The following is a 54,755-nucleotide window of genomic DNA, read 5'->3' as shown; positions in this document are numbered from 1 at the left end:
CTGCGTCGCGCCGGCCGGGAAGTCGAGATACTTGACCCCGAAGCGGCCCAGCACGCGGCCGATCAGCGTCTCGGTCGCGGCATAGAGCGGGCCGGAATGGATGATCGTGTCGCCCGGCTGCACCATCGACAGGAACAGCGTGGCGATCGCCGACATGCCGCTGGAAAAGACCAAGGCGTCCTCCGCCGCTTCCCAGACGCCGAGGCGATCCTCGAGGATCTCCTGGTTCGGGCCGTTGAAGCGCGAATAGACAAGGCCCTCGGCCCCGCCGGGGCGCTTGCCGGTCACGCCCTCGAAATGACGCTTGCCGGCGGCGGCATTGGGGAAGACGTAGGTCGAGGTCGCAAAGATCGGGGGCTTGAGCGATCCTTCGGACAGCACCGGGTCATAGCCATGGCCCATCATCAGCGTGGCGGGCTTCAGCCGGCGGCCGCCGACGGTATCGACCGGGGGCTTGGGGCGGCGGCGCGGCGGAACGCCGGTCAGGTCGGCTTCGGTTTCGTCAGTCACGAATCTCTCCTTTTTCGGGGAGGGTAGCGATAGTTACGAAAGAAACCAACTCGGACCATCAGCCCCACACGTCACACCCGCGCAGGCTGGGGTCTCCCCGTGGCGGGCGCATCGCTGGAGCCGGGAAAGACCCCAGCCTGCGCTGGGGTGACGGTAAAAGACAGGATGCAGCCCGTCGGTCATTCCGGCGAAGGCCGGAATCCATGGATGGGGTGATGGGGCGGCAGGATCGCTAGCACCCGACCCAATGGATCCCGGCCTTCGCCGGGATGACGATGGTTATGCCGCGATCCCGATCACCGACAATTGCCGCCCATAATCCGCCTCCCCCCGGTGCGTCGCACGGCGGAAGCTGAAGAAGCGGTCTTCCTGCGCATAGGTATCCTGCCCCAGCGCCTCGATCCGCCGCACGCCCGCCGCCGCCAGCCGATGGACGACATAGGCCTCCAGATCGAACCGGGCATGGCCGGGACGGTTTTCGGCGAAGAAGCGTTCATTTTCGGGGTCGGTCGCGCAGAAGCGTTCGACGAATCCCATGTCCACCTCATAGCTCGCCCGCGCGATGCAGGGACCGACAGCGGCGGCGATGCGGTCGGCACGCGCGCCCAGCTTCTCCATCTGCGCGATGGTCGCGTCGGTCACGCCGGCCAGCGCGCCCTTCCACCCGGCATGGGCCGCACCCACGACGCCTGCCTCCCGGTCCGCGAGCAGCACCGGTGCGCAATCGGCGGTCAGGATGCCGAGCAGGATGCCCGGCCGTTCGGTGACCATCGCATCGCCCTGCGGCCGTTCGCCATCGGGAAAGGCGGTCAGAACGCGGACGACCGAGGCCGAATGAATCTGATACAACCCGCACAGCGCCGCACCGGGCAGCACCGCGTCGACGACACGCTTGCGGTTCTCGGCGATGGCGGCGGGATCGTCACCCGATCCCAGTCCGGTGTTGAGGCCGGCGACGACCCCCGTCGACACACCGCCGCGCCGCCCGAGAAAACCGTGCGCCACGCCGTCCAACGCACCGCTGCGCAACACTTCGATCGTCATAGCGCCACCCGCATCACGTCATCCTCGTCCCGGTGGTTGCCGACCATGAAGTCATAGGTGCCGACCCGCACGAAACCATAGCGTTCGTAGAAGCGCCGGGCACGATGGTTGTCGACGAACACCGACAGGAACAGTTCGTCGGCGCCCGTCCCGCGCGCCTTGGCGAGCATATGCTCCATCAGGATCGCGGCAAGGCCGGTGCCCTGCGCCGCCTTGCGAAGGTAGAACTGGCGCAGTTCGATGGGCTTGCCGGTCGGTTCGAACGGCAGTGAGGGCGGGCCGAGCTTGGCATAGCCGACCGCCTCGTCGCCCGCCATCGCCAGCACGACGTGGAAGCGGGGGTCGGACAGCTCCTTCTCCCACGCCGCGACGGTGAACCGGCCGATAAAGGCGGCAAGGTCGTCGGGGTGGTAGAGATGGCCGAAGGTATCGGCGAACGTCTCGGTCCCGATCTTCACCAGCAGCGCGGCATCGGCGACCGTTGCATCGCGCAGGACCGGCGTCATGTCGCGAACCCCGCCGGCACCGGCCAGCCGGGCGACGTGATCGCGATCGCCTTGAACAGCGTGCCCATCTGCTCCTCCTCGACCAACCGGTCGCGATCGGCGCGCAACGCCTCGGCGCGCTCCGGGCTGCGGGCGGCAAGCGCCTGCGTCCGGGCGTCGATGCCGAGCGCCTTCAGCAACGCGCCCTGATCGACCGGTCCGTATGCCACGGCATCCTCGGCGCGCGCCGCCTCGATCAACGTCCCGAAATCGACATGCGCGGTCAGGTCCTGCTCGCCCGGATCGGCATAGGGATTGACGAAGTCATGGCCGCGCACCGCCTGCAACGTGTCGCCCAGCGCGGGACCGGCATAGCCATAGTCGATGACGATCGCGCAGCCGCCCTGGGCGACGATCCGCTTCGCCAGTTGCCGCAGGATGGCGACGGCGGCGGGGGCGGTTTCGAGTACCGATCCGATGGGGGCATCGCGGAACGGCAGCGGGATGATCGGATCGAAGCCGCGCTGCCCCATTACCGGCAGGAACAACGTGTCCTGACACGCGACCAGCCGTTCGCGCCAGCCCTCCGCCGTCTTCACCAGTTGCCGGATCGGCAGCGCGTCGAAAAATTCGTTGGCGACGACCAGCAGCGCGCCGTCTTCGGGCAGGCCGACGGTATCGACCGCCCATTCGGCCCGCGGCACGCGCTTCGCCTGTTCGTCGCGCAGCGTCGGGCTGGTCTCGATCAGATGCACCGGCGGCGTGCAGCCCGCTGACGCCATCGACCGCAGCGCATCGGCGGCGAGCGTGCCCCGGCCGGGACCGAACTCGACATAGCGTGCCGCCGGACGTCCGGCGCGGTCCCAGCTGTCGGCGAGGCCGAGGCCGATCAGCTCGCCGAACATCTGGCTGATTTCGGGCGCGGTGGTGAAGTCGCCCTTCGCGCCCAGCGGATCGCGGGTGGCGTAATAATGCGCGTTTGCCGCACCCATGAACTGGGCGAGGCTGATCGGCCCGGCAAGCGTGATGGCGCGGGCGAGCCGTTCGGGCAGCGCCGGGTCGGCGGCGGTGACGACGGGTTCGGTCAAGCCACGCTCTCCGATCCCGCGATCGGTTCGACCCGCACCCGGCGACGCTTCGACGTGACCATCAGGTAGATGCCGATCGCGATCATCGGCAGGGTCAGCCACTGGCCCATGTGCAGGCCCGTAGCCTGGGCGAACGCCACCAGCTGCGCGTCCGGCTCGCGCCAGAATTCGATGATGAAGCGCGCCACGCCGAAGCCCGCCATGCCGGTGCCGAGCAAGAAGCCCGGCTTGTAGCGCGCATCGGTGCGCCAGAAGAGCAAGGCGAGGATCAGGAACAGGATCAGCCCCTCGCCCAGCGCCTCGTACAGCTGGCTGGGATGGCGCGCGGGGTCGAGCCCGCCGGCCACGGTGCGCGGGAAAACAATTGCCCAAGGCGCGTCACTCGGCTTGCCCCACAGCTCACCATTCACGAAATTGGCGATACGGCCCAGGAACTGGCCGATCGGCGCGACACAGGTGACGTAATCGGCGACGCGGAGCGCGCGCAGGCCATGCTTGCGCGACAGCCACCAGATGCCGAGGATCAGCCCGACCATGCCGCCATGGAACGACATGCCGCCATCCCACAGCCGCAGGATCTTGACCGGATTGGCGAACATTTCGGGAGCGTAGAAGATGGCGTAGCCCAGCCGCCCGCCGAGGATGATGCCGAGCGTCGCATAGAATACGAAGTCGTCCGCATGGCGCCGTGCCATCGGTGCGCCCGGCTGGTCGAGCAGCTTGAGCAGATACCACCAGCCGGCGAGGATGCCGGTGATATAGGCCAGCGAATACCATTTCAGCTGGAAGAAGCCGAGGTCGAGCGCAACCGGGCTAAGCCCCAGATCGACATAGCGGATATGGCCGGCGGCCATGCCGACGTCACCGGTGGCGGCGGCGAGGGTGGATAGGATCAAGGGGGTACGCTCCGGCTGTGGTGCCGCGCGTAATATCGGGGTTGGCCGGCAAGGGAAACCACCGATGCTGCTTCAGGGAAGCCGGGGTGGGCGGACCGGCGCAGGGGGGGGGGGGGGATGCTGCCGGTCCGCCCGAATTGAAGCGCGAACGCATCGGACACCACTAACCCTGCAGGCGCTGTGCCAGTTACCCGCGGCGGCGGATTTTCGTCATCTTGGTGGTTAACAGTCTTGCGGTGGGCAGGCGGGGTGTAAACGATCCCGACAGGGCGGCATGTCTTCAAAGATTACGCTTGTAAACGAAATGACCACGGGTGTAGTCATTGCCCATGGCCGAACGAATCAGCGATGCCGAGCACGCCGTGATGGAAGTGCTCTGGGACAAGAACCCGCTCACCGCGCAGGAGGTGGTCGAACGCGTCGCCCCGGCGCGCGGCTGGACCGCGAACACCGTCAAGACACTGCTCGGACGGTTGCTGGCGAAGGACGTGGTCGGCGCGGAGGAGGACGGGCGGCGCTATCGCTACCGCCCGCTGGTCGCGCGCGAGGAATATGTCGCGGGTGAATCGCAGCGGTTCATCGACAAGCTGTTCGGCGGCAGCCTGACGCCGCTGGTCGCGCATCTGGCCGAACGCGACCAGCTGAGCGCGCGCGAAATCAACGAGATCGAGGCTCTGTTAAAGGCGCTGAAACAATGATCGGATGGGCGGTGGAGACGATCGCGGCGACGACGCTGCTGATGCTGCTGGTGCTGATGTTGCGCGGCCTCGTCGCGCGGCGCTTCGGTCCGCAGGCGGCCTATGCGCTGTGGGCGCTGCCCGCGTTGCGCATGATCCTGCCGCCCCTTCCCGACAACTGGCGCCCGGTGGAATTCCATCCGATCGGCGCGGCGACCGACCCCGGCGTCATCATGCTGGGCGTACCCGTCGCCGAGGTGCCCGCGTTGCCGCAGGGATGGGGGATGGCCGACGTGCCGTTGATCGTCGTCGCGTTGTGGCTGCTGGGTGCGGTCGCGTTCGTCGCATGGCATATCGTGCAGCACAGCCGCTTCTGCGCGAAGGTGCTGGCATCGGGCCGGGCCAGGGGCGTCGCGGGCGGCCATGTCCAGATGATCGAGAGCCGCCATGCCGCCGGGCCGCTCGCCTTCGGCGTGTTGCGCCGCTACGTCGCGATGCCGGTCGATTTCCGCGATCGCTATGACGAACGCGAACAGGCGTTGGCGCTGGCACACGAGCTGGGCCACCATGCCCGTGGCGATCTGGCCGCGAACTGGGTCGCACTGGTCATACTCGGTTGCCATTGGTTCAATCCGGTCGCGTGGCGCGCCTTCCGGGCGTTCCGCGCCGATCAGGAAATGGCGTGCGACGCGATGGTGCTGGCCCGCGCCACACCGGGCGTCCGCCACGCCTATGCCACCGCCATCGTCAAGTCCGCGCATGGCCAGGCGCTGTCCGCCGCCTGCCACCTGCACAGCGTCAACGAACTGAAAGGGAGACTCGTCATGTTGTCGAAGCACCGGGTGATGTCGCCCGCCACCCGTCGCATCGCTGGCGGTGCCACGCTGACCCTTGCCATCATCGGGCTGGGGATGACCGCGTCGGGGACCAAGGCGGCGGAGACGATCCGGTCGAAGGTCGAAACCGCGACCGGCGTGGAGTTCGCGCAGGTCGAGGCGCAGGCCGCCGACGTCCTCGCTCCCGTAGCGGCGATCGTACCGGCACAGGCCGCCACGCTGCCGGTAATCGCCGCCGAACCTGCACCCGCGACGCAGCCGGTGGTGCCGGCCGCCGCGTCGACGCCGAGGATCATGGTTGTTCCCGCCGCGTCGAGCCTCAGCACGCAGTTGCAGCCGTCCGGCAGCGCCCCGACGGCAAACGGCAGGCCCCGTCAATTCACGATGCGCAGCGACGATGGCGTGCGCAAGATCGTCGTCCAGCGTTTCGACGCCAACGGCAAGCTGCTGGGCGAGACGGTCAGCAACATCCCCCAGATCAAGATCGTCAACGCCGATTGCGGCCCCGGTACCCAGACCACCGTGACGCGGACCGAAGGTGGCAAGCAGGTTACCACGATCTGTTCCGACCGCATCAGGCTCATCACCCGCAATGCCGAGTTCCAGGCCCAGCAGGGTGCAAAGCTGGCTGCGCTCGGTGCGGAACGCGCGGCGCAGGGGCAGTTGCAGGCGGCGCAGGGCGAAAAATATGCCCGGCAGGGGCTGCAGGCGGCGCTGGCCGGATTGCGCTCGGCGCGGGCGTCGATCGCCGCCAATCAGGATATGCCTGCCATCGCCCGCCGCAGCGCGCTGGAGGGGATCGACGACAGCATTCGCGAGGTTCAGGCAGAGATGGCCGAAAAGGACTAAACCAGGTTCGCGGACGTTCTGCCCCGTTCGTTCGCGACAGGGCCGGTTGGCAATGCGCCGGCCGGCCCATCGTCTTGCATCGCACCGCCCCAGCCGCCATGTCGCAGGGCAATGGCTGAATTTCCCCCCGGCATGGCCCAGCCGCTCGAACCGCTGGTGACGCGGGTACTAGCGCGCAACGCATCGCCCTATACCCATACCGGTACACAGAGCTTCGTCGTCGGCGGCAGCGGCGCGGTTGCGATCATCGATCCGGGGCCGGTCGACGACGCGCATCTGGGCGCCCTGCTGGCGGCGGTCGGCGACCGGCAGGTCGCGGCGATCCTGTGTACCCACACCCACCGCGACCATAGTCCGGGCGCCCGGCCGCTGGCGGACCGGACCGGTGCGCCGATCATCGGCTGCGCTGCGCTGACGATGGACGATGCCGGCCCGCGCGCCGATGCGGCGTTCGATGTCGACTATCGTCCCGACCGGGTGCTGGGCGATGGCGACAGGGTGGCGGGCGATGGCTGGACGCTGGTCGCGGTCGCGACGCCGGGACACACGTCGAACCACCTCGCCTTCGCCCTGCCGGAGACGGGTGCATTGTTCAGCGGCGATCATGTCATGGGCTGGTCGACGACGATCGTGTCTCCGCCCGATGGCGACATGGGCGACTATATGGCCAGCCTCGACAAGCTGCTGGAACGCGAGGACCGGGTCTATTATCCCGCGCATGGCGATCAGGTCGACAATCCCCGGCGGCTGGTGCGCGGGATGCTGGGCCACCGCAGGCAGCGCGAGGGGCAGATCACGCGGGTGATCGAGCGCGGTACGCAGGACATCCCCGCCATGGTCGCGGCCATGTATGCGGGGCTGCATCCCAGATTGCTGGGCGCGGCGGAGCGATCGGTGCTGGCGCATCTGATCGACATGGAGCGGCGCGGGATCGTGCGACAGGAGGGCGCGACATGGCATCGCATGTGAGGCCGCAGGCACTTCGACTGGGTGTGGCGGTCGTCGTGCTGCTGGCGCTGGCGGTCGGCGGCTGGGCGCTGTGGCGGCACTATGAGGAGAAATACACCGTCACCACCGAACCCGATAGCGGGCAGGCGGTGACGCGGATCATCACCGCGCGGCTGTCGGGGGCCAGTGCGCTCAAGGTCGCGTCGCTGTCCGGCACGTTGCAGGCGACAGCCAGCGACGTGCGCGGTTTCGGCTGGCTGCGCAGCGATCAGGTGGTGAAGATGCCCTATTCGGTCGATTATTTCGTGGATCTGGGCGGCATCGGCGAAGGCGCGCTCAGCTGGTCGGCGGATACGCGCACGCTGGTGGTCGATGCGCCGGACGTGACCGTCGCGAAGCCGAATATCGACGAGGCGGGACGGACGCTGGTGCAGACCAACGGCCTGTATGTCTCGCGCGAAGCGGCATCGGCGCTGGCACAGCGCGTGTCGGCGGTGGCACAGGGCCGTGCAGAACGCGAGGCGCGCAGCCCCGAACGGCTGGCACAGGCGCGCGAGCTGGCACGGGCCGGACTGGCCCGCGTGCTGGCCGCCCCGCTGGCGGCGGCGGGCGAGGGCGATGTGCGGGTGGTCGTCACCTTCCCGGCCGAACGGAGTGCGCGGGGTGGCGAACGCTGGGACGTCTCGGCCCCGCCGGCAGAGGTGCTGGGCAACCGGCGATAGGGCCGATTGACGTTGACCGTACCCCCGCGCAGGCAGGGGTTTAGAGTCAAACAGAGCCAAGGCTTGCGATTGTTACCCTGGACCCCCGCCTGCGCGGGGGTACGGCAGTCGCGAACGTACGAAGCGCGACTTGCAGACACACCGGGACCGACCTAGGGGCAGGGCCACAGGGAGACGATGATGAACGCGCGCACCGAATTGCCCACCGGCACCGACCTGCTGGCCGAAATTGACCGGCTGCGCCGTGAGCGCAACGCCGTCATCCTCGGCCATTATTACCAGAAGCCCGAGATTCAGGACCTTGCCGATTTCGTCGGCGACAGCCTCGACCTCAGCCGAAAGGCGGCGGCGACCGATGCCGATGTCATCGCGTTCTGTGGCGTGCGCTTCATGGCGGAGACGGCCAAGATCCTGTCGCCCGACAAGACGGTGATCCTGCCCGACATGGACGCCGGCTGTTCGCTGGAGGACAGCTGCCCGCCCGAACAGTTCGCCGCGTTTCGTGCGGAGCATCCCGACCACATCGCGCTGACCTATATCAACTGCTCAACCGAGGTGAAGGCGCTCAGCGACATCATCGTCACCTCGTCCTCGGCGGAAAAGATCCTGTCGCAGCTGCCCGCCGACCAGAAGGTGATCTTCGGTCCCGACCGCAATCTCGGCGGCTACCTGATGCGCAAGACCGGGCGCGACATGCTGCTGTGGCCGGGCGTGTGCATCGTGCACGAGGCGTTCAGCGAAACCGAATTGCTGAAGCTCAAGGCGCAGTATCCGGACGCGCCGGTCGCGGCGCATCCCGAATGTCCGGCGATCATCCTCGACCATGCCGATTATGTCGGGTCGACCAGCGGCATCCTGTCCTATGCCAGCGAATTTCCCGGCGACACGCTGATCGTCGCGACCGAACCGCACATCATCCACCAGATGGAAAAGGCGCTGCCCAACAAGCGCTTCATCGGCGCGCCGGGCGCGGACGGCAACTGCAACTGCAATATCTGCCCGTATATGGCGCTCAACACGCTGGAAAAGCTCTACATCGCGCTGCGCGACCTGTCGCCGCGGATCGAGATCGAAGAGGGGCTGCGCGTGAAGGCGAAGGTGTCGCTCGACCGGATGCTGGCTATGGCCAGCGGCACGGTGGGGCTGGGCGATCTGGGGCCGCTGCGCGCGGGGTAAGGCGCCCCTACCGCCCCATCCAGTGGCGCACGCCGCCGCGCGACAGTCCGGTGAACGTGCCGACGACCACCAGCAATGCCGCCGCGACGACGGCGAGCGCGACGAGCGTCGCCGCCTGTCCGCCTGCCGCCCAGATCGCGGCCAGTGCCCACAGGAACACCAGCGCGAAGGGCGGACAACCGCGCGTCGCGACGAGTGCCGCCGCGGCGATCGCCCCTGCAACGAGCAGCAGGAGCGCGGCGATCAGCGGAGCGGTCGCGCCGGCATCGATCCCGTGGAAGCGGAGCGAAGCAGCGATGTTGACGATCGACGCGACCGTCAGCCAGCTGGTCAATGCCGTCAGCGGCAGCGCGGCACACCACCGTTCCCCGGCCGAAAATCCGTGCGGCCAGCCGGAAAAGGTCCGCAGCGTCGCGATCAGGCACGCGAGGGTGAACAGGATGATGATCGCCGAGGGAAAGTTGAGGCCGAACACCTGCGTATAGGCCGCCCACAGGGCATTGCCGAGGAACACGCCCGCAGCAGGCAGGCGTAGCCGCGCGAGCAGCGAATTGCCGCGCTGTTTCGGCAGCGCCTGATACACCGCGAAGACCAGCGTGCCGGTGTAGAGCGCGCCCCAGGTCGCGAATGCCCAGCCGGCCGGCGTAACCAGCGTACGCACCATATTCGACTGTTCGCCGATGCTGCGCCCAATGCCGATCGTCGGCAGGAGCGGGGTCAACAACTGCGACACGGCGCAAAGGATCGGGAGGGCACGGGCGATCGGCGAGGCGTCGCTGGTTCGAAGGGCGCGGGTCGGCATGGTCGAGGAACTCGCTACGCCGCGTTCGGTTGCCGTGGGCAACGGATTGGCGGCATGCGCCTTCGCCACGCCCGTCATTCCCGCGCAGGGGGAATCCATACCCGCTGCCGGTTCAGCCGGAGCCGCGACATCGGCGTTTATGGACTCCCGTCTGCGCGGGAGTGACGAACGGGAATGGGGCCGCCTACCGCTCCAGCGCCTGCCACGCCGCAACGAACGCCCGCGCGCGTTCGCCGACCGTTTCGGCGTCCATTCCCGGCACGTACAGCGCCGATCCCAGACCATAGCCGGCCGCCCCCGCCTTGTGCCAGTCGGCCAGCACCGACGGCACGATGCCGCCGACCGGCAGCATCCGCACGTCGCGCGGCAGGACGGCGCGCATCGCCTTCAGCACGGCGGGGCTGGCGGCTTCGGCAGGAAACAGCTTCAGCGCGGCGGCCCCGGCGTCGAGCGCGGCAAAGGCTTCGGTCGGGGTGGCGATGCCCGGCATGGCGACCAGCCCGCGTTCCGCCGCCGCCGCGATGACGGCGGTGTTGGCGTTGGGGGAAATGATGAGCGTACCGCCCGCCGCCTCGACCTGCGCCACCTGCGCGACGTTCAGCACGGTGCCCGCGCCGACGACGGCATAGCCTTCCAGCTTCTTCGACAGGCGGGTGATGCTCTCATACGGGTCGGGCGAGTTGAGCGGCACCTCTACGATAGTGAAGCCCGCATCGAGCAGCGCGTCGCCGATCGCCTCCGCCTCGTGCGGCTGGACCCCGCGCAGGATCGCGACCAGCGGGCAGCGGGCAAAGGCGGCGTCGAACGCGGTCAGATGGCTCATGCGGACAACTTTCGAATCTGGGTGATACCGGCGATAAAGGCAGTCTCGCACCCGCTGACAAGGGCGTGGCCGCCCAGCGTCTCGATCGCGGTGGCGTAGAGCGTGGCGAGATCGCCGTCGGCGACCAGGTGGACGTCGCGCCCGTCGCCGATCCGCGCCGCAACGTCGCTGCCGATCAGGACGCCGCTGGCATAGGATGCGGCGTCCGCGTCGGCACGCAGGCCGAGGACATGGCTCGCGCGCACGCCGAACAGGCTGGCGGCAAGGTCGCGCTTGGCCCCTTCGCGCACGCCCTCGCGAAAGGCTTCGCCGGCGGATACCGGCGCGGCGAGTTGCGGGGCCAGCACGCCACCGCCCTTGAGCAGCGCGAACATCTCGCCCGTCATCGCCGTGGTGAAGGCAGCGACCTCGCCATCGGTCAGCTCGACCCATTTGCAGTGCGTGCCGGGCTGGCAGAGCAGGGCGTCGGGCGGCACCTGTCCGGCGAGCGCGGCGCCGAGCAGCTGCACTTCCTCGCCGCGCATCACGTCGCCATGGCGCCCGCGCGCGAACGACAGGCCCGGCACGATCGCGGTACGATCGTCGATCCACGTCAGGTGCGCGGCGATGTCGGCGATGCCGGCCGGCACCGCGACATAGGGCGCGACACGCCAGCCGATCGTCGATCCGACCATGCCCGCCATCAAGACCGGCAGGTCGCCCAGTTCCGCCCGGATCGCGGCCAGTTCGGCGGGATAGGCGGCGGCGGGGGTGGAGGACACCCCCTGCGCCGACCGCAGCGTGGCCACGATCCGCCCGTCCTCGACCCGATAGGCGCGACGGTTGGTCGTCCCCCAATCGATCGCGATGAACGGGCTCACCACCATGTCGCGTACAGAGCGATCAGGATCAGGACGACGCCGAGGCCGGCGATATTGAACCCGGTGGAAGTGCCGAACGACACGCCCTGCATCGTAATGCGGTTGGCGTCCCCCTTCCCCCGCAGCATCAGCGACAGCACTACCGCCAGTGCAAGGCTGAGCAGGAACACCAGCCCCATCCGGTCCATGAACGGAATGCCCGGCGCGAAGCTGCGGAACAGATAGGACAGCACGACCGAGGCGATCGCCGCGCCGATCGCGCCAGCTTCGGTCGCGCGTTTCCAGAACAGGCCGAGCAGGAAGATCACGGTGATGCCGGGCGTAAAGAAGCCCGAAAATTCCTGGATGAACTGGAATGCCTGATCGGCGCCGCCCAGCAGCGGTTTCGCCGCGACAATGGCGATCAGGATCGCGACGCTGGCAGCGATCCGGCCGATACGGACCAGCTTGTGTTCCTGTGCCTTGTCCAGTTCCCCGCTCTCGCTGGTACGCTTGGCATAGAGGTCGAGGGTGAAGATCGTCGCGATCGAATTGATCTTGGACGCGGTCGACGCGATGATCGCGGCGATGAGTGCTGCGAAGACAAGGCCGAGCAGCCCGGAGGGCAGCAGCCGCATCATCGTCGGATAAGCTTCGTCGGGCTTGGCAAGGTCGGGCGCCAGTACGACGGCGGCAATGCCCGGTACCACGATCACCAGCGGCATCAGCAGCTTCAGGAACGCGGCAAAGACGATGCCCTTCTGCGCCTCGGGCAGCGACTTGGCGGCGAGCGCGCGCTGGATGATATACTGGTTGAACCCCCAATAGCTGAGGTTGGCGATCCACATGCCGCCGATCAGCACCGACAGGCCCGGCAGGTCCTTGTAGAAGGGATTGTCCGCGCTCAGGATCATGTCGAACTTTTCGGGCGCGCGCCGGGTCAGTTCGTGGAAGCCGCCCAGGACACCCGCGTCACCGCCGATCTGCGACAGGGTAAGGTACGAGATGGTGAGGCCGCCGAACACGAGCAGCGTGACCTGCACGATGTCGGTCAGCGCCACCGCCTTCAACCCGCCGCGGATCTGGTACAACAGCGCGAAGAGGCCAAGGGCGACCAGCGCCACCGTCTGGTCCACACCCGCGACCTGCGTCACCGCGATCGACCCGAGCCAGATGATGCTGGTCAGGTTCACGAACACGTACAGCGCCAGCCAGAACACCGCCATCAGCGTGCGGATCGACGGACCGTACCGCTGTTCGAGGAACTGCGGCATCGTGTAGATTTCGTTGCGCAGGAAGATCGGCAGGAAGAACTTGCCGACGATCAGCAGCGTCAGCGCCGCCATCCATTCATAGGATGCGATCGCCAGGCCGATGGCATAGCCCGACCCCGCCATGCCGACGATCTGTTCGGCCGAGATGTTCGCCGCGATCAGCGACGCGCCGATCGCCCACCACGGCAGCGACTTGGACGCGAGGAAATAGTCGGACGAATCCTTTGGCCGCCCGCCCTTGTCCCGGCTGACCCATTGGGCAAGCCCGAAGATGCCGATCGCATAGATCACGACCACGATCAGGTCGATCGTCGACAGACGCATGGTAATTCCTCCCCGCCCACTGGCGCTTTGGTTCCGACAATTATACGACGAATGCCGATAGTCCAGCACGAAGCGACTGTTGAGAGAGGGAGAGAGGCGGACCATGGCGGCGCGGATGACCGGGATGCCCGGCGGCAACCTGACGCGGACGATGCTCGATACGCTCGGGCGCGCGATCGTCACCGGCGAATATGACGACCGTCCGTTTCCGACCGAGGCGGACATCGGCAAGGCGCACGGCATCAGTCGATCGGTCACGCGCGAAGCGGTGAAGATGCTGACCGCCAAGGGGCTGGTCAGCGCGCGGCCGCGACAGGGAACGGTGGTGCGCCCGGCATCGGCATGGAACCTGTTCGACCCGGATGTGCTGCACTGGCTGCTCGACCGCAAATTCTCGGTCGAATTGCTGCGCCAGTTCAACCAGCTGCGCGTGGCGATCGAGCCGGAGGCGGCGGCGCTGGCGGCGGTGGCGGCCGATGACGACGACCTGGCGCGGATCGCGCAAGGGCTGGCACGGATGGCGGCGGCGGAGCGGGGCGAGGACGATGCGCTCGACGCCGACATCGATTTCCATGTCGCGATCCTGCTGGCGGCGAAGAACCCCTTCTATGCCCAGTTCCGCGAAATGGTGGCTACCGCGCTCAACACCTCGATCCGTTTCACCAACACGATCGTCGGCCGATCGGCCAGCGTCGAACAGCACGCCGCCGTGGCGGACGCGATCGCCGCGCGCGACCCCCACGCCGCCCGCACGGCGATGCGGGCGCTGATTGGCGACGTGCTGGAGCTGATCGAGGATCGCGGGGAGGGGTAGCGGTAATCGTCATTCCCGCGCAGCAATGACGATCGCGGTTATCCCTCGGCCTTCAGCCGCTCGCCATGCCAGCGCACATGATCGGGCAGGAAGGTCGAGATGAAATAATAGCTGTGGTCGTAGCCCGGCTGCATCCGGAGCGTGCAGTCGATGCCGGCATCGGCACAGGCCCGCTCCAGCAATTCCGGCCGCAGCTGTTCGGTCAGGAAATGATCGGCGTCCCCCTGATCGATCAGCAGTTCCCGCACCCGCGCGCCATCCTCGATCATCGCCACCGCATCGGCCGTGCGCCATGCCGACCGGTCGTTGCCGAGATACCCGCCCAGCGCCTTTTCCCCCCACGGTACCTGGCCCGGCGCGACGATCGGGGCAAAGGCGGAGACCGAGCGGAACCGATCGGGGTTGCGCAAGGCGATGGTCAGCGCGCCGTGTCCGCCCATCGAATGGCCGGTGATCGACTGGCGGGTGCAATCCAGCATCGGAAATTCGGCGGCGATCAGCGCGGGCAGCTCGTCCTCGACATAGGAGCGCATCCGATAGTGTTTCGCCCATGGTTCCTCGGTCGCATCGACATAGAAGCCGGCGCCCAGCCCGAAATCCCATGCCCCTTCCGGATCGTCCGGCACGCCTTCACCCCGTGGCGAGGTGTCGGGAGCGATGAAGGCGATGCCCGCTTCAGCGCAGGTTGCGCGAAATTCGCCCTTGTCGGTGACATTGGCATGGGTGCAGGTCAGGCCCGACAGATACCATAGCACCGGTGCGCGCTGGCCCGGTTCCAGCGGCGGCACGAATACCGAAAAGGTCATCGTGCCGCCGGTCACGGTCGATTCATGGGTATAGACGCCCTGCGTGCCGCCATGGGCGCGGGCGGTCGAAACGGTCTTCATGGGCGCTCTCCCTCGATGGTCGCGCTGGGCTATACGCAACGGACGGCCGACGGGGATAGCCGGTTCCATCTCCCTCGACAGCACGGGGCGGATCGCCGACAGGACGCCATGGCGAAACTGATCCTCCTCAACAAACCCTATGGCGTGCTGTCGCAATTCACCGATCGCGGCACGGAAGGCGCGCGGGCCACGCTGTCGGATCATGTCGCGGTGCCGGGCGTCTATCCCGCCGGGCGGCTGGACCGCGACAGCGAGGGGTTGTTGCTGCTGACCGATGACGGCGCATTGCAGGCGCGGATCGCCGATCCCCGCTTCAAGTTGCCCAAGACCTATCTGGTGCAGGTGGAGGGCGCCCCGGACGAAGCCGCGCTCGACCGATTGCGGCGCGGGGTTACGCTCAATGACGGCCCGACCCGCCCGGCGGAGGTGAGCGCGATCGACCCGCCCGCGCTATGGGAGCGGGTGCCGCCGGTGCGCTTTCGCAAATCGGTGCCCGATCACTGGCTGTCGATCACGATCCGCGAAGGGCGCAACCGGCAGGTGCGGCGGATGACGGCGGCGGTCGGCCTGCCAACGCTGCGACTGGTGCGCTGGCGGGTTGGGGCGTGGAGCGTCGAGGGGTTGGCGCCGGGCGCGTGGCGGGAAGTGGTGACCTGACGTAGCCGATCCGTATTCCCGCGCAGGCGGGGATCCAGGATTACAAAGCGCGACGCCCGTGGCTCTGGATCCCCGCCTGCGCGGGGATGCGGCCTGTTGCCGATCGAACCCAATGCTTCGTCACTCCCGCGAAGGCGGGAGTCCATAGATGCCGACGTCGCGGATCAAGTCGAGACCCCTGCGAAACGCCTCTCCTGTACCCCGGCCTTCGCCGGGGTACGGAGGTTTACAGGTGATCGGACGACGTTCGGATGGGAAGCGAAAAGTCCCTACGCCGCGTTCTGGTCGATCCCCAATTCCCCCAATTTCCGATACAGCGTCGACCGCCCGATCCCCAGCCGCCGGGCGACCTCGGTCATGCGGCCGCGATAATGGCCGATGGCGAGGCGGATGACATCGGCCTCGATTTCCTCCAGCGCGCGCAGATTGCCGTCGGGGCGGAACAGCGTCACGCCGCCGCCCAGGTCCTGGCGATGGATCGGCAACACCGGCTGCGGCGAGCCGCCGTCCGCGATCTGTGCGATTTCGGGGAAATCGGCACGGGTCAGCGCGTCACCGTCACACAGCACCGCCGCGCGGAACAGCGCGTTCTGCAACTGCCGCACGTTGCCCGGCCACGGATAGGTGCCGAGCAGCGCGATGGCGTCGTCGGTGATGCCCAGCGGCCTGAGGCCCGGCTGCTGCGCGATCCGCGCCATCAGGTGACGGGCGAGCGCGGGGATGTCGCCGATACGGTCGCGCAAGGGAGGGATCGTGACCTGTACGACGTTCAGCCGGTAATACAGGTCCTCGCGGAACCGCCCGGCTTCCACCTCCTGCGTCAGCGTCTTGTTGGTGGCGGCGACGACGCGGACGTCGACCTCGCGCGGGTGGCGCGCGCCGACCGGATGGATTTCGCCCGATTGCAGCACGCGCAGCAGCTTCACCTGCGTCTCGAACGGCATCTCGCCGATTTCGTCGAGGAACAACGTGCCGCCGTCCGCTTCCTGGAACCGGCCGATCTTGCGTTCGAACGCGCCGGTGAACGCGCCCTTCTCATGGCCGAACAGCTCGCTTTCAACCAGATTGGCAGGGAGGGCGCCGCAATTGACGCGCACCATCGGCTTGCGTGCGCGGGGGCTGGCGGCGTGGATCGCCTCGGCTACCACTTCCTTGCCGACGCCGCTTTCGCCCTCGATCAGCACCGGCACCCGCGCGCGCGCCGCCTTGGCCGCGATGGCCAGCGCGGCGCGGAATTGCGGGGCCGATCCCACGATCTCGTCGAATGCCAGCGTCATCGACAGTTTTTCGGTAAGCGGGCGCAGCTCGCCCCGCGTCGCGCCGCCCGCTGCCGCTTCCAGCGCGGTCAGCAGCCGTTCGGATGCGATCGGCTTGACCAGGAAATCGCTCGCGCCTGCACGCATTGCCGCCACCGCGCCCGCGACCGATTCATTGGCGGTGAGCAGCAGGATCGGTAGCGTCGGGCGATTGCGGCGTAATTCGGCGATCAGCGCGGTCGCATCGGCATCCGGCGACCAATGGTCGAGCAGCACCGCATCCAGCGCCATGCCATCGGGCGTACCGAGCATTGCCAGCGCGGTCTCGCCATCGCGGGCAAACAGCGTGCGCCACCCGCGACGCCCCGCAATCGCCCCGACCAGCCGGCGCTGGGCCGGTTCGTCGTCGATCACCATCAACAGCCTTTGCCCGTCGCGCGTCATATGCTGTCCATGTGTCCCTATCGTCCCGTAACGGCGCAACCATGCGCTATCGTTCGTAAAATTCGGCTTAAGCCGATCGGGCCGATTGTTTTTGCGCACCCGTAACGATCATCGCGTCCGCACGGGGTTGGCGGGCTGCCAGAGGCGCGCTACGCTCTCGATCAAGAATAACGGATCGAGAGGACATCCGATGGCAGCCGAAGGCCACACGCCCGCCCATGCCGGGACGTACACCAGCTTCCTGCGCTGGTTCACCTGGGGCGCGGTGGTCTGTGCCGCGCTGGCCGCGCTGGTCATCTATCTGATCGCGGGCTGACGTGAAGCTCGCGCTGCTTGCCGAACAGGCCGCCGGCGAACGCCGGGTCGCTGCGACGCCGGAAACAGTGAAGAAGTTGATCGGCCTCGGGGCCGAGGTCGCGGTAGAGGCGGGGGCGGGAGCAGGGGCGTCGATCGACGATGCCGCCTATGCCGCCGCCGGGGCGCATGTCGGGAACCGGGCGCAGGTGCTGGCCGATGCCGACATCCTGCTGGGCGTGACGGCGCCCGCACCCGACAGCCTGTCCGGTGCGAAGCCGGGCGCGTGGCTGTTGGGCGCGCTCAATCCGTTCGGCGACCGTGCGCGGATCGACGGCTATGCCGCGCTGGGGCTGGAGGCGCTGGCGATGGAATGGATGCCGCGCATCACCCGCGCCCAGTCGATGGACATATTGTCGTCGCAGGCGAACCTGGCGGGGTACAAGGCGGTGCTGGACGCGGCGGCCGAATATGGCCGCGCCTTCCCCATGATGATGACCGCTGCCGGCACGATCAGCGCGGCGCGCGTGTTCGTCATGGGCGTCGGCGTCGCGGGGCTGCAGGCGATCGCGACCGCCCGGCGGCTGGGGGCGCAGGTCAGCGCGACCGACGTGCGATCGGCGACGAAGGAACAGATTCTGTCGCTGGGCGCCAAGCCGATCTTCGTCGAGAAGGTGGCGGGGATCGAGGGCGAGGGTGCGGGCGGCTATGCCGGCGAGATGAGCGCGGAATATCAGGCGGCCCAGGCCGAACTCGTGTCGGCACACATCGCGAAACAGGACATCGTCATCACGACCGCGCTGATTCCGGGCAGGCCCGCTCCCCGGTTGGTCAGCGACGCACAGGTCTCCTCGATGCGGCCGGGCAGCGTCATCGTCGATCTCGCGGTCGAACAGGGTGGCAATGTCGAAGGCGCGGTCGCGGGCGACGTGGTGGAGCGGCACGGCGTAAAGATCGTCGGCCACCGCAATGTCCCCAGCCGGCTGGCCGCCGACGCATCGGCGCTGTTCGCGCGCAACCTGTACAATTTCCTGTCGGCCTATTGGGACAAGGAAGCCGGCCGCCCGGTCCTGCCCGCCGATGACGAGGTAACGCAGGCGATCCGCCTGACGCAGAACGGGCAGGTCGTGTCGTCGCGCCTGATCGCTTGAAGGGGGAACTATGGGTCTGTTCAGCAGCCACGAGGTCGATCCGGCCGAAATCCACGAGAAATACGGCCACGCGCTGATCTCGGGGGAAGAGGTGCTGACCGCGTTCCGGTCGCTGCGCGACACCGCATTCCTGACCAACCTGCGCTTCGTGCTGGTCGATGTGCAGGGCATCACCGGTTCCAAGATCGCGTTCCGCAGCGTGCCGTACCGCTCGATCACCAACTTTTCGGTCGAGAGCGCGGGCACCTTCGACCTCGACAGCGACCTGCATCTGTGGGTCACCGGACAGGCAACGCCGATGGTGCTGAAGGTCAGCCGCAACGCCGACCCCGCCGCGATCCAGCGGTTGCTGGCGGAACTGGTGCTGGGGAAACGGTGAGGGGAGTGGCCGCCCTTTTCCTCACTGGCACGGGGAGGGAGACCGGCGCAGCCGGTGGAGGGGGGCTTCCGCGCGTGGCGCGGCCGGAGGTGGCGATAGCTTCAAATCCTCCCCATGCTCCGCATGGGGGGGGGGACCACGCGCAGCGTGGTGGAGGGGCTTTGACGGTCCGACAAGCGCGACGCCTGCGGCGCGCAATGAGCTTGCCTGAAGTGCTGCTGTGGCAACGCCTGCGGCTCGAACCCTGTGGCCTGAAGTTCCGGCGACAGCATCCGATCTTGAACTACGTCCTCGACTTTTATTGCGCGCGAGCTAGGCTGGCGGTTGAGATCGACGGCGAGGCCCATGATCGGGGGACCCGCCCTGCGCGCGACGCCGAGCGGGACGCTGTCCTCGCTGCGCACGGCCTGACCATTCTCCGCGTCCCTGCCCGTGACGTGCTAGCCGACCCTGGTGTCGTGGCCGAAGCGATCGCCGAAACCGCGCTGCCCCTCCACCCCCGGCTGCGCCGGCGGTCCCCCTCCCCAAGCGTGCTTGGGGAGGATCTTGAAGGATAACCCGATGGACTTCCTCTCGATCCTGTCGATCTTCGTCCTCGCCTGCTTCGTCGGCTATTATGTCGTCTGGTCGGTGACGCCCGCGCTGCACACGCCGTTGATGGCGGTGACCAACGCGATCTCCTCGGTCATCATCGTCGGTGCGCTGATCGCCGCCGCTGCCGCGGGCGTGCCGGGGGCGAAGTGGCTCGGGCTGCTGGGTGTCGTGCTGGCCAGCATCAACATCTTCGGCGGGTTTGCCGTCACTGAGCGGATGCTCGCCATGTACAAGAAGAAGGGGTGAGCGCGATGCACGAGGCCGCACCGGTCAATCCATGGGTCGCCTTCGCCTATCTGGTGGCGGGAGTCTGCTTCATCCTGGCGCTGCGCGGCCTGTCGTCACCCGCCACCAGCCGGCGGGGCAATCGGCTGGGCATGATCGGCATGGGGATCGCGGTGCTGACCACGATCTTCACGCACCTGCCGGTGGACCCCAACGGGATCGGGCGAACCCTGCTGGAACTCGATACGGTAACCTTGTTCGAAATCCTCGCCGCCATCGCTATCGGTGCCATCATCGGCCTGACCACCGCGAGACGCATCGCGATGACCGCGATGCCGCAGCTGGTCGCGGCCTTCCACTCGCTGGTCGGTCTGGCCGCCGTGCTGGTCGGAATCGCCGCCTACCTGAACCCGCAGGCGTTCGGCATCGCATCGCTGGTCGTCCCGATGATCGGCGAGCCGTTCGCGGTCATCAACCCCGTCAGCAAGGTCGAGATGGGCCTGGGCGTCGCGATCGGCGCTATCACCTTTTCGGGATCGGTCATCGCCTTCCTGAAACTGAACGGCTCGATGTCGGGCAAGCCGATCCTGCTGCCCGGCCGCCACGTCATCAACCTCGCCACGCTGGCGGCGATCCTGCTGCTGGTCGCGCAGTTCGCGCATACGCAGGATAGCTGGCCGTTCTGGGCGGTCGTCGTGCTGTCGTTCGCGATCGGGTTCCTGCTGATCATCCCGATCGGCGGGGCGGACATGCCGGTCGTCGTGTCGATGCTCAACAGCTATTCGGGCTGGGCGGCGGCGGCGATGGGTTTCACGCTCGGCAATACCGCGATGATCATCACCGGCGCGCTGGTCGGGTCGTCGGGCGCGATCCTCAGCTACATCATGTGCCGTGCGATGAACCGCAGCTTCATCAGCGTGATCGCCGGCGGCTTCGGCGCGACCGACAGCGGCGGGGGCGGGGCGGCAGCGATCGACCGGCCGTGGAAGCGTGGGTCGGCCGAGGACGCCGCCTTCCTGATGCAGCAGGCCGAACAGGTCATCATCGTTCCCGGATACGGCATGGCGGTGGCACAGGCGCAACATGCCCTGCGCGAAATGGGCGACAAGCTGAAGGAACACGGCGTCCGCGTGAAATACGCGATCCACCCGGTTGCGGGCCGGATGCCGGGGCATATGAACGTCCTGCTCGCCGAAGCGAACGTACCCTATGACGACGTGTTCGAGCTGGAGGACATCAACTCTGAATTTGCGCAGACCGACGTCGCCTTCGTCATAGGTGCCAATGACGTGACCAACCCGGCGGCCAAGACCGACAAGACCTCGCCGATCTACGGAATGCCGGTCCTCGACGTCGAAAAGGCGAAGACGGTGCTGTTCATCAAGCGGTCGATGGGCGGCGTCGGCTATGCCGGGGTCGATAACGAAGTCTTCTACCGCGACAACACGATGATGCTGCTGGCGGACGCCAAGAAGATGGTCGAGGAAATCGTCAAGTCGATGGATTAGCGCGCCATCGGCCTGCGCTCGTCGCATATCGTCGGCGCAAAGGCTCGCCAACGTCGCCCGTCCGTCCTACGGACCCCTGTATACGGTGGTGACAGGGGGACAGGTTGACGGATTTCGAAGGGTTTGGCGGGCAGGCGGTGCGACGGGCGATCATCGTCGCGGACGATCGGATCGCAGGCGATGATGCGGCGGTCGCGGCGCGGGCGGCCGGGGTGGCGATCGGTGACACGATCGGCTTTGCCGGGATCGCCGATGCCATCGACGCCCTTCCCCATGCCGACCTGCTACTGGTCGAGGCGACAGGCGTCGACCTGTCCACGCTCGATCACGCGCTGCCGCTGCTTGCCCGGCGCGCGCAGCAGGACCGCGCGCAGATCGTGATCGCCTTTCCGCTCGACGCGCTCGACATGGTGTCGCTGCACCTGCTCGGCGGTCCCGCGATCCTGCTATGCGATGCGCGGCCAGAAGAACGGGTCGCCGCCATCGCGCTGAGCGCCGGTGCCGGCCAAGTCGTGCAGGCTTCCGAGCGCGATGCCGAACGGCTGCGGCGGCTGAATGCCGAGATCGCTCGTATCGCCGAGGCGTTGCTGAAGCTCAGCCGCGACGGCACCGGTGGCGACGGTGTGCGCGACCGGGGAGCGGACTTCGTCGCACCCCCCGCCGATGATACGGCCGCAGTCGAGATCACCGCGGCGACCGTGCGCGGGGCGATCCGCACCCGCCGGTTGCGCGATCAGGTCTTTGCCGACGGCCTGTTCGCCGATCCCGCATGGGATATGCTGCTCGACCTGTTCGCCGCGCGGCTGGAGGGGCTGACGGTATCGGTGTCGAGCCTGTGCATCGCCGCTGCCGTGCCGCCGACCACGGCACTCCGCTGGATCACGGTGATGACCGATGCCGGGCTGCTGATCCGCCGCGAAGACCCCAGCGACCGTCGTCGCGCCTTCATCGCCCTTACCGCACGCGCCGTGACGGGGATGGAGCGCTATGGCCAGGCGGTGGCGAAGGCCGGACTGGGCTGGGCGTAGGGACGGGGGCGGCGGTAAGCCGACACGCCTTGTCGCGTACGTCGCCCCGGCGAATGCCGGGGCGTCCCGGTGGGTCGGCGCGTCGTTCGCTCAGGATGTTTTGCGGCAGGCGGCGGTCGCCGCGCCCGCCCACGCCGTCAGTCGTGGCGAAGCCACGCCTTATGGCGTGGACTTCGACCCGCTGGCCGCGCTTGCGCTATCATGTGCTGCTTGCAGCACATCGTTGCGCTGCGCGGTGGTGGGCGCTGACGGGCTCGAACCGCCGACCCTCTCGGTGTAAACGAGATGCTCTACCAACTGAGCTAAGCGCCCCCTGATCGGGAGAGGTGCGGCATACCGCGGTTTGCGCCAGTTGCAATACCAGATTTGCAGCGTCGGCAGGCGGATCGCAGATCCGCCCGCCCGGACGGCTTATTTCTCTTCCTTCCACACATCGACGCCCGCCGCCTTCGGCTCGCCGATTTCGGCCTGGCCCGCCAGGCTGTGGTCGGCTTCGTCGACCAGCGTGTCGAGGTGCATCCACCGCTTCACGATCGGGGACAGCAGCAGCACGACGACACCGATGCCGATCGTCCACCACCCGATGCTGTTATAGACCGAAAGCGTGCCTTCCTTGGTCATTTCGCCGTCATGGCCGCCAGTTGCCTCGCCGATCTTGCCCGCGACGAAATTGCCGACCGCCGTCATGTAGAACCACGCGCCCATGATGAGCGACGCAAGGTGTTTGGGTGCCAGCCGGTTCATCGCCGACAGGCCGACCGGCGACAGGCACAGCTCGCCGGTGGTCTGGAAGAAATAGATCAGGAAGACGAACAGTACCGGCGTCGCGATTTCCGGGCCGACCGTCTTGGCGCCCCACACGAACACCAGGAACGAGAAACCGACCTGCAGCAGCGCCAGCGCGAACTTGGCCGGGGCCGAGGGTTCGAGGTTGCGCTTGGCCAGCGCCACCCACAGTGCCGCAAAGATCGGGCCGAGCAGCACGATGTAGATCGCGTTGATCGACTGGAATAGCGATGCGGGCACGCCGCCGCGATCGACGAAGCGGTCGGTATAAAGGTTCAGCGACCCGCCCGCCTGTTCGAACAGGCCCCAGAAGACCGGGTTCAGCGCGATCAGGAACAGGATGGCGAACATCCGTTCGCGCGGTTCTTTGGGCAGCTTGAACGATTCGAACAGGACGTAGCCGAGCAATGCGACGCCAGAGATGATGAGCAGCGTCTCGATCACCGACTGATACTGGATCAATGCCCAGATCACGCCGATCGACGCGACGCCAAGGCCGTACAGCCCCCATTCGGTCGCCTTGGTCAGCGGGCGCGGAGCCTCGCCCTGGCCCTTCAGCAGCGGTTTGCCGAGCACGAACACGACCAGGCCGAGCAACATGCCGATGCCCGCCGCGCCGAAGCCGTACGCCCAGCCATAGGTTTCGCCGAGGAAACCGGCAAAGATCACGCCCAGCGCCGCGCCGACGTTAATCCCGACATAGAAGATGGTGTAGGCCCCGTCGCGGCGCAGGTCGGTGCGGCTGTAGAGCTGCCCGACGATCACCGAGATGTTGGCCTTCAGGAAGCCCGACCCGACGATGATGCAGGCGAGCGCCGCCCAGAACACGTTGATCGCGGGATCGGCCTGCTTGACGATCGGATCGGTGATCCCGGTCTGCCCCTCGAACGCCATCAGCAGGTGGCCGATGGTCAGGATCAACGCACCGAACAGCACCGCCTTGCGCTGCCCCAGATAGCGGTCGGCGAGATAGCCGCCGAGGACGGGCGTGATGTACACCAGCGAGGTGTACGCGCCGTAGATCAGGTTGGATTCCCCGTCGCCGAACAGCCAGTGCTTCGTCAGGTAGAAGATCAGGAGCGCCCGCATCCCGTAATAGGAAAAGCGTTCCCACATCTCGGCGAAGAACAGGACGTACAGCCCCTTGGGGTGGCCGGCGAATTCTTCGCCTTTGCTGGCAGCGGCAACGCCGCCCAGCACGAGCAGCAGGATCAGGAACCCCGCCGCGATCGATGGAATGATGGGTAGGCCGAACAAGGATGCATCCCCTGGAAAAAACTGGCGCGCCCGGCCCCTTGGCGGGCGGTGCGCGCGGATCGAACGAGCCTAACGGCGAAAATCGCGATGCCAAGCCGGATTGTTGCGATTGCGACGATGCTTGGCGTGGAAGGCCCCTGCGCCTACATCGCCGCCCATGACCTTCAACGACCGTTCTTCGCTGCTCGACTATCTCCGGACCCGTCGTTCGGGCAAGCCGCGCGACATGGTGGCGCCGGGGCCAAGCGATGCCAAGATCGACGCGATGATCGCCATCGCCGCGCGCACGCCCGACCATGGCAAGCTCGCCCCATGGCGCTTCGTCGTCGTGCCCGCGGACAAGCGCGCGGCATTTGCGGCGCTGTTGCGGCGGGCGCAGGCGGTGGAAAACCCGCAGGCGACCGAGGCGCAATTGGAGGCGTCGGACCGCTTTGCAAACGAGGGCGAGGCGCTGGTCGTCGTGCTGTCCGCGCCGGTCGACAGCCACATCCCGCGCTGGGAACAGGAATTGTCGGCGGGTGCGGCGACGATGAACCTGCTCCACGCCGCGCACGCCATGGGCTATGTCGCCAGCTGGCTGACCGGCTGGGCGGCGTTCAGCGACACGGTGCGCGACGCGTTCGGGGGCGCTGGTGACCGCATCGCCGGGTTCGTCTTCATCGGATCGCCCGGCCGTCCGCTCGACGAACGGCCGCGTCCCGATCTGGCGCGGATCGGTACGCGGTGGGGCGGGTGAGGGTTGGACATCCTCGCCGCTTGCTGTATTAAGTCAGCATGACAGCGATCGATCACGAAGACACGCCCGTATATCTTCGCCTGCGCGCGCTGATCGCCGCTGCGATCCTGCGCGGGGACTATCGCGCCGGGGACCAGCTTCCGTCGGTCCGGGCCTTTGCCGCCGAACATGGTGCGAACCCGCTGACCGTGGCCAAGGCGTACCAGACATTTCAGGACGATGGCTATGTCGAGGTGCGGCGCGGCGTCGGCATGTTCGTGTTGCCGGGCGCGGTCGAACGGTTGCGCCTCGCCGAGCGCGAGCGGTTCCTGACAGGGCACTGGCCACGGATTCGGGCGCATATCGACCTGCTGGGTCTTGACGCGACCACCTTGTTGGACGAACGCGCGCCGGCCTGACCCGGAACTGCGGCGGACCGGTGGCGGGCATCGCCCCGTGCCGCTTGCAGTCTGGAACCTTTCGTGTCCTCGTCGGTCTTTGGTACCCTCCGCAACGGAACCGTGGCGCGGTGGTGGCGTTCCCTTATCAACAGGGAGATTGCCGTGGAACGACCCGTCCTGATGCCGACCCGCGTACCCCTTTACGCGCTGCATGGGCGCAACAGCTGTCCGAGTTGCGGGGCATCGCAGTGGTTCGTCGGACGGATCATCGCAGAATGCGCCTGTTGCGGCGATACGCTGCCGATCAACCATGCGGTTCGCCCGACACAGATGACGGCGCTGCGCAACATCGCCGCCTGAGATTTCCGGTCCGACGTCGCCCCGGCCCGTGCTGGGCGGGCGATTTCGAGGTACGGCTCAATCGCCCTTCATCGCCATCGCCCGCGCATATAGTTCGCGCCGGTCCAGCCCCAGCGCCTTCGCGACTTCCCCTGCCGCCTTCGACGCGGGCAACCGGGTCAGCGCCTCGCGCAGCGCGCTGTCGGCGTCATCCTGCGTCGCGGGCGGCGGTGCGCCCGGCGGGGCCACGACGATCACGATCTCTCCCTTTGGCGGCGCATCGGCATAGCGTTCGGCCAGTGCGGACAAGGTGCCGGTCACGCATTCCTCGAACCGCTTGGTAATTTCGCGCGCCACGCCGCAGTCACGATCCCCCATCCCCTCGGCCAGCGCGGCCAGCGTCGCCGACAACCGCTGTCCGCTTTCGTAGAACACCAGCGTCGCGCGGATGCCGGCGACCTCGGCAATGGCATCGGCGCGGGCGTGCGCCTTGGACGGCAGGAAGCCGGCGAACAGGAACCGGTCGGTCGGCAGGCCCGCCAGCGTCAGCGCCGCGATCGCCGCGCACGGGCCGGGGATGGTCACGACCGCATGGCCCGCCGCCCGCGCATCGCGCACCAGCTTGTACCCCGGATCGGAAATCAGCGGTGTTCCGGCATCCGACACCAGTGCCACTGCTTCGCTCGCCATCCGCGCGATCAGCCCGGGGCGCATCCCTTCGGCATTGTGGTCGTGATACGGGATCATCGGCCGCTTGACCCCGATATGGCGCAGCAGCCCGGCGGTGACCCGGCTGTCCTCCACCGCGATCACGTCGGCGCGCGATAAAATATCGGCGGCACGGATAGTTAGGTCAGCGAGATTGCCGATGGGGGTCGCGACGATGTAGAGGCCGGGGGCAAGTTTTTCGGTCATCAGGGGGAGGTCCATGGCAGACACGATAGCGCCACGGCAATGGCGGCACCACATCGGGCGCGCCGCGGCGCTGATCGGCGCGGCATTGCTGGCAGGGTGCGCGACCCTCGTGCCCAAGGGGCCGGTCGAACAGGCGCCGCCCACCACCACCCGACCGCAGCCGACCCGACCCGGCCCGGTGACCGGCGGCATCCCGGAGGATAATCAGCGCCACCGCGTCGCGCTGCTCGTGCCGCTGACCGGCCCGAATGGCGGCGTCGGCCGCTCGATCGCCAATGCGACGCAGCTGGCGCTGCTCGACACGCGCAGCGAACGGGTGCGAATCACCACTTACGACACTGCGCTTGGTGCCGCCGCAGCAGCACAGCGCGCGATTGCGGAGGGTAACCGCCTGATCCTCGGCCCGCTGCTCGCCGACGACGTGCGCGCGGTCGCGCCGATCGCGCGCGGGGCCAAGGTGCCGGTCATCAGCTATTCGAACGACGTGTCGGTGGCGGGGAACGGTGCCTATCTGCTGGGCTATACCCCGGCCCAGTCGATCGATCGTGTGGTCGGCTATGCCCGCACCAACGGCATGACCCAGTTTGCCGGCCTCGTTCCCGCCGGCGTCTATGGTCAGCGCGCCTCGACCAGTTTCCTGCGCGCGGTCGAACAGGCGGGCGGGCAGGTCGTCTCGATCCAGACCTATGCGCGGGGCGGCATTGCCGCCGCCGTCGCCAGGCTGCCGAAGACCTCGCCCTATGAAGCGATCCTGATCGCCGATCAGGCGGGGCAGGCCGCGCTGGCGGTCCCCGCGATCCGCCGTACGACCAGCCGCTCGGCCAAGGTGCTGGGCACCGAGCTGTGGAATACCGAAACCGGCCTCGGATCGATGCCGGCGCTGAACGGTGCGTGGTATGCCAGCGTGTCGAACAGCCTCTATCGCCAGTTCGCGACCAAGTACCGCGCGCGCTTCAACGCCGCGCCGTACCGCCTGTCGAGCCTCGGCTATGATTCGGTGCTGCTGACGGTGCGCATCGCCCGTGACTGGACGATCGGCCGCGACTTTCCCGAGAGCCGGTTGCGTGCCGAGGACGGCTTTGCCGGGCTGGACGGTGCCTTCCGCTTCGGCCGCGACGGCGTGGCCGAACGCGCGCTGGAAGTGCAGGAGGTGCGGGCAGGGGGTGCCGTGACGGTCAGCCCTGCGGCGCGGACGTTCGGGGAGTAGCGGGTGATGTTCGGATGGTTCGGCAAGCGTGACCGTCCGAAGCCCTATCGCTTTCTGCGGCCCGGCCGGCTGCATCGGGTGGTCAAAGTATTTGCAGACCATGATGGCGTGATCCATCCGTCCGGCGAAACCTGGACCTTCCTGCGCTACGACGCCCTTTCGGACGAAAACGGCGTATCATGGTTCGTTGCGACACCCGATGGGCTGCAGCGGCAGATTCGGTTGCAACGCCGGCCCTATGGCGAGCACGGCGTCCTGGAATATCTGGACGATCATGTCCTGCCAGCCGCCCGGCCGCGTGAGGATTGGCCGCTACTGGTAACGCGGGACAGCGTCTGCATGGCCGACGATGTGGACGCGCCGCACGCCGGGGTAGTCGACGTACCCCGCGATGCCGATGCGGCGACGGTTGCGCGGATACTGTTGTCAAGCGGCCATCTCGCCAGCGTCGTAGGCGGGGCAACTTGGTCGATCACCATGGGTCAAGACCGCGCAGTCTTTGGCGACCGCTGGGCGATGCGGTTCGTGCGTGCTGTCGGCCCCGATCCGCTGACGGTGCGGGCCGATGCCTTCGAACGGCTCAATGTCCGTTACTGGCAGCAACGCGACGCGAAGGCGGTCATTGAGCAACTGACCGGCGGTTAGGCCGTCAAGCCACCCCGAACGGCACCACCATGTTATCGGCATAATGCCCGACATGCGCCCGCCCCAGATAGGGCACGCCCATCGCCTTCGCCCATTTCGCGGCGATCTGCTCTTCGGTTTCGCCAAAACCCGTATCGTCGGGATGGCGATCGGTCACCGCGCCCAGCCGGATACCGGCAATGCCCTTCAGCTGCGTCGCCTCGCTCAGCTGCCAGAACAGCCGGTCGATGCGGTACAGGTCCTCGCCGACTTCCTCGATGATCACGACATGGTCGGTCAGGTCGGGCAGCCACGGCGTGCCGATCAGCGCGCACAGGATCACCAGGTTGAACGCTACGGTCGGTCGCCCGTCCAGCTCGGGGGCCAGCATCGACCGGTCGTGGTTGACCAGCCAGGCGAGCGATCGCGCCGCGCTGTTGGTGCCGCCGGCCTTCCCCACCTGCGCCGCCATCGGCCCATGGATCGGCCGCCCGATCCGCCGGGCGTACAGCGCGCCGAGCATGAACCCCATGTCGGAAAAGCCGAGATAGCTCTTCGCCGCCGCTGCGCGATTGAGCTGCGGCATCACCATGTCGAGGATGCGGTTCGACCCGTATCCGCCGCGTGCGAACCAGATCGCGTCGAAGCCGGGGTCGTTGGCGAACTCCAGGAACGCCGCCGCGCGTTGTTCATCGGTCCCGGCGAAGTGCCCGACGTCGAGGAAGCACTGCGGATGCACCACCAGGTCGAGCGTCGGATAGGTCAGCGCGGCATAGCCCTGCGTCCGGGCCATCTGGTCCTCATCCACCCGCCGTGCCGGTGCCACGACTCCGATACGCATCACGCAACCCCGCTTGCCACTTCAGGCCAAGCTCGATAGCGCCGAGCGATGCTGTACGGCAAATCCTTCTTCCTCGTCGGGATCGGCGGGTCGGGCATGATGCCCCTCGCCATGATCCTTGCCGGGCGCGGCGCGACCGTCGCCGGCTCCGACCGTTCGCTGGATCAGGCGAGCCTGCCCGCCAAGTTCGATGCGCTGCGCACGCTCGGCATCGCGCTGTATCCGCAGGATGGCAGCGGCATCACGTCGGCGGACCAGATCGTTGTCGCCTCCGCCGCGATCGAACCGACCGTCGCCGACATCGTGGCCGCCGAACGGGTGGGGGCGAAGCGGATGGGTCGCGCCGAATTGCTCGCCGAGCTGTTCAACGCTGCAACGCTGTCGATCGGGGTGGCGGGGACCAGTGGCAAGTCGACCGTGACCGGGATGGTCGGCTTCATCCTCCACACGCTCGGCCGCGATCCGACGGTGATGAACGGCGCGGTGATGAAGGATTTCGCACGGCTCGACCGCCCCTTCGCCAGCGCGCTGGTGGGGCAGGGGGATGCGTTCGTCAGCGAGGTCGATGAAAGCGACGGGTCGATCGCCTTCTATCGCCCGGACGTCGCGGTGCTGAACAATGTCAGCCTCGACCATAAATCGCTCGACGAACTGCGTACGCTCTTCGGCGGATTTGCCGAACGGGCAGGGCGGGTGGTCGTCAATGTCGGCGATGCGGAGGCGGCGGCGCTGGCCGCGACGATCCCGGCGGACAAGCGGACGACCTTTGCGGTGGAGGGAGATGCGGACCTGACCGCCCGCGCGCTGGTCCTCGAACCCTTTGCCAGCCGGTTCGATCTGGTCGCGGACGGCGCGGTGCATCCGGTCCGCCTTGCCGTGCCCGGCCGCCACAATGTCGCCAACGCCCTTGCCGCGATCGGCGCGGTGGCCGCTACCGGCGTGGCCGTAGCCGACGCGGTGCGGGCCATCGCCGGCTTTTCCGGCCTCAAGCGCCGGTTTGAGCTGGTGGGGCAGGCGGGCGGCGTCGCCGTCATCGACGATTTCGGCCACAACCCGGACAAGATCGCCGCGACCATTGCGACGCTCCGCAGCGCGCCCGGCCGCCTGCTGCTGTTGTTCCAGCCGCATGGCTATGGCCCGTTGAAGGTGATGCGCCGCGAACTGGTGGCGATGTTCGCCGATCGGCTGGCTTTCGACGACCTGCTGGTTCTGCCCGACCCGGTATATCGCGGCGGCACGGTCACGCGCGAGGTGACCAGTGCCGACATCGTCGCCGATCTGGTGGCGCTGGGCGCGCTCGCACGGCACATCGCCGACCGGGCGGATGCGGCGGCGTATCTGGTGAAGCAGGCCCGGCCCGGCGATCGCATCGTCGTGATGGGCGCGCGCGACGACACGTTGTCGGAACTGGCGGCGCAGATGGTGGCGCGCCTGGGATGACGTCAGGCAATCCTTACCAATTCCTTGACATCGCCCGCCCGCTCGGCGACCGCACCGATATCGCAAGCAAATTGCCGAATTAGTCCGACAAGGACTGGCATGGGGAGGCCGCTTTGGCACAGACACGGGCGGGTTCCGCCACTACCGGGCTGGCATTCGCCGCCGTCACGACGCTGTTCTTCGCATGGGGCTTCATCACCTCGCTGATCGATCCGCTGGTCGCGGCGGTGAAGGGCATTTTCACCCTCAGCGATTTCGAGGCGCAGTTCGCCGCATCGGCGTTCTTCCTCGCCTATGGCCTGATCTCGATGCCCGCCGCGATCCTGCTCGGCCGGTTGAAGGCGGTGCCCTCGATCCTGTTCGCACTCATCACCATGGTCGTCGGCTGCCTGACGATGCTGGTCGCGGCGAACCTCGCCGTCTTCCCGATCGTGCTACTCGGCCTGTTCATCCTGGCTTCCGGCATCACCATCCTGCAGGTGGCGGCGAACCCGCTGGCCGCCGCGCTGGGCGATCCGAAGCTCAGCCATTTCCGCCTGACGCTCAGCCAGACGTTCAACTCGTTCGGCACGTTCCTGGGGCCGTTGCTTGGTGCCAGCCTGTTCCTCGAAGGGGTCGAGGTAAAGGACGGCACGGTGCTGACCGAGGCGGTCCGCGCCGGGGCGCTGGCCGGCATCGACCGCGCCTATTTCTGGATCGCCGGGCTGATCGCGGCGCTGGCGGTGTTCTTCTTCCTCAGCCGCAAGGTCGTGTCGGCCGCCGTGCCCGAAACGCCCGCGAACACGCCGTCGCCGGCCGCGCTGCTGCGCGATGCCTTCTCCTCGCGCTGGGCGGTGCTGGGTGCCGCCGCGATCTTCATCTATGTCGGCGCGGAAGTCGCGATCGGGACGCAGATGGCGCTGTTCCTGAACGGCGACACCGTGTGGGGCGCTTCGGACGCGGCGTTCGGTGTGCCGCTGCTGGGCCTCGCCATGGGCAGCGACGGGGTTCCCGGCGTATCGTTGCAGGAAGCGGGCAAGGCGGTCGCCTTCTACTGGCTGGGCGCGATGGTCGGCCGCGCGATCGGGTCGGTGCTGCTGTCGAAGGTGAAGGCGCACAAGCTGCTGGCGCTGTTCACCGGCATCGCGGTTGCCATGTGCCTGTACGTCGCGCTGGTCGGCGGGGTCGGTGCGGGCTTCGTGGCGCTCGGCATCGGGCTGTTCAACTCGATCATGTTCCCGGTCATCTTCACCCTGACCCTCGAACGCTCGAGTGCCAGCGAGGCGGCGACCTCCGGCCTGCTCTGCACCGCGATCTTCGGCGGGGCGGTCATTCCGCTGATCGTCGGGCTGGTGTCGGGCGCGGTCGGGCACGGCGCGGCGTTCGTCGTCCCGGCGCTCTGCTATGCCGCGCTGTGCGCCTTTGCCATCGCCGCCGGCCGCACCGCGCCGCGCAACGCTGCATCGGCGAAGAGCCTGCACTGATCGCACTGAACGGCCATGGCTTCCCTGCCCCGACGCGGTTAGGCTTGCCGCCTGACCGTCATGGGAGAGAGTTCATGGTCGTTCGCATTGCCCTGCTGTTTTCCGCCCTCGCGCTGCCGACCACGCTGCCGGCACAGGTTCGCCAGCAAGGCGCCGGTGCCACGCAGGAACTCGACTGCGACGGCGGGGTCGCGACCGTCGAAGGGGCCGGCAATACCATGCGGATCACCGGACGGTGCAGCGCGCTGGTGATCGAAGGGGCCGGCAACCGCGTGACCATCGACCTGGCGCCGCGCGCATCGGTCCGGATCGAAGGGGCCAGCAACACCGTGTTCTACCGCACCCCCGATGGCAGCAAGGCGCGCGTGAACATCGCAGGCGCTGGCAACCGGGTATCGTTCCGACGGTAGCATCTGGCCGCCTGGCGGCAAGCGTCGCCCCAGCCTCCGCCGGGACGACGCCTCGAAATCACGCCGCGACCTGCTCCGCCAGCGCGACCTGCGCCAGTGCGATCGATCCCATCGGCCCGGCCTGATCGCCAAGCGCAGGGGCGACGACATAGTCGCGCGCCGGCAGCGGCAGATAGCCGTTGATGCTGGCCCGCAGCGCCGGTTCGATCCGCGCCAGCAGGTGCGGCTGCTTGTTCATCACCCCGCCGCCGATCGCGATCCGCTTCGGTCCCGTCGTGCAGACCATCGCATGGCACATCGCGGTGATCGCCGACGCCACCCGGTCCCACACCGGATGATCCTCGGCGAGCGTCGAGACATGGACGTCGCCCAGCGCCGCCTTGATCCCCGTCCCCGATGCCAGCCCCTCGACGCAATCGTCGTGGAACGGGCAGCCGCTGGGCAGCGTGTCGGTCGGCAGCCGGGGGACCCGCAAATGGCCGATCTCCGCATGGCCGATGCCGCGCGTCGGCTTGCCGTTGACCAGCAGTCCGACGCCGACGCCGGTCCCGATCGTGACATAGGCGAAATCGTCGAGGCCCTGCGCACAGCCCCACAGCACCTCGGCATAGGCCGCGCCGTTGACGTCGGTGTCGAACGCGACCGGCGCGTCGAACGCCCGCGACAGCGGACCCGCGAGATCGGTCATCGGCCAGTCGGGCTTGGTCGTGGCCAGGATATGGCCCCAGGTCGGCGATGCCGGGTCCAGGTCGACCGGACCGAAGCTGGCGATGCCAAGCGCGGCAAAGCCTCCCGCATCCCACCACCGCTGCAGGATGGCGGCGATGGCGGGCAGGGTGACGGAGGGATGTTCGGTCGGCACGGTTTCCTGCGCCACGATGGCATCCGGTCCATGGGCCAGCGTGCAGACGCATTTCGTCCCACCCAGTTCGATCCCGACCAGCGGCAATGCTCCGTGCCTGCCCTGTGACGCCGGATCGAAAGCCATGTTCATCCCCCAAAACCTTTTTCGCTTGTGAATAGCCACGAGCGTCGCAGGATTTGGTGAAAAAGGCAAATTGAAATCCGAATTATGCCGCCGATCGGACGTGCGTTCAACGTGCGGGCGGGATCGGGGTATATTGCGCCGAAACCAGCCGTCATCCATCGCCTACCCGGCGAGCGACATAGCCGACGCGGATCGCCCGGACGGTACCGCCCGGCAGGGTCAGCTGTTTGCGCTCGGTCATCGATGCGAAGGTGCCGGTCACGCGGACGACGCGTTCGTCCTGACGCATCGGCGGCACCGGGTTGCGGTGGTCGGGGGTGTAGAAGCTTAGCACCGCCGCACGGGAATCGACCGTGCCGACCGGCGAAATCTCGACATACTCTTCGGCCAGCGTGGCGGCGAGGGCGGGGGGATCGAATGCCGCGCGCGCCGCGTCGAACCGATCGACCAGCGCCTCGACCGCCGCCGCCGGTTTCGGCGCGGCATCGGCCGGTGCGCCGCCGACCATCGTTGCGGCCGCGAGGATTCCGCCCAAAGTGCCGTCTCGTCCGATCATTTTCCCTCCCTTGTCGCTAATCGCGATTTAACCATCCCGTATGATAATGGCCGATCCAGCCCGGAGGCGACGCCATGCGCAACGATGCCCAGTCCCCCGATCCGATCGCGGCACCCCGCCCCTGTACGACAGGATGCGGCGCGCGGTTCGAACTTGCGCTGGTCGTCGCGTTCAGGGACGGGGCGATGCCGAACGCCCCGAATTCACCGCTGCCCCGCCGCTGATGGCTTAGCCGGCGTCCTCCGCCTTCCACAGCGCGGTGGCGCTGGGCAGCAGGAAATGGCTGAACGGCAGGATCGCCGCGCCGACCGCCGGGGCATCCTCGGCCAGCATCGCGCGCCGCACCGGGGCCAGTGCGGGCACGTTGCCCACCCGCTGCATCCGCGCGTTCAGCCGCTCGGCCAGCGTATCGACATGTTCGCCCGGCAGACGCCCGCCGACGAATACCGCCGCCGGATTGATCAGGCAGTTGATGGCGACCAGCGGCTCGACCAGCCGTTTGACCGACGCATCGATCCACGCATCCACCACCGCCAGCAATGCCGGGTCGTCGCTCCGCCCGCCCAGCATGTCGGCCAGCGTAAAGCCCGCATCGCGTAAGGGATGCGACAGCCCCGATAGCGACACGGTATGTTGGATCTGTGTCTGCCCGCCCTTGCCGTCGCTGCCCAGCAGGAAGCCCAGCTCGCCCGAACGTCCCTGCGCCCCGCGATAATAGCTGCCGTCCAGCACCAGCCCGCCGCCCAGCGCGGAGGAAATGAGAATGTAGAAGAAACTTGCCTGGTGCTGGCCATGGCCCAGCTGCAATTCGCCCATCGCGGCGGCGGCGGCGTCGTTCTCGACAAAGACCGGCAGGTCGATCGGCCGGGCGAACAGCGCGGCCATGTCGACCGCTTCCCACGCGGTATAGCGCTCCGGTCGGCCCGGCAGGTCGACCGTGCCCAGGTCGTCGGGGCGGGCGATCCCGATGCCCACGATCCGCTTCCGATCGATCCCGGCCTCGGCGATCAGGCCGTCGACCGCCGATCGATAGAAGGCCGCAACGTCGTCGGGCATCGCGAAATCGACTTCGCGGGTGGCGCGCGCCAGCGTCTGTCCGGCGAAATCGACCAGCACGATCGTCACATGGTCGCGGTCGATATTGACGCCGATCGCAAAGCAGGCGGCGGGGTTCACCACCAGCTTCGTCGGCGGTTGCCCGCGCCCGCCGCGCCGCTGTCCGGCCTCCAGCACCAGCCCTTCGCCCAGCAGCCGGCGGGTGATGTTGGCGATCGCCGGCGGGGTCAGCCCGGTGATATTGGCCAGGTCGATCCGCGTCAGCGATCCCGATACCCGGATCGCGTGCAACGTTACCCGCTGATTATGATCGGCCGCGCGTTCGAGGTTGGTTCCCGACAGGCGGATGGGTGCGCGCTCGGTCGTCACCGGCGGGCGGCCGCAAGGATGGGGGGCAACACGCAATCTCCCTGTACGGCGGTCGTGCCGCCGGTTTGTCGGACAACAGCGTGGACCAGCCGTCCGGGCGGTTCAATCCGAAATTCGCTATCGAAAAGATCGGTTTGGACGTTGACAACGCTGTCGGAATTGCCGAACGGAGCGGTAAGAGGATCGCGCGGAGCACGCGCGCGTCGGGGAGAGTGATGTGATGAAACCGGTTACGACGTTGCTGCTGGGGTCTGCCCTGCTATTGGGAGCGCTGCCAGTCGCAGCGCAGACGGTTCCCGCGCCGGCCCCCGCCGCCACCGCCCATCCCGAACTCTGGCCGCAGGCGAACTGGCCGTACAAGGCCGATCCGGCGATCGAGGCACGCATCGCCGACCTGCTCAAGCGGATGACGCTGGAGGAAAAGGTGGGGCAGGTCGTGCAGGGCGACATCGCCAGCCTGACGCCGGAGGATGTGAAGCGCTATCACCTCGGCTCGGTGCTGAACGGCGGTAACTCCGCGCCTAACAACGACGAATTCGCGCCCGCGTCCGAATGGCTGAAGCTCGCCGATCGCTTCTATGCCGCCTCGGTCGACAAGAGCGGCGGCGGCGTCGGCATTCCCGTCATCTGGGGCACCGATGCGGTCCATGGCCACAGCAATATCGTCGGTGCCACGCTGTTCCCGCACAATGTCGGATTGGGCGCGATGCACGACCCGGCCCTCATGCGAAAGATCGCGCAGGCGACGGCAGCGGAAATCCGCGCGACCGGCATCGAATGGACCTTCGCGCCGACCATCACCGTGCCGCAGGACCTGCGCTGGGGCCGCGCGTACGAAGGCTATTCGTCCGATCCGAAGCTGGTCGCCAGCTATGTCACGCAGTTCATCGAAGGGCTCCAGGGCGCACCCGGCTCGACCAACCAGTTGAAGGGTCCCTACGTCCTCGCCTCGACCAAGCATTTCCTGGCGGACGGCGGCACGTTCGGCGGGCAGGATCAGGGCGACGCGAAGATTTCCGAAACCCAGCTGCGCGACATTCACGGCACGCCCTATGTCTCGGCGATCAATGCCGGGGTGCAGACGGTCATGGCCAGCTTTTCGAGCTGGAACGGCGAAAAGATCACCGGGCACAAGGGCCTGCTGACCGATGTGCTGAAGAAGCGCATGGGCTTTGGCGGGTTCATCGTCAGCGACTGGAACGCGCATGGCCAGGTCGCGGGCTGCACCAACGCGTCGTGCCCGCGCGCGATCAATGCCGGGCTGGACATGTACATGGCGCCCGACAGCTGGAAGCCGATCTGGGAAAACCTCGTCCGCCAGGTGAAGTCGGGTGAAGTCCCGATGAGCCGACTGGACGATGCGGTGTCCAACATCCTGCGGGTAAAGCTGCGCGCCGGCCTGTTCGAGGCGGGCAAGCCGTCGTCGCGCCCGCTGTCGGGCAAGTTCGACCTGCTCGGCAGTCCCGAACACCGTGCCATCGCGCGCGAAGCGGTGGCCAAGTCGCTGGTGCTGCTCAAGAACAACGGCTCGCTGCTGCCGATCAGGGCCGGTGCGCGGGTGCTGGTCGCCGGCGACGGTGCGAACGACGTCGCGCGCCAGTCGGGCGGCTGGACGCTGACGTGGCAGGGGACGGGGATCGACCCGAAATATTTCCCCGGCGCGACCTCGATCTATCAGGGGCTGGAGGCAGCGGCGAAGGCGGCGGGCGGTTCGGCCATGCTGTCGGCCGATGGCAGCTTCACCGGGGCCAAGCCCGATGCGGCGATCGTCGTGTTCGGCGAAACGCCCTATGCCGAGTTCCAGGGCGACATCAAGACGCTGCAACTGCGGCCCGAACTACGCCAACCCATTGAAACCATGAAGAAGCTGAAGGCGCAGGGTATTCCCGTCGTCGCCGTCATGCTGACCGGTCGCCCGCTGTTCGTGAACGCCGCGATCAACGCCGCCGATGCCTTCGTCGTCGCATGGCTGCCCGGATCGGAAGGGGCGGGCGTCGCCGACGTGCTGCTGAAGGACCGCAGCGGCAAGGCGAAGCGCGACTTCACCGGCACGCTCTCCTTCGCCTGGCCGGCGACCGCCGACGCCACCGGGCCGACCTAGTTCCCGCGCGGCTATGGCCTGACCGGCGCCAGCCGGACGACCGTGCCGACCCTGTCCGAGGACCCCAAGGTCGCCGAGGTCGATGCCGGCGACGTGTTCATGGACAAGGGCCTGCCCGCGACCGCATGGTCGCTGGAGGTCGGCGGTGCCGGTACCGGCGGCAACACCCGCATCACTACGGTGCCCGCCCAGTCCGGCGCGGGCCGGGTAAAGGTCACCGCGACCGATCACGGCGTACAGGAAGGCGCGCGGCGCTTCGTCATCGATGGCACCGGCCCGGCGCAGATCCTGCTCAGCACCCAGTCGCCGGTCGACCTGACCCGCCAGACCAATGGCGACGTCCTGCTGACCGCGACGATGCGCGTCGACGCCGCCCCGACCAGGCCGGTCGCGCTGTCGCTGCGCAGCGGTCCGGGGGGCGGGCAGGTTTCGCTCGGCCGGATGGAGCAGTTGGGTACCGGCCAGTGGAAGACGCTGGGCGTGCCGCTCAAATGCTTCGGCGGCAATGTGAACATGGCGAAGGTCGACACGCCCTTCGTCCTCGCCACCGACGGCGCGCTGACGGTCAGCGTGGCGCGGGTGGCGCTCGGCACCACGGCGGACGTGAAGCTGACCTGCGCGAAGTAAAAAGCTCCTCCCCGGCACGGGGAGGGGGACCATGCGCAGCATGGTGGAGGGGCGCATCCGCATACGACCCGGTTGCATTGCGGGGCGAACCCCCTCCACCATCGCCTTCGGCAACGGTCCCCCTCCCCGTGCCGGGGAGGATTTGCTACCCGGACCCGCACGGCAACACACAGGGGCACGGCGATGAAGGCAATCTGGGCATCTCTACTCCTCGCCACGGCAACCCCCGCCACCGCACAGGAAACCCCCGCCGCCCCGACGCCGCCGCGCGTCTCCGTCTCCGGCGGCATCGTCGAGGGCAGGGCGGAGGCCGATCGCATCCTCTTCCGCGGCATTCCCTTCGCCGCACCTCCGCTGGGCGCCAACCGCTGGCGCGAACCGCAGCCGGTGGTCGAATGGACCGGCATCCGCACCACCACCGCCCGTGCGCCCGCCTGTCTCCAGAACGACTATGGCTGGAACCGCGCCGACCATGTGTTCGCCAGCGAGGATTGCCTGACGCTCGACGTCGGCACGCCCGCCTTGACCGGCAAGCGCCCAGTGATCGTGTGGATCCACGGCGGCAGCAACCGTGCGGGATCGGCGGGCGACATGGCGCTGTCGTCGATCGGCAAGCGCGGGGTGGTCGTGGTCGCGGTCCAGTATCGGCTCGGCATCTTCGGCTTCCTGCCGCACCGTGCGCTGGCGGCGGAGGCCGATGGCAAGAGCGGCAATTACGGCCTGATGGACCAGATCGCGGCGCTGCGCTGGGTTCGCGACAATATCGCCAAGTTCGGTGGCGACCCCGATAATGTCACCATCGCCGGGGAAAGCGCCGGGTCGCAGGACGTGTCGCTGCTGCTCGCCTCGCCCTTGGCACGCGGGCTGTTCGCCAAGGCGACGATGGAATCGGGCACCCCCGGCTTCGGCCTGCCATGGCGTCCACTGAAGGAAGCGTTCCGCATCGGCGACCAGCTCGACGTGCTGCTCGGCAAGCGCGGCAGCGTGGCGCTGCGCACCGCATCGCCCGCCGCGCTGCTGGCGGCCGACCTGAAGCTGCACGATGCGAAGCTGACCGCCGACGATTATCTCTATCTGCGCACGACGATCGACGGCGCGGTGCTGCCCGACACGCCCGACCGGCTGTTCGTCACCGCGCCCAAACGTCCGGTTATCGTCGGCAGCAACCTGCTCGAACTCGACCTGCCCGGCGGGCGTCCGGCGCGCGACGGGTTCGTCGACCTGTCGTTCGGCAGCAATGTTGACGCGGCGCGGACCTATTACCGGCTCGACGATGCCGACCCGCTGCCACATCCGCGCCTGGGTACACGCGACCAGCAGATCGCGACCGACGCGACCTTCCGCTGCCCGGCGGGCACGCTGGCCAATCTGCTCGCCGCCCGCAACTGGCCGGTATGGCGCTATGAGTTCGATCTTGCCCGCGACGGCGGGGCGGGGCCGACGACCCATGCGGCCGAAATCGACTATATCTTCAACGACCGTCGCGCCGGGCCGGTGTGGATGCAGGATTACTGGGTCGCCTTTGCCACCACCGGCGATCCCAATGGCGACGGCCGCCCGGCCTGGACCCGCACGGCCAAGGGCAAGCCTGCCAATATCCTGTTCGACGCGCGCGGTGCCAGCCCGCGCGACGGCGACATCCGCCCCGAAATCTGCCGCCTGGAAGGATCGCTATGACCCCCGATCGTCGCCATTTCCTCGGTCTTGCCGCCGCGTCCGCCTTGCTTCCCGCCGCCGCTTGCGCCGCGCAGGAGGAAAGCTGGGAGGTAAAGCACCAGCGCCAGCTCGCGACCGACTGGCCGTGGCTCGGCCGCTATGCCGCCGACAATGCCGCGCTCGCTGCGTCGGGGGCGAAGACCGACATCGTGTTCATGGGTGATTCGATCACCGAAGGATGGCGCGGCAGCCGCCCCGACTTCTTCCGTCCCGGCCGCGTCGGACGCGGGATCAGCGGGCAGACGACACCGCAGATGGTGCTGCGCATGATGGCCGATGTCGTCGCCCACCGGCCGCGCTATGTTCACATCATGGCCGGCACCAACGACATCGCCGGCAATACCGGGCCGATGACGCCGGCACAGACCCACGACAACCTCGCGATGATGGTGATGATCGCGCGTCAGGCCGGCATCGGCGTGCTGCTCGCCAGCGTGCCCCCGGCGGACGGTTTCCCGTGGAAACCGGGCCTGCCCACCGTCGCCCCGATCCGCGCGATCAACGCCTGGGCGAAGGACTATGCGGCGAAGAACCGCATCACCTTCGTCGACTACACGCCGGCACTGGCGACGCCTGCGGGTGCGATGCGGCCGGGATTTGCCAATGACGGCGTGCATCCGACGCCGGCGGGCTATGCCGCGATGGAGCAGGTGCTGACCCCGATCCTGCGTGCGAAGGGATTGCCCGCCTGAAGCTGAACGGACCCGTCCAAGTCGCGACAATCCGACACAATTTTCTGCCCTTTGCGACAAACCCCTGCGACACGCGTTCGCCATTTTCACCTTCGACCCCGATGGTTCGACAAAGGAGAAAAGGGATGAAGAAGTTCGCACTGATGCTCGCCGGCCTTGGCGTCGCGATGACCGCTTTGCCCGCCGCCGCCCAGCCATGGCAGTCGGTCAACCAGCGCCAGGCGCAGATCGAACGCCGCATCGACCAGGGTATCCGCAGCGGCGCGCTCAGCCGGCGTGAAGCGGTGAACCTGCGCGGCGAATTCCGCCAGATCGCCCAGCTCGAACAGCGCTATCGCCGCTCGAACGGCCTGTCGATGCAGGAGCGCCGCGACCTCGACCGCCGCTTCAACGCGCTGTCCTACAAGATTCGCGTCGACAAGCACGACCGCAACGGTCGTCCGGGCTATCGCCGGTAACGACGAGGCCTTCGCCCTTCCCTCTCCCGGTGGGAGAGGGAGGGAGCGGCGAAGCCGCAGAAGGGTGAGGGTGACCGCTATCCCCCCGCGACGAACGCCCCGATCAACCCCGCTTCGTCGCCCAGCATTCCCGGCACCACCACCGGCGTCGCGACCGGGGTCAGCAAATTCGCCCGCACCCGCGCATCCAGCGCCGCGATCAGTCCCGTAGCGTTCGCCAGCCCGCCGCCGACCGGCACGATCGTCGCCGACACGGCGTGCAGCAGCATCGCGATCGGTCCGCCCAGCAGGTCGCAGAACCATGCGACCGTCGCTGCCGCCTGCGCCTCGCCCGCTTCCGCCCCGCGCGTGATCGCAATGCTGTCGACGTCCACGCCATGCAGAAACTGGTGCAACCGCTCCAGCCCGCGCGCGCTGCCGATCGTGTCGAGACACCCTTGCCGTCCGCACCCGCACGCGAAGACCGGCATCGCATCCGGCGCCACGGGGCTGGCATGGATCATCTGTCCGTGCCCCCATTCGCCGCCGATCCCGCCCGCGCCGCTCACGATCCGCCCGCGCTCGACCAGCCCGCCACCCACCCCGGTGCCCAGGATGATGCCGAACACCCGGTCATGCCCCCGGCCGGCGCCCAGCGTCGCTTCGGCCAGCACGAACGCGTCGGCGTCGTTCACCACCAGCACCGGCAACGCCAGCGCGCCGCGCAGGTCGTGCGCCAGCCGCCGCCCGTCGATGCACGGGATGTTCGCGCTGGCGACGACACCGCTTGCCGGGTCGACCAGCCCGGCGGTCGCTACGCCCACGCGCCCGCACGCGGTTGCCTGCGCCGCATCGCGAAAGACCGCAACGAACCCCGCCCAGTCGTCGACGGGCGTCGGCGTCTTGCGGCGCCACACGATCCGCGCATCGTCGTCGAACGCGGCGATGTCGATGAACGAACCGCCGACATCGGCGCACAGCCGCATCGTGCCTATTCCGCGCCCAGCCAGCCGGCACGGAACGCGCGCTGCCTTGCGGTGGGCGTCCGCCCGACCGTCTCGCCGCGCACGATCTCCAGCGTCGGATCGGCGACCGGGGTGATCGTCGCCACCCGGTTGATCCCGCGCTGGCGATAGCGCAGCTCGGTGGCCGTACCGGGCTTCAGCGCCGCGACGGCCGCATTCCACGCCGCCAGGTCACCGACCGGCTGTCCGCCCAGCGACACGATCACGTCGCCACGATCCACCCCGGCGGCAAACAGCGGCGTGTTCTGCGCCGGTGACAGCGTCAGCGTCACGCCGTCCGCCTCCTGTGTCGCATTGGCCCGCCCGATCCAGCCCCTGGCCGGCTGCGCCGCGCGCAGCACCAGCCCGGCCTGCTCCAGCAGCGGCGTGAAATCGGGCAGGAAGCTGCCCTCGATCGTACGGTCGAAGAACTGGTCGGCGAACGCCTTGTCCCCGGTCAGCGTCGCCAGCGCCGCACGCAGGTCGGCAGGGGTATAGGACTGCTCGGTCGCGCCATGCGTCTTCCACAACAGCCGCATATAATCGTCGAGGGTCTTGCCCGGAAACCGCTGGCGCAGTTGCAGGTCGAGCGTCAGGCCGATCACCGCGCCATAGGGGTAGTAGGACACGAAGATGTTCGGTTCGACCGGATCGATTGCGGTCGCGGCATCGACGAACGGCGCGCGCAGGCTCATTTCCTGCGGCGAGGCATTGATCCGCGCCGCGATCCGCGCCGGGCTGTTGACCACCCCGTTCACCATCGCGCCCATCTCGCCCAGCCATTCATCGACCGACGATAGCCCCGCGCGGCGGATCGACAGCGGCCCGTAATAGCTGGTGAACCCCTCCGCCAGCCACAGCGAGGGGGTGGGGTTGGCGCGGGTGAAGTCGAACGGCTCCAGCTCGCGCGGGCGCAGCCGCTCGACGTTCCAGCTGTGGAAGAATTCATGCGCCAGCGTGCCGAGCTGGTCGTCCTTCGCCTCGGCCAGCGAGCGCTTGTCGGTGATGATCGTCGAGTTGCGATGCTCCATCCCGTCGCCGTTCACCGACGGGCGATAGTCGGCGATGAAGGTATAGGTTCCGAAATCATAATTCGCCGGCGCGCCGAAGATTTTGATCTCCTCGGCCACGACCTTCTTCGCCTTTTCGGTGAAGCGGTCCATGTCGGCGGCGGTGCCACCGTGGTGGAGCGTCAGGCGGAACGTCTTGCCCGCCTCCTGCCATTCACGCACCATGTGGTTCGACAGCTCGGTCGGGCTGTCCATGAAATATTGCAGGTTCGGCGCCCAATAGCTGCCCGGCGCGGTCCCGGCGGGCAACTGCGTCGCGACTTTCCAGGTCGGGTCGGGGCTGGCGAAGCGCACGCTGATCGGCTGGGCATCATAGCCGGTCGCCCACAGGAAGGTCGCGGGCATGTTCAGATGCGCGTGGGTCGCATCGATCTGCGCATAGGTGCCGTCGCCCCGGTCGCCATACAGCGTGTAGCTTACCACGACCGTGCCGTCATGGCCCGCGACGCTCCACCCATAGGGGTCGGTCCGCGTCAGCTTGAGCGGCCGCCCGGCGCCATCGGTCGCGCTGACGTCGTACACGTTCTTGGCGAATTCATGGATCGCATAGCGCCCCGGCGACGACCGCGACATCTGCACCCGCAGCGGCCCGGCGGGCACGCCGCGCCACGTCGCGACGATCCGCGCGCGGTGATGCTGCGCCTGCGGAAAGGACACGGCATAGCTGACCGGCGCATTCGCCCCCGGATCGCGCGCGGCGGTCTGTGTCACCGGCGCGGTCTGCGCGGCGGCGGGCAAAGCGAGGCAGGAGGCCAGCAACACGGCGACCAGCGAACGAACCATGGCAATTCCCCTTCGAGTTGGGCTGCTTGTAGCGGGCAGCGGGGGCGGATTGGAAGGGTGGAGCGTCTCGCACGCTGCCGTACCCCTGCGCAGGCGGGGGTCCAGAGCCAGGAACGTCGCCGCTTGCGAGGAGAAAAATTCTGGACCCCCGCCTGCGCGGGGATACGTTGCGCGATGATCAAATCCCGTAGAATGCCCGCGCCGCGCCACCCATCAACCGCGCCCGCTCGCTGGCCGACAGCCCCGCGGTCACCGCCCGCGTCGTCGCCAGCCAGTCGCCATAGCCATCCCCTGCCGCCGCCAGGACCGGCCAGTCGCTGCCCCACAGCAGCCGGTCCCCGAACCATTCGACCAGCCGCTCCACCATCGGCCCCAGCGCCAGCGGATCACTCCCCGCCGCCTGTTCGGTGCGCAGCCCCGACAGCTTGCACCATACCGAAGGCCGCGCCGCCAGCGCCGCCATCCCGTTGCACCAGTCGGCATCCCCCGGCGGCACTGGCTTGGCCGCATGGTCGATCACGATCGGCAAGGTCGGCCAGCGATCCGCGAATTTTGCCAGCACGCCCAGATGGCGCGGCTGCACCAGCGCATCGAACCGCAACCCATGCGCGACCATCGCCGCCACGCCCTGCGCCACATCGTCGCCGAGCAGCCAGTCGGTATCCGCGATCGCCTGCACCATCGGCCTCAGGCCCAGCAGGCTGGGGTTCGCGGCCAGCGCCGTGATCCGCTCGGGCGCGGCGGGGCTGTCGAGCGCGACCCAGCCCACCACGCCCGCGACCCATGGATCGGCCCCGGCAATCTGCAGCAGCCAGTCCGTCTCCCGATCGTCGGTCTGCGCCTGCACCAGCACCACACGCTCGACCGGCGCATCCCCCATCGCCGCACGCACATCGGCGAGCGAATGGCTGCGATACAGTACCCCGTCCGATGGCGCCGGCCAGCCATGGAACGGCGCATCGACCCGCCACACATGCACATGCGCATCGACGATGCCGCTCATCCCGTCTCCCTCTTCGCCGGCAGAGTGGCGCGGGGCGGGTGGGCAACGCAACCCTTCCGTCATTCCCGCGAAGGCGGGAATCCATAAACGCTGACGGTTCGGCTCGATCCGCAACGGCGAAGGTTATGGACTCCCGCCTTAGCGGGAGTGACGAGCGGACATCCTAGATATCCTCGACCACCGCCCGGTCGAACAACACGTCGCCCGCGCGTACCCGGTCGCCGGTCTGCACCCCGTCCGCCAGCACGAACGGCGCCGGGGTCAGCAGCACGATGGTCGATCCATGTTCGAACCACCCCATTTCCTCGCCCTGCGCCACGGCGACATCGATATCTGCGATCGGCTCCGCCCGGTCGCGCAGTAGCTTCACCGTGTCGAGAAAGGTCAGCCGGATCGCCGCGACCAGGATCGCCGCCACCGGCACCAGCAGGATCGGCATCCCGTCCTTCAACCGCATCCGCACCGTCGCGCGTTCGTTGCGGCAATAGAGCCGCTCGACCCGCTTCAACGCCGGCGGGTTCACGTTGAAACAATCGCCGGGAAAATAGCGCACCCGCTCGACCCGCCCGTCCTGGGGCGCGTGAAAGCGGTGATACATGCCAGCGGTCAGCCGCAGCGTGACGAAGCTCCCCCCCAGATACGCCTCGCCCTCGCCCCCGGTCAGCTCGGCGATCGAATAGCGTTTCCCCTTCGCCTGCACGATCGAATCGCCGGTGATCGCTCCGCTCGCGACGATGATCCCGTCCGATGGCGACGCCACCTGATGCGCCTGTGCCGCGAACGTCCGCGCCCCCGGCCGCAATCGCCGGATGAAGCAGGCGTGCATCGAGGGCCAGCGTGTCTCCGCCGCATCGGACAGGTCGACATCGCAAAAGGTCCGCCACACCGCGATCGATACCCTGGCGACCAGAGGCTGCTCGACCTTGCTGAACCACCCCATCGCCCGCGTGAGCGTCCGGCGTGGTAGCCAGTTGGTCGCGGCATAGTTCAGCGATTCGATGTCGGTCAGCCGGGCGATGGCACGGGCAAGCGGCGAGGGGGCGGTGCGGTCCATGACCGTCATCAATATTTCCTTATCGGGTCATATTTGCGTCAGCCATGATGCCCCTTGCCCTTGCACTCGCCGCCGGAGTCGCCGGTCTTGCCGCCACCAAGGGCCGCGCCCGCCTGGCGCTCAGCCGCGCCAAGCATGGCTCGCTGACCGGCCATGTCCGCTGGGGGCAGCGCATCGCGCGCCAGATCGCCTTCTACGACTATGACGACGCCCGCTTCTTTGCCGCCGACGATGCCCCCGCAGAGGTCGCGGCCAAGCGCCGCGCCGGCTTCGAACGCCTTTCCGCGCTCTACGCCACCCGTTTCGCGCGGACGATCGCCGCGACGAAGGAGCTGCGCGAAGGGCTGTCCGACCTGCAATTCACCGGCCGCTACCGCGTGCCGTTCCAGTTCAGCGCCAAGGTCCGCGAGCAATTGTCGACCGGCACCTTCTACCAGTCGTCGTCGGGTGTCACCGTCACCGACCTCGACGGCAATATCTTCTACGACCTTGCCGGCTCCTACGGCGTCAACCTGTTCGGCCATGATTTCTATAAGGACTGCATCGCGGAAGGGAGCGCCCGCGTCGCCGATCTCGGCCCGGTGCTGGGCAATTATCACCCGGTCATCGCCGCCAATGTCACCCGGCTGAAGGTGATCAGCGGCATGGACGAGGTGTCGTTCCACATGTCCGGCACCGAAGCGGTCATGCAGGCGGTGCGCCTCGCCCGCTACCACACCGGCCGACGCCGCGTGGTGCGCTTCGCCGGGGCCTATCACGGCTGGTGGGGCGATGTGCAGCCGGGCATCGGCAACCCGACGCCGGCCGACAACACGCTCACCCTGTCCGAACTGTCCGACCGGACGCTGCACGTGCTGGCCATGCGCAAGGATATCGCCTGCGTCCTCGTCAACCCGCTCCAGGCGATGCACCCGAACAAGGGCGCGCCGTCCGATGGCACGATGGTCGACAGCAGTCGCTCCGCGCACCTCGACCGCGCCGCCTATCGCGACTGGCTGGTAAAGCTGCGCGAGGTTTGTACGAAGGCCGGCATCGTCCTGATCTTTGACGAAGTGTTCATGGGCTTCCGCCTCGCGCGTGGCGGCATGGCCGAGGCGTTCGGCGTGCAGCCCGACATGGTGACCTATGGCAAGACGCTGGGCGGCGGCCTGCCGATCGGCGTCGTCTGCGGCCGCGCCGACCTGATGCGGCGCTTCCGCCCCGAACAACCCGCCGACATCTGCTTCGCGCGCGGCACCTTCAACGCGCATCCGTACGTCATGGGCGCGATGGACGTGTTCCTCGAACGGCTCGACACCCCCGAGGTGCAGGCGATGTACGCGGGCGTCGACACCCGCTGGGACGCGCGCCTCGACCAGTTCAACGCGGCGATGGAGGCTGCGGACCTGCCCGTGCGGGCGGCGGGGATGCAGACGGTGTGGACGATCACCTATGCGGTGCCGTCGCGCTACAACTGGATGCTGCAATATTATGCCCGCGCCGAAGGGCTGGCCTTGAGCTGGGTCGGCACCGGCCGCCTGATCTTCAGCCTGAACTATGACGACGCCGCTTTCGCCGAGGTGATCGCGCGGTTCGTCCGGGCGGCGCAGGCGATGCAACACGACGGCTGGTGGTGGACCGCCCCCGGCACGACCAACAAGATGCTGCGGCGACAGGTGTTGCGGGAGACGCTCGCGCGGCGGCTGGGGCGGGGATAGGGCCGATCGACATTCACCGGTGACCACTGGATTTCGTCATTCCCGCGCAGGCGGGAATCTATGGACGCTGACGTTTCGGCTGAATTTGCGACGCTGGCGGATATGGACTCCCGCCGGCGCATCGGCATCGAAGCCCATCCGCCTGGCGTCATGCCCTGTCCCGCCTCATTCCCGCCGCGCGTCGGCGACCGCGTGCAACTGTTCGATGATCGCCCGGTTCGCCTGATGCCCCGACAGATCCTGCGCCAGCGAGGTATAGCCCTCGCGGCGCAGCGCCTGCCGGATGTGGTTCACCGAACTGAATGCGCCCGACGCGGCCAGTTCGAGCGCGCGGGTCAGGGCGGGCGTGTCGCGGGTCATCGGGGGATCGCTCGCCGGGTCAGCCGTTGCGCACCCATGGCGTCCGCACGACCGCGCCGGCGATCAGCTTCTTGCCGAACGCCTTGCGCATCGTCTCGGCCGCGTCGCCGTTCTTCAGCACGACATGCGTGCCACCCGAATGCAGCGTCTCGATCGCACTGATCGACGCGCCATGCTTGCGGCACAGCGCCTCCACATCGGCGCGCGCGATGCGCACGTTCATCGCCCGCGAAGTCGTCACCGCGGTCGGGATGCCCCGTCGCCAATCGTCCTGCATGTCGGTCCAGTCATCATTCGAGCAAACGGACCGCCGGGCCACGCGGATAGGGTCGACCGGCCGGCGCCGGTAGCGGGACCAGCCGGATTCGGCGGGGCCGGATCGTATATGGGGTGCCGCCGGCCCGTTAACAGGTATCGGGCGCGGATAATGTTGCAGGGGCGGAACGAGCGGAATCACAGGTTGAGGAGCGGGTCCATCCTTCGGTGCAGGATGCGGACGACCGCAACGCCATATTCCGTGGGTCTGAAGAAGATCACATGCTGTCCGACCGATCGGCGGCGATAGCCGGATCGGATGTGATCGCAACTGGGGGCCTGCATCGGCGCACCGGCAGTGGCATGCAATGCAGCTTCGATCCGATCCGTATAGGCCATTGCCTGCGGCAAACCCCATGCCGCGACGCCATGATCGAAAATCGCCTCCACATCGGCCTGCGCCGCCGGCGTGAGCCGGAACTCAGCCATGTTGGGCGGCTTTACGCTCCTTGAACGCGGCGAAGTCGAATCGTTCGGGTGCTCCGCTATTCTCGCCCTCAATCAGCGCCGCGCGAAGGCGCTCGTCGACCTGCCCCCGTTCCTGCTCGCGTCGGATGAGGTCGCGGATCGCCTCGCTGTCATTGGTATAGTGGCCGGCCGCAATCTGCGCGCCGATCCAGGCATTCTGCTGTTCGGTCAGGGTAATGGTCTTGCGCACAACAGCCATAGCAACCTCTGGGGATCATATTATCGGTGCAGTTTAGCGCATATTGGGCCAGCAGCGAAATTCCGCTTTCCTGCTCCGCCACGCACCATCATGCTCGCCTTCGCTTTTTCTCCCCACCGATCCCCCCCCCCCCCGCCCAAGAAAATGCGACCGGTTCGCAAATGTGCAAACCGGTCGCGAGTGTGAACTTTGTGAACTTTGGCCGGAAAAGCCTTTGTTTTCGGGTCCGCCACGGGCAAGGCCCATGGCGTCGGACGGCGCTTTTCGCGCCGCCGACCGGGCGCGCCTTGAAGCTTGGCGGAGCTTTCACTGCGCCTTGCCCGGCGCTTAGTGCCGCGCCGCCTCCTGCAAATCCGTATCGATCCGCGCGCCCTTCAACAGCTGCACCGGGGCTTTCCGGTACAGGATGAAGTCGTTGAACGGATCGGTCACGATCTTGGTCGCCCACACGATCCCGGTCATCACGTCGCGCTGGATGAACAACTGGATCACCCGGAACAGCAAGCCCCCGACCGCAAACGCCAGCCACAGCAGCGCCAGGTGCCGCAGGAACCCGACGAAGCCGACATGCGGCTCGAACACCCCGAAGAACGTCGGGTCGAGCAGCAGCGGGATCGGCGTCGCCGCCCACAGCCCCATGAAGACGACCTTGCGGAACAGGTTGTACCCGACCTTGATCTCTTCCTTATGCTCGTGCGTCGCCTGGTTCATATGGTCGTAGGTCTTCGGCTCGAAGAAGAAATGCCCCGATTGCCGCGCGGTCATCGCCACCAGCCAGCCGAGCAGGCTCGCCACCGCCGGGTCGATCCACACGACGACATAGGCGATCAAGAACGTCGTCGCGCTGACGAAATGCAGCGCCTGGTTGATGATGCTGTGATGGTAATAGCGATGATCGTCCCACCGCTGTTCGTGCAACGCTTCCTTGAATCCGGGCATCGAATTAGCCTTTGAAAAGAATGGGGTTCAGGCGGTCGCGCCGAGCGCGGGTGTCGGGTGGTTATCCTGTCCGGCCACGCCGGCACGCCGGAAGCACACCAGCGAGAAATGGCCGAGCGGGGGGAGCGGCCGGCGCTCGACCAGCTCCGCCTGCGGGTTGCGCGCCGCCCAGTCGCCATAGATCGACCACGGGAAATCGGTGCGCCAGCCCAGCCGACTGGTGATCGGCATCAGCGCGCGCTCGATCTTCGCCCGCACGCCCGCCTCCGCGCCCAGCCGGGTCGCGATCACGATCATGCCGCCGGGCCGCACCACGCGCAGGAACTCGCTCAGCGCCCGGTCGGGATGCGGCACCGCCGACACGACATATTGCGCGACGACCACGTCGAACGACGCATCGTCGAAATCCAGCGCTTCGGCATCGCCGATCGCGATCCGTTCGACCTGGGTCAGCTTCAGCCGCTTCACCCGGTCGCGCGCCTTGTCGAGCATCTGGTCGGCGATATCGATGCCGGTGATCCGGCTCTCGGCACGATAATGCGGCAACGAGATGCCGGTGCCGACCCCGACCTCCAGGATGCGGCCGCCGACCGTCTCCGCCGCGTCGATCGCCGCACGGCGACCCCGCTTGAAGACGGGGCCGAATACCAGGTCATAGATGGGCGCCCAGCGATCATAGGCGCTCGCCACGCCGACGCGGTTCAGTTCCTGAGCCAATCCGTGAGTTTCCTTGTCCAGCGCCGTGCGGCTTGTCTGGCCAGCCACAATGACGCCGATCGATGACAGGCCAATGGCGGGGGCGTGTCAGCAAGGTTTCAATTTGATGAGAGTCGCCGTCACACACGCGCAATACTATTGTCGCGCAGGGGCGTTACTGCACCGCCATCGCAAGGACGCACGTCCAGTCCACTCTTGTGGAGAAGTACGATGACGACGGCATTTGTATCCCGGACCGACCGAAAGAACTTGGAATCTCCGGTCAAGTCGCTGGCGCGCAAGATTCCCGACTGGATCAACGATCCGCAAAGCTATCAGGCGGACGGCCCGAAGCAATCCTACCGCACCGTCTTCATTTCCGACGTCCATCTGGGAACGCCGGGATGCAGCGCGACCCAGCTGGTCGACTTCCTCCATTCGTTCGAATGCGAGACGCTGTACCTGGTCGGCGATATCGTCGATGGCTGGCAGATTCGCCGCGGCTGGTACTGGCCGTCCAGCCATAACGACGTCATCCGCTCGATCCTGAAGTTCGCGCGTCGTGGCACCCGCGTCATCTACATCCCCGGCAACCATGACGAGGCGTTTCGCGACTATACCGGCCTCGAATTCGGCGGCGTGGAGATGGTCGAGGAGGATATTCACGAAACCGCCGATGGCCGTCGCCTGCTGGTGCTGCACGGCGACAAGTTCGACGGCGTGGTGCTGTACGCCAAGTGGCTCGCCTTCCTCGGTGACCATGCATACACCGCGTTGCTGAAGGCCAACAGCGTCTGGAACTTCGCCCGGCGCAAGCTGGGGCTGCCCTATTGGTCGCTGTCGGCCTATGCCAAGCATCGCGTGAAGAACGCGGTCAACTTCATCGGCCGGTTCGAGGAAACCGTGGCCCATGCCGCCGCCGAACACGGTGTCGACGGCGTGGTGTGCGGCCATATCCACACCGCCGAAATCCGCCGGATCGGCGACATCATGTATTATAACGACGGCGACTGGGTGGAGAGCTGCACCGCGCTGGTCGAGGATCACAGCGGCGCCATGTCGCTGATCGACTGGCGGGCGCTGACCTGGGAAAAGGAACTGGCGAAATCGGCGGGTCGCGCCGACGCATCCGGTCGGGCGGTTGCCACCGCGTGAGGATCGCCATCGTCAGCGACGCGTGGAGTCCGCAGGTCAACGGCGTCGTCCGCACGCTGCAAACCACGATCGGCCGCCTGCAACAGCGCGGCCATATCGTCGAAACCTATACCCCGGACGGTTTCGCCACCCGGCCCTGTCCCGGCTATCCCGAAATCCGGCTCGCCCTTGGCTGCGGGCCGGAACTGGGCCGCCGGATTGCGGCGTTCCGGCCCGATGCGATCCATATCGCCACCGAAGGGCCGCTCGGCTGGGCGGCGCGTCGCTGGTGCCGCCGCCAGGGGCTGCGCTTCACCACCTCGTTCCACACCAATTTCGCCGAGTATCTGGCGATGCGGACGCACCTGCCCGCCGGGCTGTTCTGGCCGTTCCTCCGCCGGTTCCACGCGGCGGCCAGCGGGGTGATGACCGCCACCGCCCGCGTCGCCGCCTCGCTACGCGACCATGGCATCGCCCACACTAGGCGCTGGTCGCGCGGCGTCGACCTGTCGCTGTTCAAGCCCGATGGCGGGCGACTCGACATCGCTACCCTGCCGCGCCCGATCCTGCTCCATGTCGGGCGGATCGCGGTGGAAAAGAATATCGAGGCGTTCCTCGCGCTCGACGTGCCGGGCACGAAGCTGCTGGTCGGCGATGGTCCCGCGCGCGCCGACCTCGAACGCCGCTATCCGCTGGCGCAGTTCGTCGGCCTGAAGCAGGGCGCGGCCCTCGCCGCCGCCTATCGCGCCGCCGACGTGCTGGTCTTCCCCAGCCGCACCGACACGTTCGGGCTGGTGATGATCGAGGCGCTGGCCTGCGGTACGCCGGTCGCGGGCTATCCGGTGCCGGGACCGCTCGACATCATCGGCACCGACGGGATGGGCGGCGGCACACGGCGGATCGGCGCGGTCGACGACGATCTGGCGGTGGCCGTCACCCAGGCCCTCACCGCCGACCGCGACGCCTGCGCCCGTGCCGGCACCGCCTATTGCTGGTCGCACTGCACCGACCAGTTCGTCGGCAATCTGGTCGATGCGGGATTGGGTGCGGGGCCGACGCTGGCGGTGGCCTGATTGCGCATCGGCAACCCTCCGTCGCCCCTTACAGCGCCTTCCAAGCGACGATCGCGCGCAGCCCCAGCACCACCGCATCGTCCGCATCGCGCAGGCCTCCCGGCCGGCGGACATATTGCACGTCGGGCTGCACCGTCAGGAACGGCAGCACCCGGTCGCTATAGGTCAGCTCGACCATCCCTTCCGATCCGGTCAGCATCGGTTCGCCCGCCGGATTGGCCCGGCGATAGGGGGTGCTGAGGTCGGCGCTCGCCACGCCGATCGACAGCTGGCTGTCGGGGCGGGCGGGGATGATGCCCTGGCCGGTCACGCCGAACTGGACCCCGCCCGCAAAGGGTGTGGTCCGCCCGTCCGACCAGCCCGCGCGAGCAAAGGCGCGCCAATAGCCCGGCTGTTCAGCCTGTCCGGCAAGGTCGGTTTCAACCGAGGCATAGACGCCATGCGACGCCGCCTCGCCCGGCCCCGTGCTGACGCCGGGCGGAATGATGCGCGGCTGGCGCCGGCTATAGGCCCAGCCACCGATCGCAACCGACAATCTGCCCTGCCGGCCGGCCTCGGCAACGAACAGCGTCGATCGCCGTCCGCCATCATCGGTGGTCCCGCGCGGTGCCCGGATCGCCACTGCCTGTACGTAATGCCGTTCGTCACCGGCACGCAGGCGGATGGCAAGGTCGGTGCGCGGAAAGATCGACGGACCGTTGGGACCGGTTGCCGCCAGTTCGGACCCGATGCCGAACGCCGGCGCGATCAGGTGCGACGCCGCGTCGGTCGAATAGAATTCGCTGTTGAGGTCGTATTTGCCGACCAGCACCGACAGCTTGTCACCGGCAAGGCTCTGCTCGACCCACGCCTGGTACAGTAGCAGGTCGGCCCCGGCGACCTCGATATTGTTCACCCCCTGCAACGTGCCGGCGATGTCGTTGGGGCGACCGCCCATATTGTTGAGCAGGCCGGCAAAGGCGGTGCCCCCGCGCCATCCCACCGCCCGGTCCAGATCGAGCGACGCGAGCAGATCGATATTGTCGAGATAGCGCACGCCCCGCGCGTCCCCCGCCGCGACGCCGACGACATCGCCCTTGTACACGATGCCGACGCTCAGCGGACCCGGCGATGCCTCCTGTGCCTGCACCGGTGCCGAAACCATCATCAGAGCGATGGCGGCACAGCCAACTCCGTAGCGTCCCATGCGATGTTCCCCTGCTATAGTGTTGCTGGCGACCGGCCGGCCGATGCCCCCATCGGCGGCCGGTCGTCGGGTCAGGCGGCGCGCCCAAACGCCGCGTCGTCGCCGTCCGGGCCGCCCTGCGTCAGGTCCAGCGCGAAGCCGCGCACGCGGGTCTGCTGGTCGGCGATCGAATTGGGTTTCGCGCGGGGGGCGGGGGACTTGGCACGGGCCGCCGGCTTGCGCGTCGCGGCCGGCCTGCGTGCGTGGTGGGTCTGTTCGACGCGGAAGAACGCGATGCTCTGCTGCAGCTCGTTCGCCTGTCCGG

General features: G+C 67.7%; 58 protein-coding genes, 1 tRNA gene and 1 pseudogene (1 of these 60 running past the window's edge). 30 read left to right on the top strand and 30 right to left on the bottom strand.

Annotation, left to right across the window (positions count from 1 at the left end; all coding sequences use genetic code 11):
• The 5 genes from QZ755_RS13660 to lgt all read right to left on the bottom strand — a co-directional run.
• On the bottom strand, positions 1-510 hold the start of the coding sequence (locus QZ755_RS13660) for a cystathionine gamma-synthase family protein (protein ID WP_294323874.1). It extends 810 nt beyond the left edge of the window; only the first 510 of its 1,320 coding nucleotides appear in the window; its start codon is at positions 508-510; the stop codon falls past the left edge of the window.
• Between the two features lie 279 nt (positions 511-789).
• Positions 790-1,554, bottom strand: a complete 765-nt coding sequence (pgeF, locus tag QZ755_RS13655; protein WP_294323872.1) for a peptidoglycan editing factor PgeF — start codon at positions 1,552-1,554, stop codon at positions 790-792.
• Positions 1,551-2,060: a GNAT family N-acetyltransferase gene (locus QZ755_RS13650; protein WP_294323870.1), complete on the bottom strand. Its 510-nt coding sequence runs from the start codon at positions 2,058-2,060 to the stop codon at positions 1,551-1,553. Before QZ755_RS13650 ends, pgeF begins: the two co-directional genes overlap by 4 nt.
• Positions 2,057-3,031, bottom strand: a complete 975-nt coding sequence (locus QZ755_RS13645; protein WP_294323904.1) for an SAM-dependent methyltransferase — start codon at positions 3,029-3,031, stop codon at positions 2,057-2,059. Before QZ755_RS13645 ends, QZ755_RS13650 begins: the two co-directional genes overlap by 4 nt.
• A 92-nt stretch (positions 3,032-3,123) precedes the next feature.
• On the bottom strand, positions 3,124-3,981 hold the full coding sequence (gene lgt / locus QZ755_RS13640) for a prolipoprotein diacylglyceryl transferase (RefSeq protein ID WP_294323902.1): 858 nt from the start codon (positions 3,979-3,981) through the stop codon (positions 3,124-3,126).
• A 371-nt stretch (positions 3,982-4,352) separates the two neighbouring features.
• On the opposite strand from lgt, the gene QZ755_RS13635 reads away from it, so the two are divergent.
• The 5 genes from QZ755_RS13635 (at position 4,353) to nadA (ending at position 9,231) form a co-directional block, all read left to right on the top strand.
• Positions 4,353-4,721 carry a BlaI/MecI/CopY family transcriptional regulator gene (locus QZ755_RS13635; protein ID WP_294323868.1) on the top strand — a complete coding sequence of 123 codons (369 nt, stop codon included), beginning with the start codon at positions 4,353-4,355 and terminating at the stop codon, positions 4,719-4,721.
• Positions 4,718-6,385: a M56 family metallopeptidase gene (locus QZ755_RS13630; RefSeq protein ID WP_294323867.1), complete on the top strand. Its 1,668-nt coding sequence runs from the start codon at positions 4,718-4,720 to the stop codon at positions 6,383-6,385. The genes QZ755_RS13635 and QZ755_RS13630 overlap by 4 nt, the downstream gene beginning before the upstream one ends.
• Positions 6,386-6,496: 111 nt before the next feature.
• On the top strand, positions 6,497-7,354 hold the full coding sequence (locus QZ755_RS13625; protein WP_294323865.1) for an MBL fold metallo-hydrolase: 858 nt from the start codon (positions 6,497-6,499) through the stop codon (positions 7,352-7,354).
• Positions 7,339-8,055 (top strand): DUF4230 domain-containing protein, encoded by a 717-nt coding sequence (locus tag QZ755_RS13620; RefSeq protein WP_294323864.1) that lies wholly within the window; start codon positions 7,339-7,341, stop codon positions 8,053-8,055. Before QZ755_RS13625 ends, QZ755_RS13620 begins: the two co-directional genes overlap by 16 nt.
• 180 nt (positions 8,056-8,235) lie before the next feature.
• Positions 8,236-9,231 carry a quinolinate synthase NadA gene (nadA, locus tag QZ755_RS13615; RefSeq protein WP_294323862.1) on the top strand — a complete coding sequence of 332 codons (996 nt, stop codon included), beginning with the start codon at positions 8,236-8,238 and terminating at the stop codon, positions 9,229-9,231.
• A gap of 7 nt (positions 9,232-9,238) precedes the next feature.
• Here the strand turns inward: nadA and QZ755_RS13610 are convergent, their stop codons facing one another.
• The 4 genes from QZ755_RS13610 to QZ755_RS13595 all read right to left on the bottom strand — a co-directional run bounded on the left by QZ755_RS13610 (position 9,239) and on the right by QZ755_RS13595 (position 13,293).
• Positions 9,239-9,964, bottom strand: a complete 726-nt coding sequence (locus QZ755_RS13610; RefSeq protein WP_294323861.1) for a hypothetical protein — start codon at positions 9,962-9,964, stop codon at positions 9,239-9,241.
• Positions 9,965-10,217: 253 nt separating this feature from the next.
• A complete protein-coding gene (locus QZ755_RS13605) occupies positions 10,218-10,856 on the bottom strand; it encodes a 2-dehydro-3-deoxy-6-phosphogalactonate aldolase (RefSeq protein WP_294323859.1) in 639 nt (212 codons plus the stop codon).
• The gene (locus tag QZ755_RS13600; protein ID WP_294323857.1) at positions 10,853-11,722 is read right to left on the bottom strand and encodes a 2-dehydro-3-deoxygalactonokinase; all 870 of its coding nucleotides are present in this window, start codon (positions 11,720-11,722) and stop codon (positions 10,853-10,855) included. The genes QZ755_RS13605 and QZ755_RS13600 overlap by 4 nt, the downstream gene beginning before the upstream one ends.
• Positions 11,713-13,293, bottom strand: coding sequence for a sodium/sugar symporter (locus QZ755_RS13595; RefSeq protein ID WP_294323854.1), 1,581 nt, complete (start codon positions 13,291-13,293; stop codon positions 11,713-11,715). The genes QZ755_RS13600 and QZ755_RS13595 overlap by 10 nt, the downstream gene beginning before the upstream one ends.
• A 103-nt stretch (positions 13,294-13,396) precedes the next feature.
• Between QZ755_RS13595 and QZ755_RS13590 the strand changes: the two genes are divergently transcribed.
• Positions 13,397-14,107 (top strand): FCD domain-containing protein, encoded by a 711-nt coding sequence (locus QZ755_RS13590; RefSeq protein ID WP_294323850.1) that lies wholly within the window; start codon positions 13,397-13,399, stop codon positions 14,105-14,107.
• Between the two features lie 38 nt (positions 14,108-14,145).
• Here QZ755_RS13590 and fghA read toward each other — a convergent pair whose 3' ends face one another.
• A complete protein-coding gene (fghA, locus tag QZ755_RS13585; RefSeq protein ID WP_294323848.1) occupies positions 14,146-14,994 on the bottom strand; it encodes an S-formylglutathione hydrolase in 849 nt (282 codons plus the stop codon).
• Between the two features lie 108 nt (positions 14,995-15,102).
• Between fghA and QZ755_RS13580 the strand changes: the two genes are divergently transcribed.
• Positions 15,103-15,651, top strand: a complete 549-nt coding sequence (locus tag QZ755_RS13580; protein WP_294323844.1) for a pseudouridine synthase — start codon at positions 15,103-15,105, stop codon at positions 15,649-15,651.
• 269 nt (positions 15,652-15,920) lie between these two features.
• Here the strand turns inward: QZ755_RS13580 and QZ755_RS13575 are convergent, their stop codons facing one another.
• Positions 15,921-17,351, bottom strand: coding sequence for a sigma-54 dependent transcriptional regulator (locus QZ755_RS13575; protein WP_294323842.1), 1,431 nt, complete (start codon positions 17,349-17,351; stop codon positions 15,921-15,923).
• Between the two features lie 190 nt (positions 17,352-17,541).
• Between QZ755_RS13575 and QZ755_RS13570 the strand changes: the two genes are divergently transcribed.
• From QZ755_RS13570 to QZ755_RS13540, 7 genes are all read left to right on the top strand, one after another.
• Complete coding sequence (locus QZ755_RS13570) at positions 17,542-17,667, top strand: aa3-type cytochrome c oxidase subunit IV (RefSeq protein ID WP_082443386.1); 126 nt, start codon at positions 17,542-17,544, stop codon at positions 17,665-17,667.
• A 1-nt stretch (position 17,668) separates the two neighbouring features.
• Positions 17,669-18,796 (top strand): Re/Si-specific NAD(P)(+) transhydrogenase subunit alpha, encoded by a 1,128-nt coding sequence (locus QZ755_RS13565; RefSeq protein WP_294323835.1) that lies wholly within the window; start codon positions 17,669-17,671, stop codon positions 18,794-18,796.
• Positions 18,797-18,806: 10 nt separating this feature from the next.
• Complete coding sequence (locus QZ755_RS13560; RefSeq protein WP_294323832.1) at positions 18,807-19,175, top strand: PH domain-containing protein; 369 nt, start codon at positions 18,807-18,809, stop codon at positions 19,173-19,175.
• Positions 19,176-19,372: 197 nt separating this feature from the next.
• Positions 19,373-19,732 (top strand): endonuclease domain-containing protein, encoded by a 360-nt coding sequence (locus QZ755_RS13555; RefSeq protein WP_294323829.1) that lies wholly within the window; start codon positions 19,373-19,375, stop codon positions 19,730-19,732.
• A 4-nt stretch (positions 19,733-19,736) separates the two neighbouring features.
• Positions 19,737-20,015, top strand: a complete 279-nt coding sequence (locus tag QZ755_RS13550; protein WP_055757824.1) for an NAD(P) transhydrogenase subunit alpha — start codon at positions 19,737-19,739, stop codon at positions 20,013-20,015.
• A 5-nt stretch (positions 20,016-20,020) separates the two neighbouring features.
• The gene (locus QZ755_RS13545; RefSeq protein ID WP_294323826.1) at positions 20,021-21,502 is read left to right on the top strand and encodes an NAD(P)(+) transhydrogenase (Re/Si-specific) subunit beta; all 1,482 of its coding nucleotides are present in this window, start codon (positions 20,021-20,023) and stop codon (positions 21,500-21,502) included.
• Positions 21,503-21,606: 104 nt separating this feature from the next.
• The gene (locus QZ755_RS13540; RefSeq protein WP_294323823.1) at positions 21,607-22,530 is read left to right on the top strand and encodes a hypothetical protein; all 924 of its coding nucleotides are present in this window, start codon (positions 21,607-21,609) and stop codon (positions 22,528-22,530) included.
• 236 nt (positions 22,531-22,766) lie between these two features.
• Here QZ755_RS13540 and QZ755_RS13535 read toward each other — a convergent pair.
• A tRNA-Val gene (locus QZ755_RS13535) sits at positions 22,767-22,842 on the bottom strand.
• A gap of 99 nt (positions 22,843-22,941) precedes the next feature.
• Positions 22,942-24,573 (bottom strand): peptide MFS transporter, encoded by a 1,632-nt coding sequence (locus tag QZ755_RS13530; protein WP_294323820.1) that lies wholly within the window; start codon positions 24,571-24,573, stop codon positions 22,942-22,944.
• Positions 24,574-24,730: 157 nt separating this feature from the next.
• On the opposite strand from QZ755_RS13530, the gene QZ755_RS13525 reads away from it, so the two are divergent.
• The 3 genes from QZ755_RS13525 to QZ755_RS13515 all read left to right on the top strand — a co-directional run bounded on the left by QZ755_RS13525 (position 24,731) and on the right by QZ755_RS13515 (position 26,049).
• Entirely contained in the window at positions 24,731-25,309 is a 579-nt protein-coding gene (locus QZ755_RS13525) for a nitroreductase (protein ID WP_294323818.1), read from the top strand.
• Positions 25,310-25,347: 38 nt separating this feature from the next.
• Positions 25,348-25,707, top strand: coding sequence for a GntR family transcriptional regulator (locus QZ755_RS13520; protein ID WP_294323816.1), 360 nt, complete (start codon positions 25,348-25,350; stop codon positions 25,705-25,707).
• Between the two features lie 144 nt (positions 25,708-25,851).
• Positions 25,852-26,049 (top strand): hypothetical protein, encoded by a 198-nt coding sequence (locus QZ755_RS13515; RefSeq protein ID WP_294323813.1) that lies wholly within the window; start codon positions 25,852-25,854, stop codon positions 26,047-26,049.
• A 57-nt stretch (positions 26,050-26,106) separates the two neighbouring features.
• Here the strand turns inward: QZ755_RS13515 and rsmI are convergent, their stop codons facing one another.
• Complete coding sequence (gene rsmI, locus QZ755_RS13510) at positions 26,107-26,943, bottom strand: 16S rRNA (cytidine(1402)-2'-O)-methyltransferase (protein ID WP_294323900.1); 837 nt, start codon at positions 26,941-26,943, stop codon at positions 26,107-26,109.
• Positions 26,944-26,956: 13 nt separating this feature from the next.
• Here rsmI and QZ755_RS13505 point away from each other — a divergent pair, with 13 nt between their 5' ends.
• Positions 26,957-28,150 carry a penicillin-binding protein activator gene (locus QZ755_RS13505; protein WP_294323810.1) on the top strand — a complete coding sequence of 398 codons (1,194 nt, stop codon included), beginning with the start codon at positions 26,957-26,959 and terminating at the stop codon, positions 28,148-28,150.
• Positions 28,151-28,156: 6 nt separating this feature from the next.
• Positions 28,157-28,795 carry a DUF3601 domain-containing protein gene (locus QZ755_RS13500; protein ID WP_294323807.1) on the top strand — a complete coding sequence of 213 codons (639 nt, stop codon included), beginning with the start codon at positions 28,157-28,159 and terminating at the stop codon, positions 28,793-28,795.
• Between the two features lie 4 nt (positions 28,796-28,799).
• On the opposite strand, the gene QZ755_RS13495 is transcribed toward QZ755_RS13500, so the two are convergent.
• The gene (locus QZ755_RS13495; RefSeq protein ID WP_294323805.1) at positions 28,800-29,615 is read right to left on the bottom strand and encodes an LD-carboxypeptidase; all 816 of its coding nucleotides are present in this window, start codon (positions 29,613-29,615) and stop codon (positions 28,800-28,802) included.
• Positions 29,616-29,663: 48 nt separating this feature from the next.
• Here QZ755_RS13495 and QZ755_RS13490 point away from each other — a divergent pair, with 48 nt between their 5' ends.
• From QZ755_RS13490 to QZ755_RS13480, 3 genes are all read left to right on the top strand, one after another.
• Positions 29,664-31,055 carry a Mur ligase family protein gene (locus tag QZ755_RS13490; protein ID WP_294323802.1) on the top strand — a complete coding sequence of 464 codons (1,392 nt, stop codon included), beginning with the start codon at positions 29,664-29,666 and terminating at the stop codon, positions 31,053-31,055.
• 113 nt (positions 31,056-31,168) lie between these two features.
• Positions 31,169-32,518 (top strand): MFS transporter, encoded by a 1,350-nt coding sequence (locus QZ755_RS13485; protein ID WP_294323798.1) that lies wholly within the window; start codon positions 31,169-31,171, stop codon positions 32,516-32,518.
• Between the two features lie 74 nt (positions 32,519-32,592).
• Entirely contained in the window at positions 32,593-32,928 is a 336-nt protein-coding gene (locus QZ755_RS13480) for a DUF3060 domain-containing protein (protein WP_294323795.1), read from the top strand.
• Positions 32,929-32,986: 58 nt separating this feature from the next.
• Here QZ755_RS13480 and QZ755_RS13475 read toward each other — a convergent pair whose 3' ends face one another.
• The 3 genes from QZ755_RS13475 to QZ755_RS13465 form a co-directional block, all read right to left on the bottom strand.
• Positions 32,987-33,922, bottom strand: coding sequence for an ROK family protein (locus QZ755_RS13475; protein ID WP_294323792.1), 936 nt, complete (start codon positions 33,920-33,922; stop codon positions 32,987-32,989).
• Positions 33,923-34,067: 145 nt separating this feature from the next.
• Complete coding sequence (locus QZ755_RS13470; RefSeq protein ID WP_294323790.1) at positions 34,068-34,472, bottom strand: nuclear transport factor 2 family protein; 405 nt, start codon at positions 34,470-34,472, stop codon at positions 34,068-34,070.
• Between the two features lie 228 nt (positions 34,473-34,700).
• Entirely contained in the window at positions 34,701-35,897 is a 1,197-nt protein-coding gene (locus QZ755_RS13465) for an ROK family transcriptional regulator (RefSeq protein WP_294323788.1), read from the bottom strand.
• A gap of 220 nt (positions 35,898-36,117) precedes the next feature.
• On the opposite strand from QZ755_RS13465, the gene QZ755_RS13460 reads away from it, so the two are divergent.
• From QZ755_RS13460 to QZ755_RS13440, 5 genes are all read left to right on the top strand, one after another.
• Positions 36,118-37,998 carry a glycoside hydrolase family 3 protein gene (locus QZ755_RS13460; RefSeq protein ID WP_294323898.1) on the top strand — a complete coding sequence of 627 codons (1,881 nt, stop codon included), beginning with the start codon at positions 36,118-36,120 and terminating at the stop codon, positions 37,996-37,998.
• Positions 37,999-38,040: 42 nt separating this feature from the next.
• Complete coding sequence (locus QZ755_RS13455) at positions 38,041-38,625, top strand: putative glycoside hydrolase (protein ID WP_294323787.1); 585 nt, start codon at positions 38,041-38,043, stop codon at positions 38,623-38,625.
• A 183-nt stretch (positions 38,626-38,808) separates the two neighbouring features.
• Complete coding sequence (locus tag QZ755_RS13450) at positions 38,809-40,302, top strand: carboxylesterase family protein (protein WP_294323785.1); 1,494 nt, start codon at positions 38,809-38,811, stop codon at positions 40,300-40,302.
• Entirely contained in the window at positions 40,299-41,033 is a 735-nt protein-coding gene (locus QZ755_RS13445; RefSeq protein ID WP_294323782.1) for a GDSL-type esterase/lipase family protein, read from the top strand. The genes QZ755_RS13450 and QZ755_RS13445 overlap by 4 nt, the downstream gene beginning before the upstream one ends.
• A gap of 125 nt (positions 41,034-41,158) precedes the next feature.
• On the top strand, positions 41,159-41,491 hold the full coding sequence (locus QZ755_RS13440; RefSeq protein ID WP_294323780.1) for a hypothetical protein: 333 nt from the start codon (positions 41,159-41,161) through the stop codon (positions 41,489-41,491).
• A 77-nt stretch (positions 41,492-41,568) separates the two neighbouring features.
• Here QZ755_RS13440 and QZ755_RS13435 read toward each other — a convergent pair whose 3' ends face one another.
• The 4 genes from QZ755_RS13435 to asd all read right to left on the bottom strand — a co-directional run bounded on the left by QZ755_RS13435 (position 41,569) and on the right by asd (position 46,393).
• Positions 41,569-42,456 carry an ROK family protein gene (locus QZ755_RS13435; RefSeq protein ID WP_294323777.1) on the bottom strand — a complete coding sequence of 296 codons (888 nt, stop codon included), beginning with the start codon at positions 42,454-42,456 and terminating at the stop codon, positions 41,569-41,571.
• Positions 42,457-42,461: 5 nt separating this feature from the next.
• The gene (locus QZ755_RS13430) at positions 42,462-44,327 is read right to left on the bottom strand and encodes a PDZ domain-containing protein (protein WP_294323775.1); all 1,866 of its coding nucleotides are present in this window, start codon (positions 44,325-44,327) and stop codon (positions 42,462-42,464) included.
• Between the two features lie 178 nt (positions 44,328-44,505).
• Positions 44,506-45,330 (bottom strand): amidohydrolase family protein, encoded by an 825-nt coding sequence (locus QZ755_RS13425; protein WP_294323773.1) that lies wholly within the window; start codon positions 45,328-45,330, stop codon positions 44,506-44,508.
• Positions 45,331-45,493: 163 nt separating this feature from the next.
• A complete protein-coding gene (gene asd, locus QZ755_RS13420) occupies positions 45,494-46,393 on the bottom strand; it encodes an archaetidylserine decarboxylase (RefSeq protein ID WP_294323771.1) in 900 nt (299 codons plus the stop codon).
• A gap of 35 nt (positions 46,394-46,428) precedes the next feature.
• Between asd and QZ755_RS13415 the strand changes: the two genes are divergently transcribed.
• The gene (locus tag QZ755_RS13415) at positions 46,429-48,081 is read left to right on the top strand and encodes an aminotransferase class III-fold pyridoxal phosphate-dependent enzyme (protein ID WP_294323766.1); all 1,653 of its coding nucleotides are present in this window, start codon (positions 46,429-46,431) and stop codon (positions 48,079-48,081) included.
• Positions 48,082-48,246: 165 nt separating this feature from the next.
• Here the strand turns inward: QZ755_RS13415 and QZ755_RS13410 are convergent, their stop codons facing one another.
• From QZ755_RS13410 to QZ755_RS13385, 6 genes are all read right to left on the bottom strand, one after another.
• Positions 48,247-48,441, bottom strand: coding sequence for a hypothetical protein (locus QZ755_RS13410; RefSeq protein ID WP_242417227.1), 195 nt, complete (start codon positions 48,439-48,441; stop codon positions 48,247-48,249).
• A 19-nt stretch (positions 48,442-48,460) separates the two neighbouring features.
• Complete coding sequence (locus tag QZ755_RS13405) at positions 48,461-48,760, bottom strand: hypothetical protein (protein WP_294323764.1); 300 nt, start codon at positions 48,758-48,760, stop codon at positions 48,461-48,463.
• 134 nt (positions 48,761-48,894) lie between these two features.
• Positions 48,895-49,185: a type II toxin-antitoxin system RelE/ParE family toxin gene (locus QZ755_RS13400; RefSeq protein ID WP_294323759.1), complete on the bottom strand. Its 291-nt coding sequence runs from the start codon at positions 49,183-49,185 to the stop codon at positions 48,895-48,897.
• A complete protein-coding gene (locus tag QZ755_RS13395; protein ID WP_242417229.1) occupies positions 49,178-49,423 on the bottom strand; it encodes a type II toxin-antitoxin system ParD family antitoxin in 246 nt (81 codons plus the stop codon). The genes QZ755_RS13400 and QZ755_RS13395 overlap by 8 nt, the downstream gene beginning before the upstream one ends.
• Positions 49,424-49,750: 327 nt before the next feature.
• Positions 49,751-50,362, bottom strand: a complete 612-nt coding sequence (locus QZ755_RS13390; RefSeq protein WP_294323753.1) for a hypothetical protein — start codon at positions 50,360-50,362, stop codon at positions 49,751-49,753.
• A 27-nt stretch (positions 50,363-50,389) separates the two neighbouring features.
• Positions 50,390-51,127 (bottom strand): methyltransferase domain-containing protein, encoded by a 738-nt coding sequence (locus tag QZ755_RS13385; protein WP_294323750.1) that lies wholly within the window; start codon positions 51,125-51,127, stop codon positions 50,390-50,392.
• A gap of 234 nt (positions 51,128-51,361) precedes the next feature.
• Between QZ755_RS13385 and QZ755_RS13380 the strand changes: the two genes are divergently transcribed.
• Both QZ755_RS13380 and QZ755_RS13375 read left to right on the top strand, forming a co-directional pair.
• Positions 51,362-52,213: a UDP-2,3-diacylglucosamine diphosphatase gene (locus QZ755_RS13380; RefSeq protein ID WP_294323896.1), complete on the top strand. Its 852-nt coding sequence runs from the start codon at positions 51,362-51,364 to the stop codon at positions 52,211-52,213.
• Positions 52,210-53,265 (top strand): glycosyltransferase family 1 protein, encoded by a 1,056-nt coding sequence (locus QZ755_RS13375; RefSeq protein WP_294323746.1) that lies wholly within the window; start codon positions 52,210-52,212, stop codon positions 53,263-53,265. Before QZ755_RS13380 ends, QZ755_RS13375 begins: the two co-directional genes overlap by 4 nt.
• A gap of 28 nt (positions 53,266-53,293) precedes the next feature.
• Here QZ755_RS13375 and QZ755_RS13370 read toward each other — a convergent pair whose 3' ends face one another.
• Together QZ755_RS13370 and QZ755_RS13365 are read right to left on the bottom strand one after the other, a co-directional pair.
• Positions 53,294-54,451, bottom strand: a complete 1,158-nt coding sequence (locus QZ755_RS13370; protein ID WP_294323742.1) for a carbohydrate porin — start codon at positions 54,449-54,451, stop codon at positions 53,294-53,296.
• Positions 54,452-54,522: 71 nt separating this feature from the next.
• A pseudogene (locus tag QZ755_RS13365) lies at positions 54,523-54,755 on the bottom strand (methyl-accepting chemotaxis protein); the annotation flags it as partial.

The sequence above is a fragment of the uncultured Sphingomonas sp. genome (assembly GCF_913776855.1).
Lineage (GTDB): Bacteria > Pseudomonadota > Alphaproteobacteria > Sphingomonadales > Sphingomonadaceae > Sphingomonas.
The sequence above is the reverse complement of the archived record's forward strand: the minus strand, read 5'-3'. Positions and strand labels throughout refer to the sequence as shown.

Coding starts and splice junctions, on each gene's coding strand:
- pgeF (WP_294323872.1), bottom strand. CDS start 1,554: ATGACGATCGAAGTGTTGCGCAGCGGTGCGTTGGACGGCGTGGCGCAC.
- QZ755_RS13650 (WP_294323870.1), bottom strand. CDS start 2,060: ATGACGCCGGTCCTGCGCGATGCAACGGTCGCCGATGCCGCGCTGCTG.
- QZ755_RS13645 (WP_294323904.1), bottom strand. CDS start 3,031: ATGGGTGCGGCAAACGCGCATTATTACGCCACCCGCGATCCGCTGGGC.
- lgt (WP_294323902.1), bottom strand. CDS start 3,981: ATGGCCGCCGGCCATATCCGCTATGTCGATCTGGGGCTTAGCCCGGTT.
- QZ755_RS13635 (WP_294323868.1), top strand. CDS start 4,353: ATGGCCGAACGAATCAGCGATGCCGAGCACGCCGTGATGGAAGTGCTC.
- QZ755_RS13630 (WP_294323867.1), top strand. CDS start 4,718: ATGATCGGATGGGCGGTGGAGACGATCGCGGCGACGACGCTGCTGATG.
- QZ755_RS13625 (WP_294323865.1), top strand. CDS start 6,497: ATGGCTGAATTTCCCCCCGGCATGGCCCAGCCGCTCGAACCGCTGGTG.
- QZ755_RS13620 (WP_294323864.1), top strand. CDS start 7,339: ATGGCATCGCATGTGAGGCCGCAGGCACTTCGACTGGGTGTGGCGGTC.
- nadA (WP_294323862.1), top strand. CDS start 8,236: ATGAACGCGCGCACCGAATTGCCCACCGGCACCGACCTGCTGGCCGAA.
- QZ755_RS13605 (WP_294323859.1), bottom strand. CDS start 10,856: ATGAGCCATCTGACCGCGTTCGACGCCGCCTTTGCCCGCTGCCCGCTG.
- QZ755_RS13600 (WP_294323857.1), bottom strand. CDS start 11,722: ATGGTGGTGAGCCCGTTCATCGCGATCGATTGGGGGACGACCAACCGT.
- QZ755_RS13595 (WP_294323854.1), bottom strand. CDS start 13,293: ATGCGTCTGTCGACGATCGACCTGATCGTGGTCGTGATCTATGCGATC.
- QZ755_RS13590 (WP_294323850.1), top strand. CDS start 13,397: ATGGCGGCGCGGATGACCGGGATGCCCGGCGGCAACCTGACGCGGACG.
- fghA (WP_294323848.1), bottom strand. CDS start 14,994: ATGAAGACCGTTTCGACCGCCCGCGCCCATGGCGGCACGCAGGGCGTC.
- QZ755_RS13580 (WP_294323844.1), top strand. CDS start 15,103: ATGGCGAAACTGATCCTCCTCAACAAACCCTATGGCGTGCTGTCGCAA.
- QZ755_RS13575 (WP_294323842.1), bottom strand. CDS start 17,351: ATGACGCGCGACGGGCAAAGGCTGTTGATGGTGATCGACGACGAACCG.
- QZ755_RS13570 (WP_082443386.1), top strand. CDS start 17,542: ATGGCAGCCGAAGGCCACACGCCCGCCCATGCCGGGACGTACACCAGC.
- QZ755_RS13560 (WP_294323832.1), top strand. CDS start 18,807: ATGGGTCTGTTCAGCAGCCACGAGGTCGATCCGGCCGAAATCCACGAG.
- QZ755_RS13555 (WP_294323829.1), top strand. CDS start 19,373: ATGAGCTTGCCTGAAGTGCTGCTGTGGCAACGCCTGCGGCTCGAACCC.
- QZ755_RS13550 (WP_055757824.1), top strand. CDS start 19,737: ATGGACTTCCTCTCGATCCTGTCGATCTTCGTCCTCGCCTGCTTCGTC.
- QZ755_RS13545 (WP_294323826.1), top strand. CDS start 20,021: ATGCACGAGGCCGCACCGGTCAATCCATGGGTCGCCTTCGCCTATCTG.
- QZ755_RS13525 (WP_294323818.1), top strand. CDS start 24,731: ATGACCTTCAACGACCGTTCTTCGCTGCTCGACTATCTCCGGACCCGT.
- QZ755_RS13520 (WP_294323816.1), top strand. CDS start 25,348: ATGACAGCGATCGATCACGAAGACACGCCCGTATATCTTCGCCTGCGC.
- rsmI (WP_294323900.1), bottom strand. CDS start 26,943: ATGACCGAAAAACTTGCCCCCGGCCTCTACATCGTCGCGACCCCCATC.
- QZ755_RS13505 (WP_294323810.1), top strand. CDS start 26,957: ATGGCAGACACGATAGCGCCACGGCAATGGCGGCACCACATCGGGCGC.
- QZ755_RS13500 (WP_294323807.1), top strand. CDS start 28,157: ATGTTCGGATGGTTCGGCAAGCGTGACCGTCCGAAGCCCTATCGCTTT.
- QZ755_RS13495 (WP_294323805.1), bottom strand. CDS start 29,615: ATGCGTATCGGAGTCGTGGCACCGGCACGGCGGGTGGATGAGGACCAG.
- QZ755_RS13490 (WP_294323802.1), top strand. CDS start 29,664: ATGCTGTACGGCAAATCCTTCTTCCTCGTCGGGATCGGCGGGTCGGGC.
- QZ755_RS13480 (WP_294323795.1), top strand. CDS start 32,593: ATGGTCGTTCGCATTGCCCTGCTGTTTTCCGCCCTCGCGCTGCCGACC.
- QZ755_RS13475 (WP_294323792.1), bottom strand. CDS start 33,922: ATGAACATGGCTTTCGATCCGGCGTCACAGGGCAGGCACGGAGCATTG.
- QZ755_RS13470 (WP_294323790.1), bottom strand. CDS start 34,472: ATGATCGGACGAGACGGCACTTTGGGCGGAATCCTCGCGGCCGCAACG.
- QZ755_RS13460 (WP_294323898.1), top strand. CDS start 36,118: ATGAAACCGGTTACGACGTTGCTGCTGGGGTCTGCCCTGCTATTGGGA.
- QZ755_RS13450 (WP_294323785.1), top strand. CDS start 38,809: ATGAAGGCAATCTGGGCATCTCTACTCCTCGCCACGGCAACCCCCGCC.
- QZ755_RS13445 (WP_294323782.1), top strand. CDS start 40,299: ATGACCCCCGATCGTCGCCATTTCCTCGGTCTTGCCGCCGCGTCCGCC.
- QZ755_RS13440 (WP_294323780.1), top strand. CDS start 41,159: ATGAAGAAGTTCGCACTGATGCTCGCCGGCCTTGGCGTCGCGATGACC.
- QZ755_RS13435 (WP_294323777.1), bottom strand. CDS start 42,456: ATGCGGCTGTGCGCCGATGTCGGCGGTTCGTTCATCGACATCGCCGCG.
- QZ755_RS13430 (WP_294323775.1), bottom strand. CDS start 44,327: ATGGTTCGTTCGCTGGTCGCCGTGTTGCTGGCCTCCTGCCTCGCTTTG.
- QZ755_RS13425 (WP_294323773.1), bottom strand. CDS start 45,330: ATGAGCGGCATCGTCGATGCGCATGTGCATGTGTGGCGGGTCGATGCG.
- asd (WP_294323771.1), bottom strand. CDS start 46,393: ATGACGGTCATGGACCGCACCGCCCCCTCGCCGCTTGCCCGTGCCATC.
- QZ755_RS13415 (WP_294323766.1), top strand. CDS start 46,429: ATGATGCCCCTTGCCCTTGCACTCGCCGCCGGAGTCGCCGGTCTTGCC.
- QZ755_RS13410 (WP_242417227.1), bottom strand. CDS start 48,441: ATGACCCGCGACACGCCCGCCCTGACCCGCGCGCTCGAACTGGCCGCG.
- QZ755_RS13400 (WP_294323759.1), bottom strand. CDS start 49,185: ATGGCTGAGTTCCGGCTCACGCCGGCGGCGCAGGCCGATGTGGAGGCG.
- QZ755_RS13395 (WP_242417229.1), bottom strand. CDS start 49,423: ATGGCTGTTGTGCGCAAGACCATTACCCTGACCGAACAGCAGAATGCC.
- QZ755_RS13390 (WP_294323753.1), bottom strand. CDS start 50,362: ATGCCCGGATTCAAGGAAGCGTTGCACGAACAGCGGTGGGACGATCAT.
- QZ755_RS13370 (WP_294323742.1), bottom strand. CDS start 54,451: ATGGGACGCTACGGAGTTGGCTGTGCCGCCATCGCTCTGATGATGGTT.